The following is a 56,167-nucleotide window of genomic DNA, read 5'->3' as shown; positions in this document are numbered from 1 at the left end:
AGCGTGCGGATATAGGTCTTGTAAGCCTCGCGGCCGGTATTGAAGATCTCGTCGCGGCTGCCGCCGACCGGGAGCTTCTTCGGATAGAAGCCGCCCTTGGCGCCGACCGGCACGATGACCGCGTTCTTCACCTGCTGCGCCTTGACGAGGCCGAGCACTTCGGTGCGGTAATCCTCGGCGCGATCCGACCAGCGCAGGCCGCCGCGCGCCACCTTGCCGAAGCGCAGGTGCACACCTTCGACTTCGACGCCGTAGACGAACATCTCGCGGAAGGGTTTCGGTTCCGGCAGCCCGTCGACCAGGTGCGGATCGAGCTTGAAGGCCAGCATCGGTTTCGGCGAGCCGTCGGGGTTCTTCTGGAAATAATTGGTGCGCAGCGTCGCATCGACGATATTGACGTAGCGGCGCAGGATACGGTCGTCGTCAAGGCTCGGCACGTCGGCGAGCTCTGCCTCGATCGCCTGGTGCAGTTCGGCAAGTTTCTTCACGCGGACCTTCTCCGACAGCCGGGTGTCGAGCGTGTCATGGAAGAGACGAAAGATGGCGGCGGCGACGACAGGATATTTGTCGAGCGTCGTTGCGATATAGTCCTGCGAATAGGCGATGCCGGCCTGGCGGAGATAACGCGCATAGGCGCGCAGCACGTTGGTCTCGCGCGCCGAAAGCCCGGCCGAAATGATCAGCCGGTTGAAGCTGTCATTGTCGATCGTGCCGGCGAAGGCGGCTACGAAGGCTTCCTCGAGGGCGGCGCCGTAACGCGCCAGATCGATTTCGCCGCCATTGCGGGTTTCGAGCTCCATGTCGTGCAGCACGACGAGTTTCGTTTCTGCATCGGCGGCCGGCACTCCGATGTCGAAGGTACGTTCGCTGACGACATTGAAGCCGAGGTTCTCGAGAAGCGGCACGCGGCGCGACAGCGCCAGCTGGCCGCCGGCGTGGAAGATCTTCAAGGAAAGGGTGCGGCCCTGCTCTTCCTGACGATGGTAGAACTGGATGCGAAGCGGCTCGCCTGCGGCGCAGGCGCCGATATCGGCAAGGTCGGCCACGGTTTCCTCCGGGGTGAAGGAATCCTGGAAGGCCTGGTCGACCGATATCTTCGGCGCCTTGGCTCCGGCCAGTGCCTCGAAACGGTCGTCCCAGCGGGCGGTGATCTCACGGATCATCTGCTCGAGCTTTGCCTGCGGAATGCGTGGCGTCTTGCCGCCGGAGCGGCCGATGATGAAATGTACGCGCGCCACGCCGCCTTCCGGGAAAGCCGGGTAATAGGCGGAGACACGGCCGTCATAGACGGTCTTCAGATAGGTGCCGATCCGCTCACGAACGATCGAGTCATATTCCTCGCGCGGGACGTAGACGATCACCGAGACGAAGCGATCGAAATGGTCGATGCGCGGCAGGACGCGCACGCGCGGCCGATCGGCCAGGTCGTTGATTTGTTCGGCAAAACTTGCAAGCAGCGTCGTGTCGATCTGGAAGAGATCGTCGCGCGGATAGGATTCCAGCGTATTGTCGAGCATCCGGCCGGAATGGCTCATCGGGTCGAAGCCGAAATGCTCCTTCACCTTCTCGACCTTCGAACGCAGCAGCGGGATTTCCGAGGCCAGCGACGTATAGGCCGTCGAGGTGAAAAGGCCGACGATACGCAGTTCGCCGGTGACCTTGCCTTGCGCGTCGAAGCGCTTGACGCCGACATAATCCATATAGGCCCGGCGATGGACGATCGATTTCACATTCGCCTTGGTGACGATCAGGAAGTCGGGGCCGTCGAGGAAGGCAAGAATCTCAGGCGTGGTCGTCACTGCGTCCTTGCCGGTGCGCAACACGAGAACATCGGGGTTGGAGAGGATGCCGAGGCCTGCGCCCTTGTCGCGTTCGACCCTGGCATCGCTCCCCTTGCCGGAATAGACATATTCACGCATGCCGAGGAAAGTGAAATTCTCGTCGCGCAGCCAGGTCAGGAAGGCGACGGCTTCGTCGCGATCGGCCTTCTTGCGGCCGGTGCCATTGGCCGAAAGCTCGGCGATCACGCCGTCGACCTTGGAAAGCATCGGCTTCCAGTCGGACACCGACAGGCGCACCTGTTCGAGCACGGTTTCGATGCGTTTGACGAGATCGGCGGTCTGGGTGGAATTGAGCGGCGCAATATGAAGCTGGATATGGCTGACGCGATTGGTCGGGTCGCTCGGGTGATCGGCGGAATAGAGCGCAGGCGCCTTGCCCTTTTCCATGACCAGGATGGGATGCACGGCCATGAACAGGTCGCGATAGCTGCTTGTCACTTCACCCATGACCGATTCAAACAGAAAAGGCATGTTCCGGTCGGTGACTGAAAGCACCGAGACGGCGATGCCATCCGGCGTCACGTCGGCAATGGTGTCGATGCTGACGCGCGGCGCCTTGCCGCTCCAGGCGGCGAGTTCCTTTGCCGAGTGTACGGCAGAGAGTGCCAGCATTTCAGGCGTATAGAGTTCGAGATCATCATTGCTTGCCCGGCCGAAGAGAATTTCCGGATCGAGATGCGCCTCGCCCGTCGCCTTGGCGATCTTGCGCGCGCTTTCGATCTGCTTTTCCCGTTTCGGATTGTTTCTGGCAGCCATGGATCGCCTCCCTCAATGGTCTGATTTTCTGCAAGCTAGCAGAAGATTCTTCGAAAAAATCTCTAAAAGAGAGGTTCGAAGGATTGTTTTGGCGCTTTTTTGGCGCTCGAAACGAGAAAATCCAAGAAATTTTCCGCTTTCGTGGCGAAATGAAAGAGAAAGTTCCGTCTTCAGGATTTTCGTTCCGCCGCACAATTCCACGCCCGCATGAACAATGGTTGACAGCGTGGCGTCAAAAAGATCATCAAACGCGGTCATCATTCGGATCTGGATATCATGTCGGAAAATGCAGCGGGTGCAGTCATCGTCATCTCCAGCCATGTGGTGCGTGGCTCGGTCGGAAACCGGGCAGCCGTCTTTGCGCTGGAGACGCTTGGCCACCCGGTCTGGGCCCTGCCGACCGTCGTGCTGCCCTGGCATCCTGGCCATGGCCGCTCGACGAGGCTGACTTTTGCGGAAACGGATTTCGACGCGGCGATCGACGATCTCATCCGCGCGCCCTGGATCGGCGAAGTCAAGGCGGTGCTTTCCGGCTATTTCGGCAACGCCGCTCAGGTCCGCTCCGTCGCCCGGCTGGTCGATGCGCTCCGGCAAAACAATCCCGAGCTCGTCTATGTCTGCGATCCCGTCATGGGCGATCTCGGCGGCCTTTATGTACCGGAAGCAACCGCGGAGGCCATTCGCGACCACCTTATTCCGCTCGCCTCGCTGGCGACGCCGAACCGCTATGAGCTTGCATGGCTTTCAGGGGCAGCGCTCGAAGACAATGGCGCGATCATGGAGGCGGCGCTGGCGCTCGGACCATCGCGCATGCTTGTCACTTCGGCCGTGCCGATGATGGCGGGCGGCACCGGCAATCTCTATCTTTCCGGCCGTCACGCGCTTCTTGCCGAGCACCGCGTCGTCGACAATCCGCCGAATGGTCTGGGCGACCTGCTTGCCGCCGTCTTCCTGTCGCGCCTGCTTTCCGGGCTCGAGGACGAGAAGGCGCTGCAGCTTGCCACCGCCAGCGTCTTCGAGGTCCTCGCGCGTGCCGTCAAGCGCGGCAGCAACGAACTGATGCTGGCGAGCGATGCGTCCAGTCTTTCGACGCCGATGGCCATGGTGCAGATGCGCCGACTCGTGCACCCGGTGCAGCGGCGGAAAAAATGACGCATCTGCCAATGCGCTCATTTTGCGGTGCAGCAGTTGATCTTGTCTTCCGCGCGCGCTAATCCAGAAGCATGCAGCGTTTTCCAACACCTCTTCTGGACGGCTATCGCAACTTTATGAACGGGCGTTATGCCGACGCCCGCGACAGGTATCGGCAGCTGGCCGAAAATGGCCAGAGTCCGCATACGCTGGTCGTTGCCTGTTCGGATTCGCGGGCGGCGCCGGAGCTGATCTTCGATGCCGGCCCGGGCGAGCTCTTCGTCATCCGCAACGTCGCCAACATGGTGCCGCCCTACGAGCCGGATGGCCATTTCCATTCGACGTCGGCCGCTCTCGAATTTGCCGTGCAGGTGTTGAAGGTCACGGATATCGTCGTCATGGGCCATGGCCGTTGCGGCGGCATTCGGGCTGCGCTCGATCCGAACGCCGAGCCATTGTCGCCGGGTGACTTCATCGGTCGCTGGATGTCGCTGGTCAAACCCGCCGCCGAGCAGATCCAGAGCAACGACGTGATGACGGCCGCCGAACGGCAGACGGCGCTGGAGCGCGTCTCCATTCGCAATTCGATCAGCAATCTCAGAAGCTTTCCCGACATCAAGGCGCTCGAGGAAGCGGGGAAACTTCATCTCCACGGCGCCTGGTTCGACATTTCGACCGGTGAACTCTGGGTCATGGACGCCGAGACACGCGACTTCATTCGTCCCGAAATCTAAGGACGCGCCGGTTTATCAGTTTTTTAAGGATTGTTGTTAAGCTCACCGTCAATTGGTCGCTCACGACCGACGTTTTGATCACCGTGGCGATTGGCGATGAAGTTCGAAACCATCAAACGGGTTATCCTGGCCGCCATTCTGCTGCCCTTCGTCTTCATGCTGATTGAAGGCGTCGTCGTCATACGCTCTTCAATCAAACAATACAGGGATCTCGAAAAGGACCGGCAGTTCGCCGATGTGCTTGCCCGCGGCGGATCCATCGCCGCCACGGAGATCCTGAGTGAAATTGCCGCCACCCGCCTCTACCTCGCATACCCCGGCAGCACGACTGCCGCCGAAATGCAACGAAGCCGGGTGACGCTCGATCGCGAGCGCCGCGCTTTCTATGCCAGCCTGCCCTCCCGCGATACGCTCGACGACGGCCTCGTCGGCGAATTGTCGGTTCTCAGCCTTGCATACAGCCGCATCATTGCCGCGCGCAGCGCCGTCGACCAGGGCCGTTATGCCGGCAGCGATCCCGGTTCCATCTACTGGTATGCGGCTCTCAAGCAGCTTGCCGTCGTCGATGCGCTTTCACCACTGATCAGCGATCCGATGCTGCTTGAGAAATCCAACCAGCTGATGGGCATCCTGCTGACGTATTACGGCGAAAGGCTGATTACCGGCGTCGGCACCCGCTATCTCGATCGCGGCGTTTCCGCCAGATTTCCGGTGGAGCAGTTCGTACAGGGCAAGACCATGCTCGGTGAGGGCATGGACCACATGGTCTTTCATTCCGCGGCGCCGATCGTGCGCGAGATCGTCGCCTATCTCGGCCGCAGCAGTCAGGTGAAGGCGAATGCGATCACCGACGCCATCCTTGCCGGATCGCGGCCGACGCGGGCCGTGCGCGACGTCTGGGCCGCCGCGCAGAGCGAACGCATGACCTTCCTGCAGCAGAAGATGGTCGAGGCCGCAAAAGATATTCACGAGACCGGCGAGAGCCTTTCGAGACGCGCGCACATACATCTGACGCGGATTCTGGCGCTGTGCGCCGGCCTGCTCATTCTCGCCACGTTGGTGATGGTGCTGGCGGCAAGGGGCCTGCGCCTGATCGACCGTCTGACGCGGGATCGCGAGACGCTGGTGGGCGAGTTGCGCAATGCCGCCCAGACAGACCTTCTGACCGGCCTGTACAACAGGCGCGGCTTCGAGGTCGCCGCATCGGCGCTTCTCACACAAGCCGAGCACGGGTCGCGCTGGATCTCCGTCGTGCTCTTCGACCTCGATCATTTCAAGAGGACCAACGATGTTCACGGCCATGACGCCGGCGATGCCGTGCTCCGGCAGGTCGCGGGCGTTGCGCGCGAGAATTTCCGTTCCTTCGATCTGCTGGTGCGCCATGGCGGCGAGGAGTTCCTGGCGCTTCTGCCGGATTCGACGCCCGACGATGCCGTAATCGTTGCCGAGCGTGTGCGGCTGGCGATCGAGGCGGCAGAAATCCCCTTGCCGAGCGGCGAAATTCTCAAGGTAACGGCGAGTTTCGGATGCGCCGGCCGGGCAAATGAAGTCTCCAACAGGAACTTCGAGGATCTGGTCAAACGCGCCGACCTGGCGCTCTACGCCGCCAAGGCCTCCGGCCGCAACTGCGTGGTTTCGGGACCGATCGTGCAGGCTTCGGCCCCGGAGGAGCGACGCAAGACGGCGTCCGGCGGCGGTTTTGATTCCCGCAAATGAAAAACGCCGCATATCGCAGCGGCGTTTCCGGCTATCGGTGTCGATAAAGACTTAAAGTCCTTTTGTTTTATGCATGTCGTTGTCCCGGAACCGCTGCACGCTTCCGGGCGACATGCATTATCTGCCGTCGATCTGCTGGCCGATATAGGCGATCGCCTGCTGGTAGACGGTGGCGGCGTTCCAGCCCTGGATGGCAACGAAATTCGGCTCTCCGGGCTGATAGCCGGCGCCGGGGCGCCAACCGTGACCCTTGAGGAAATTCGCCGTCGAGGCCAGCGCATCGGCCCGGGAACCGACCATGTCGACGCGGCCGTCGCCGTCGCCATCGGCACCGAAGCGCACGACATTGCGCGGCAGGAACTGCGTCTGGCCGATTTCACCATGGGCAGCACCCTTGGCCTGCGGGCTCAGATAACCTTCGGAAACGAGCTGGAGCGCGGCATAGAGCTGGTCGGTGAAATATTCCGAACGGCGGCAGTCATAGGCAAGGGTCGAAACAGCCGACAGCGTATGCTGGTTGCCCATATAGCTGCCAAAACCGGTTTCCATGCCCCAGATTGCGATCAGTGGGCCAGCCGGAACGCCGAAACGGCGCTCGATCGAAGCAAAAAGCGCCTGGTTGGCAGTCTTCATGCTGCGGCCGCGGGAGATGATGGCGGCACCGCCGCGCTTCTGCATGAAAGCGTCGAAGGACAGTTTGAAGCTCTTCTGGCCACGGTCGGCGGCAATCGTCGGTTTGTTGTAATTGACGTTGGCGAAGGCGCGGTCGAGGACCGAGCGGTTGACGCCGTTTGCCGCTGCTTCCTGCTTGAAGTCGGCGACCCATGCATTGAAACCGCTGCTATTGTTGCCGCATTGGGCGCCCTGGGCCGCTGCCGGCAGCGCGTGAAGAACGCCGGCTGCCGTAAACGCTGCCAGAAGGAATGTTGTCATGCGCATGAGAAACCCCGCTCCAGTCTGCTGAAGCGCGCCGCGGCCGATCGGAACCATGCGACGCGCCCTAAATCTTCGGTCTGTGCATGCCGTTTTCCCAAAACCACTCAACGGTTTCGGGCGGCACGCCCTGGCTTGACGCCGGGCAGAATGCCAGCCGAAAGCGATCTTGTCACGATCACCTTTTAGTAAGCGCTTATGAATAGAGGCGCTTACGGCCCGGCAAAAAGCCCCGCCTTCATCGGCAGGGCTTTACCCTATTATGGTTTACAAATGGTATCAGGCGGCCTGCTTGCGCGGCTTGACAAGACCGCGATTGACGAGCAGCTCGGCGATCTGGATGGCGTTCAACGCTGCGCCCTTGCGCAGATTGTCGGAGACCACCCAGATGTTGAGGCCATTTTCGACCGTCGCATCCTCACGGATGCGTGAGATGTAGGTCGCATCTTCGCCGGCGGATTCATATGGCGTGATGTAGCCGCCGTTCTCGCGCTTGTCGATAACGAGGCAGCCCGGTGCATCGCGCAGGATGTCGCGAGCCTGGTCGGCCGTGATCTCGTTTTCGAATTCGATATTGACCGATTCCGAATGGCCGATGAAAACCGGCACGCGCACTGCCGTGCAGGTCACCTTGATCTTCGGATCGAGCATCTTCTTCGTCTCGGCCAGCACCTTCCACTCTTCCTTGGTGTAGCCGTCCTCCATGAAGACGTCGATGTGCGGAATGACGTTGAAGGCGATGCGCTTGGTGAACTTCTTGTTCTCGATCGGATCGGCGACGAAGACGGCGCGCGTCTGGTTGAAGAGTTCGTCCATGCCGTCCTTGCCGGCGCCGGAGACCGACTGATAGGTCGAGATGACGACGCGCTTGATCTTGGCGAAGTCATGCAGCGGCTTCAGCGCCACCACCAGCTGGGCGGTCGAGCAATTCGGATTGGCGATGATGTTGCGCTTGGTGAACTGGCTGATGGCATCCGGGTTCACTTCCGGCACGATCAGCGGCACGTCGGCGTCGTAACGCCAAGCCGACGAATTGTCGATGACGATGCAGCCCTGCTGGCCGATCTTCGGCGAGAACTTCTTGGAGACCTCGCCGCCGGCCGACATCAGGCAGATGTCGGTATCGGAGAAATCGTAATTCTCCAGATTGGAGACCTTCAGCGTCCGGTCACCGTAGGAAACCTCGGTGCCCTGCGAACGCGAGGAGGCGAGTGCCACGACCTCATCGGCGGGGAAGCCGCGCTCGGAGAGGATGTTGAGCATCTCCCGGCCGACATTTCCGGTCGCTCCCGCAACTGCTACTTTGAAACCCATTTCTCAAGCTCTCTTTCTCTTCTCTCCTCTTGTTCGGTGAGGGGAAAGGCGCGACGGATCGCGTCTTCCTGTCCCCAGCCGAGCCGGGGAGAGAGCGGCAGGCCAGAGACGTCAGACGGTTTTCGTCGTCGTTTTGGCCTTGGTTTTGGCGGAAACCGGAACGGCAATGTCCACCCCGGCAACTCGTGCCCGGTCATTGCATTCGGCAATGGCGTGTTCGTCGCGAACCATGGAGATTCCTTTTCCGCTGTTGCTCTTAGAAGGTTTTCCACAGGAGTCAAGGTTTTTGCACTCCGAGCCGGCAGGCAAAGGCGGCGGCCGCAGCGCTGCGACGTTTTGTCATGCCGCTGTCATCCTTGGGAGGTATCCCGGCCCGGTTATCAATGTCTGCACGAAAACGGGGGTTTTCCATGCGTACGCTTCTTGCCGCCTTTGCGGCCACCACCATCCTTGCGGGCGCCGCTCAGGCGACAACGGTCTATCCGCTCGATCGCGCGACGATCCTCGTCGGTTCGCCATTCGATTTCAAGATCGAGCTCAACAAGCAGGTCAAGCCCGAAGACGTGAAGATCACCGTCAACGGCCAGGATTACAAGACCGTGCTCGGGGGCGAAGCGCAGTTCGTCGAGTTGGAAAAAGGCAAGGATGACAAGGCTCTCGGCTCTGCTCTCCTGCTGCGCGGCCTGAAGATTTCCGCGCCGGGCGACTACAAGGTCGAAGTTGCTGCCGGAGACGAGACGAAGTCCGTCACCTGGAACGTTTACGAAACCGTAGCCCAGCCGAAGGCCAAGAACATCATCTTCCTGCTGGGCGACGGGCTTTCCGTTGCGCATCGCACCGCTGCCCGCATCATGTCCAAGGGCATGACTGAAGGGAAGGCGAATGGCCGCTTGAACATGGACGATCTCGAGCGCATGGCCTTTATCGGCACGTCGGCGACCAACGCCGTCGATACGGACTCGGCCAATACAATGTCGGCCTACATGACGGGCCACAAGACGGCAGTCAACGCGATCGGCGTCTACGCGGACCGTACGCCGGCCTCACTCGATGACCCGCGTGTCGAAACCTTCGCAGAAGCCGTCCGCCGCCTGACCAAGAAGTCGATCGGCATCGTTGCAACGGCCGAGGTCGAGGACGCTACGCCGGCTGCGGTCGTTGCCCATACCCGCAACCGCAACGACAAGGCCGATGTGGTCGGCATGCTGCTCGACGTCAAGCCCGAAATCCTGCTTGGTGGCGGCTCGGCCTATTTCCTCGGCAAGGAGGTCGCCGGTTCCAAGCGTAAGGACAACCAGGACTACATCAAGCTGTTTCAGGATGCCGGCTACAAGCTTGCGACCGACAAGAACGAGCTCGCAGCCAATGCATCGGCGGAAGGCAATCTGCTCGGTCTCTTCCACACCGGCAATATGGACGTGACGCTCGATCGCGAGTTCCTGAAGAAGGGCACCGTCGACAAGTTCCCGAACCAGCCGGGTCTCGTCGCCATGACCAAGGTTGCGCTCGACCGCCTCTCCAAGAATCCTGATGGTTTCTTCCTGATGGTCGAAGGTTCCTCGATCGACAAGATGTCCCATCCGCTCGATTGGGACCGCGCCGTCGTGGAAACCATCGAATTCGACCAGGCCATCGGCGTTGCCCGCGAATTCCAGAAGGCCCATCCGGACACTCTGATCGTCGTCACCGGCGACCATGCGCATGGTGTATCGATCATCGGCACCGTCGATGATGACAAGCCCGGCACGGAAATGCGCGAAAAGGTCGGGATCTATGCCGAGGCCGGCTTCCCGAACTACAAGGATGAAAACGGCGACGGCTATCCCGACAGGATCGACGTCAGCCGCCGGCTGTTCCTGAGTGCCAATAACGGCCCCGATCACTACGAGACCTTCCGTCCGAAGCTCGACGGTCCGTTCGTTCCGGCTGTCCAGAACGAAAAGAAGGAATATGTCGCCAACGAGCAGTATAAGGATGTTCCGGGCGCCGTCTTCGTCCAGGGCAATATTCCGAAGAGCGGCGACTCCGGCGTGCACGCCGCTGACGACGTCGTCCTGCAGTCGGCCGGTCCGGGCGCTGAAGGTTTCCATGGCTACATGGAACAGAGCGACGTCTATCGCGTGCTCGCCGACACCTTCGCGCTCGGCGCCAAGCAGACGAATTGATCTGAAGCCCGTTCAGCAAGGTCGCTTGCCGGCCTTGCCTCTTTCATCGATCATGGTCCCGGCCGATTACAGCGCCGCGCGTCTTTCAGACGCGCAAAAGGACGCTGTAACACTTTGAAGCTAGCATCGTGCTTTCCGAAAATCGTTCCGATTTTCGGGCCGATGCTAACGGCCGGGACTTCATTCTTGGAGATCGCCATGGAAAAACTCCGTTCGCGGCATCTCAGCCGCCGCGGCCTGATCGGCGCCATCGGTACGCTGGCTTTCGCGGCTGTGGTTCGCCCGAGTTTTGCTGCGGATTCCTCAATCAGCTTCGCTGAGCTCTACGGCAAGTTCGGCGTGCTCGGCCTCGAATTCTCCGACAAGGTGAAGCGCCTTGCCGGCAAAGATGTCAGCATGAAAGGTTTCATGGCGCCGCCCTTGAAAGCCGAAGCCCAGTTCTTCGTGCTCACCGAAGTGCCGATGTCGCTCTGCCCCTTCTGCTCCTCGGATACGGACTGGCCGGACAATATCGTCGTCGTCTATCTCTTGGAGAAACAAACCTTCGTGCAGCCGCGCCAGACCATCGAAGTGCGCGGCATGCTGGAACATGGTTCGTGGACGGATCCGGACACCGGCTTCGTCAGCCTGCTGCGCATCCGCCAGGCCGAATATTCCGCCGTCTGAACCGATATGCTCGCTCTCAATATCGAAAACCTTTCCGTTGTCTTCCCTGGCCTGTCCTCGCCGGCGCTGGCGATCGGCCACCTGTCGATCGCTGCCGGCAGCAGGGTCGCCATTACAGGGGCGTCCGGCTCCGGCAAGAGCACCTTCGTCAATATCGTGGCCGGGCTGGAGCGGACACGGCAAGGCCGCATCCGCTGGAACGGCGAGGATATCGCGGGTTTTTCAGAAAGCCGGCGCGACCGGTTCCGTGCCGCCAATATCGGCCTGGTGATGCAGGAGTTTCATCTCTTTCCCGGCCTTTCGGCGCTGGAAAACGTGCTTCTGCCGGCGCGGTTTGCCGGCGCCGCCACGGCAGATATCATCGAGCGGGCGCATGCGCTTTTGAGCACGGTTGGTCTTTCCCGCCCCGGCCAGAAGATCGAAACCATGTCGCGCGGCGAGATGCAGCGGGTGGCGATCGGCCGGGCGCTGCTGCGCAAGCCCGGCGTCATCATCGCCGACGAACCGACCGCAAGCCTCGATGCCGAAAGCGGCGAGGCTGTCGGCGATCTCATTCTCGATCTTGCCATTGCCGAAGGCAGTACGCTGATCGTCGTTTCACACGATCAGCGCCTGGCCAGCCGCCTCGACCGTTGCATCACCTTCGGCTCCGGCCGGATCAGCGAAGATTCCACGGCAACGGCGGGAGAGGCTGCATGATCCGCTTCATCCTTTCCGATCTTCGTCGCCTCTGGGCGGGGTCGCTGGTGGTGGTGCTTTTGGTGGCGCTTGCGACCGCGCTTGGCGTTTCCGTCGTGCTGCAGGAACGGGCGCTTCGCCTCGGCAGCGCGCGCGCCGCCGACAAGTTCGATCTCGTCATCGGCGCAGGCGGCAGCGAGACGCAGCTGGTGCTGTCTTCCGTCTTCCTGCAGCCCTCGCCTTTACCGCTCATGCGGGGCGAGGTGCTGGGCAAGCTTGCCGCGGATCCGCGTGTCGACTGGGCCGCTCCGATCGGCTTCGGGGATTCCTTCTCCGGCTATCCGATCGTCGGCACGACGACCATGCTGGCGCAAAACCTGTCCGGCGGCTTGATCGAGGGCAAGATTTTTGCGCGCGAGGGCGAGGCGGTGATCGGCTCCGCCGTCAAACTGTCGCTCGGCGGCGAGATCAAGCCGATGCACGGTTTGCCGGAAGAGGGCGGCGAGACCCACATCGAACTCGTCTATCATATCGCCGGCCGCCTGCGGCCGACCGGGACCGCCTGGGACCGGGCTATTCTCGTTCCGATCCAGGCCGTCTGGCATATCCATGGCCTGGCGGCGGAGGAACATGCGGAGGAAGGGGCCGAGAGCGAGCACGAGCATGAAGCGGCGTCCGGCACGGGTACGGCCGAACATGGCCATGAGCATGAGGAAGCCGGCGAGCATCACGATGGACATGAGCATCACGGCAAGCTTGACCCGGATGCCGCACTCGACGAGAGCTGGACTGCCGACGCTCCCGGCCTTCCCGCCATTCTCGTCAAGCCGAAGACGATCGCCGATGCCTACAAGCTGCGGCAGGAATATCGCAGCGGCAATACCGTCGCCGTTTTTCCCGGCGAGGTGTTGACCAATCTCTACGCCACGCTCGGCGACGCCAAGCAGATCCTCGTCGCGGTCGCCTCCGGAGCGCAAGCTCTCGTCGCGGCCTCGCTGGTGCTGGTCACTGTCATCCATATCGGCCAGCGCCGCCGCCAGATCGGCGCGCTGAGGGCCTTCGGCGCGCCGCGTGGGGCGATTTTCGGCATTGTCTGGCTGGAATTCTTCTTCCTGGTGGCAGTCGGCATTGGGCTCGGATTCGCCCTCGGTTATGCTGCGGCCCTCCTCTTGTCCGACATGTTCTCCGAGACGAGCGGGATCACCATGCCGGTCGTCTTCGCCCGTGAAGATGCCGGGCTTGCGGCGGTTCTGCTTGCCTTTGCCACGGTCCTCGCCGCTTTGCCGGCAGTGCTTGCCTATCGCCAATCGCCGGCGCAGGCGCTGAGAGCGTAACGGATCCAACCTCCGGCGGCGGAGGGCCGGATCTGCATGACACTGCCCGGCATCATTAGACTAAAGTCATAATCCCAAAGCATCTCTCTTTTTGATCTGCCGTTTCTGGCACACTCCCGTCAGGCGTGTCGCGGCCAGGGGTCTGCTTTGAGGAGAGTAGGTCGCGCGCGTTGCTCATCACTCTGTGGAGGACAGACAATGGCAAATGTCGCAAGCATCGACGGCGCGAAGGCCGGTCCGATGACCGGCGAGGAGAAGAAGGTCATCTTCGCCTCTTCGCTCGGCACCGTTTTCGAATGGTATGATTTCTATCTCTACGGTTCGCTCGCCACCTATATCGGCGCGACCTATTTCACCCAGTATCCCGAGGCCACGCGCAACATCTTCACGCTGCTCGCCTTTGCTGCCGGCTTCCTGGTGCGCCCCTTTGGCGCGCTGGTGTTCGGCCGTCTCGGCGATCTCGTCGGCCGCAAGTATACCTTCCTGATGACGATCATGATCATGGGTCTGTCGACCTTCCTCGTCGGCATCCTGCCGGGCGCGGCCACCATCGGCATCGCAGCCCCGATCATCCTGATCGCGTTGCGTCTGCTGCAGGGCTTGGCGCTTGGCGGTGAATATGGCGGTGCGGCAACCTATGTCGCCGAACATGCGCCGAACGGGCGCCGCGGCTATTTCACCTCATGGATCCAGACGACGGCGACGCTCGGCCTGTTCCTGTCGCTGATCGTCATCGTCCTGGTTCAATATCTGATGGGTGCGGCTGAGTTCGCCGCCTGGGGCTGGCGCATTCCGTTCCTGGTGTCGGTCGTCCTGCTCGGCATCTCCGTCTGGATCCGCCTGAAGATGAACGAATCGCCGGCGTTCCAGCGCATGAAGGCGGAAGGCAAGGGCTCCAAGGCGCCGCTGACCGAAGCCTTCGGGACATGGAAAAATGCCAAGATCGCGATCATCGCGCTTCTCGGCGCCACAATGGGCCAGGCGGTCGTCTGGTACGGCGGCCAATTCTATGCGCTGTTCTTCCTGCAGAACGTGCTGAAGGTGGACCTGTTCTCGGCCAATGTCATGGTCGCGATCGCACTTCTCCTCGGCACGCCATTCTTCGTCATCTTCGGCGGCCTCTCCGACAAGATCGGCCGCAAGCCGATCATCATGGCAGGCCTTCTCATCGCGGCGGTGACGTATAATCCGCTGTTCAAGGCGATGACCTGGACGGCCAATCCGGCGCTTGCCGAAGCGCAGGCTTCGATCCGGGCAACGGTCACGGCTGATCCGGCGGATTGCCGGTTCCAGTTCAACCCGACCGGCACGGCGAAGTTCACCAGTTCCTGCGACGTGGCGACGGCATTCCTGACGAGGAATTCGGTGCCTTATGACGTCGTGCCCGGCCCTGCCGGACAGCCGGCAACGGTGAAGGTTGGCAACGCGACGATCCCGAGCTTCGACGTCGTCGCTGCCGGCGACAAGGCCAAGGGCATGACCGCCGCCTTCGAAAAGGGCGTCAACATCGCGCTTCACGATGCCGGCTATCCGCTGAACCGCGGCGCCGCCAAGGTGGCGGATGCCAAGCTCGACGCCTTCATTGCCGCCAATCCGGAACTGTCGCTCAATGCCGATGCCGTGCGCGCCGGTACGAAGGAAACCGTGCCGGCCGCCAAGCTGGTCGAGACCAAGCTGCTGACGGCGGATGAGGCCAATGGCGTCACCGACATGGCGGTCTACAACATCGCCAATGGCGGCACTTTCGCCATGGTCGCCGATCCCGCCCGCGTCAACTGGATCGGCACGATCGCCATCCTGTTCATCCTCGTCCTCTATGTGACGATGGTCTACGGGCCGATCGCCGCACTTCTGGTCGAGCTCTTCCCGACCCGCATCCGCTACACCGGCATGTCGCTGCCCTATCACATCGGCAACGGCTGGTTCGGCGGCCTGCTGCCGGCGACGGCCTTCGCGATGAGCGCTGCCGCAGGCGATATCTATTACGGTCTCTGGTACCCGATCGTCTTTGCGACGATCACGCTGGTGATCGGCCTGATCTTCCTGCCAGAAACGAAGAACAGGGATATCCACGCAATGGATTGAGCGGTTGGCTGAGCCGCGTTCCGCTTGAGAAAGGGCCCGGCGCTCACAAGGCGCCGGGTTTTTTCGTGTCAGGGAACAGGCACTTGGCGATCGGCCAGCCATCCGGCGCCAGTGTGAAGAGCAGACCACAGCGGGCGAAGACGATCGCCGTCAGCAGCGAGAACCAGGCGCCGAAGGCAAGGCCGGCGATGACATCGCTCGGATAATGGGCGCCGACCATGACGCGTGTCATGCCGAGCCAGATGGCGCAGGCGATAAAGGCGACGCGGTAGCGCGGAAACAGCAGCGCGAATGCGGCGAAGAAAGCGCCGACCGTTGTGGAATGGCCGGATGGAAAACTTTCGAAAGCGGCATGGCCTGAAAAGGGCGTGAAGGAAAACATGCCGTAATCGTGGAAATGATCGGGACGTGCCCTGCCGATCGTGCGTTTCAGCAGATTGGCGAGAAGCCCCGAGAAGACGACCGTGATGAACAGATAGGCGCCGATCCAGCTGACATAGAGCGCCTGCGCCTTGGAGCGCGCCGACTTGACAAGCTTGTAACCCGCCCGCCCCTGAAAGAACAACAGGATGCTGGTGTAGATGAGCCAGGCGGAATCGCCGAAACCGGTCAGCATCTGGCCGAGCTGCTTCACCGGTGCAGGAACTTCGCTGGCGCCAATCGGCGCATCGAAGAGCAGCATGGAGAGGATGACGGCATTGAGCGTGATGAAGAGGCAGGCCTGCCAGCGCAAAGGCGGCATGCCGGCGCTGCTCCGGCGCCAGCGCCTGTCCAGGGAAGCCCAAAATGCCCGCATGCCGTCGTCCGTTCGAATTTTGTCCTGGAGCGCCGCCATATCCAGCAGGACGCGCTAAGGACGCTTTATCACTTGAATTGGCGCATAATGCTTTCCGAATATCGATTCCGATTTCGGGGCTATGCGCTGGTTAAAATCCGGCGCAAAAATACACGAGATTGTGGCCGAGAATAGTCCGTTTGGGATAATTCGACCAAGCCGATGCGGCCCGCGCTCCAGAGAGAAAAAGCCCTCCGCATGCATCATGCGAAGGGCCGGAACTGTTTCACGTGAAATATCAGGCGGAAAGCGTCTTGAACTCGGCCAGGATCGCATCGCCCATCTCGACGGTGCCGACCTGCCTTGCGCCATCGGCCATGATGTCACCGGTGCGGATGCCCTTATCGAGCACGTTGGCGATCGCCTTTTCCAGGTCGTCGGCTTCCTTCACCAGATTGAAGGAGTAACGCAGGCACATGGCGAAGGAGGCGATCATGGCGATCGGATTGGCGATGCCCTTGCCGGCGATGTCGGGAGCCGAGCCGTGCACCGGTTCGTAGAGCGCCTTGCGCTTGCCGGTCTTGCCGTCAGGCGCGCCGAGCGAGGCCGACGGCAGCATGCCGAGCGAACCGGTCAGCATGGCGGCGACGTCGGAGAGCATGTCGCCAAAGAGGTTGTCGGTGACAATGACGTCGAACTGCTTGGGCTGGCGCACCAGCTGCATGCCGCCGGCATCGGCCAGCATGTGTTCGAGCTGGACGTCGGAATATTTCGCCTTGTGCGTCTCGGTCACCACCTGGTTCCAGAGCACGCCCGACTTCATGACGTTGCGCTTTTCCATGGAGCAGACGCGGTTTTGCCGGGTGCGGGCCATTTCGAAGGCGACGCCGGCGATGCGCTCGATCTCGTAGGTATCGTAGACCTGTGTGTCGATGCCGCGCTTCTGGCCGTTGCCGAGGTCGATGATCTCCTTCGGCTCGCCGAAATAGACGCCACCCGTCAGCTCGCGGATGATCAGAATATCAAGGCCTTCGACCAGCTCCGGCTTCAGCGACGAGGCTGACGCCAGGGCCGGATAGCAGATGGCGGGACGCAGGTTTGCGAAGAGCTGCAGATCCTTGCGCAGGCGCAGCAGGCCGGCTTCCGGACGCACTTCGTAAGGCACGCTATCCCATTTCGGGCCACCGACGGCGCCGAAGAGAACGGCATCGGCGGCAAGTGCCTTCTGCATGTCGGCTTCCGAGATCGCCGCGCCATGCGCATCATAGGCAGAGCCGCCGACAAGGCCTTCGTCGATGACGAAACCGGCGTTCATCGCCTCGTTCATATAGGCGATGATCTTGCGGACCTCGCCCATGGCCTCGGGACCGATGCCGTCACCCGGCAGCAGGAAAAGATTGCGCGCTGTCATGAAACCCTCCTGGGAAAAACAAGTTGCGGCTTCTTAGACCCCGGAAATGGGCATTTCAAGCGAGAGAAGAGGTGAATCGGTACGCTTCGCTCTTCGCCGCGATGGTTGCTCCCGTGCCTGCAAACGGATTAGAAACGGCGGGCCTACCCTTTTCTTTCCCTGGATGTTGCCCATGCCTTTCGCACCTCTCCATCTCGACACGCCCTTGGTTCAGACAGCATCCGGTTATAGCGCCAGCGGCAAACGGCTCTGGCTGAAGCTTGATGCGCTGCAGCCTTCCGGCAGCTTCAAGCTGCGCGGCGTCGGCAGGCTTTGCCAGCACGAGGTGGAAAATGGGGCGCGCGAGATCTTCTGTGCTTCCGGCGGCAATGCCGGGATTGCCGCGGCTTATGCCGGCCGGGCGCTCGGCATACCGGTCACGATCGTCGTGCCGGAGACGACGACGGCCGATGTGCGGCAGACGATTACCGCGACGGGCGCCAATGTCCTCGTCCATGGTTCGGTCTTCGACGAAGCCAATGCCCATGCCGTCGAACTCGCCCGGAGCCGTAAGGCGACCTATGTGCACCCCTTCGACCATCCGCTGCTGTGGGATGGCCATGCCACGCTGATCGACGAAGTGGTGGCGAAGGGTGCAAAATTCGATTGCGTCGTCACCAGCGTCGGTGGTGGCGGGCTGCTTGCCGGCATTGTCGCGGGGTTGCAGCGAAACGGGCTATCCGATGTGCCCGTCATCGCCGTCGAAACGGAAGGGGCGGCCTCGCTGAACGCCAGCCTCAAGGCGAATGAGCGTATCACCCTTCCCGCCATTACCTCGATTGCCACTTCGCTCGGGGCGCGGCAGGTGGCGCAGCATGTCTTCGACCTACCGAAGCAGCATCCGATCGAAAGTGTCGTCGTCAGCGACGCCGATGCCGTTGCCGCCTGCCTGAAATTCGCCGATGCGCAGCGCATTCTGGTCGAGCCGGCTTGCGGTGCCGCCCTTGCCGTTGCCGATGTGCATGCCGGGCTGCTTCAGCGCTTCGACAATCCGCTGATCGAAGTCTGCGGCGGCATCGGCGTATCGCTCGAAAAGCTCAGAGCTTGGAAAGAGAAGTTTCTCTGATCTGCGGCAATTCGGTACTGTAAAGAAAAAGCCGGGCGAAAGCCCGGCTTGATCGGCAATTATTGGATTGTGCTCAGGCCGCCCAAGGGTGCGAAGCGGCGTTCTTCTTTTCGAAACTGTCGATCGCCTTGCCCTTTTCGAGCGTCAGGCCGATATCGTCGAGGCCGTTCAGCAGGCAGTGGCGCTTGAACTCGTCGAGATCGAACTTGATCGAACCGCCATCGGGGCCGGTGATCTCGAGGCTCTCGAGGTCGACGGTCAGGATGGCGTTGGAGCCGCGCGAGGCGTCGTCCATCAGCTTGTCGAGATCGTCCTGGCTGACCTTGATCGGCAGAATGCCGTTCTTGAAGCAGTTGTTGTAGAAAATGTCGGCGAAGCTGGTCGAGATCACGCAGCGGATGCCGAAATCGAGAAGCGCCCAGGGCGCGTGCTCGCGCGAGGAGCCGCAGCCGAAATTGTCGCCGGCAACGAGGATCTTGGCATCGCGATAGGCCGGCTTGTTGAGCACGAAATCCGGGTTTTCCGAGCCGTCCTCATTGTAGCGGGCTTCGGCGAAGAGGCCGGTGCCGAGGCCGGTGCGCTTGATCGTCTTCAGATAATCCTTCGGAATGATCATGTCGGTGTCGATGTTGACGACCGGCAGCGGCGCTGCAACGCCCGTGAGCTTCACGAATTTATCCATGATCCATGCTCCATTTCAGCAAATCTACTTTCTGAATTTGCATCTAGTCCAGTTTTTCGTCGAAATGAAGGAGAATCTTTCACAGATGGCGGCCACGCGACGTTTCGCGCGGCCTGCCGATTGCGCCGGTCCCCTTATTTGGACGGTGCGTTCAACCCCCAGAGGACGCCGAACGGATCACGAAGCTGGCCGTAGCGGTCGCCCCAGAACATCAGTTCGACCGGCATGACGACTTCGGCGCCGGCCGCAACCGCGCGATCCCACCAGAAATCGATATCGTCGATAACCAGCTGGATGGCGAAGCCTTCGTGGCCTTTGAAGGGATGGCCGTATTCGGGATAGGCATCCGACAGCATGAGGGAGCTGCCGTTGATGTAGAGATGCACATGCATCGTTCTGCCGTTTTCGTCGACCGGCACGCGATAGGCCTCTTCGGCGCCGAAAGCCTTCGTGTAGAATTCCGCAGCTTTCACCGCGCCATTGACCGTCAGATAGGGCAGCAGGCCATTCTTGACCGGCGGCATCTTGGTCGGGTTGCTCTCTGTCGCATCCATGCTTGTCCTCCATTCGTTTTTAGCGCCGGCTGAATGCCTGGCTGCTTCAAGGACGCAGCATGGAAGCGTGATCCGACAGTGTCGGCCGAAATTTTTCAGCGAACGAAATCTTCAGTGAAAAGGTGATCAGAGATCGATGATCGTGCCGCGGCCGTCGTTCCACACCCGCATCTCCGGCTTACCGTTGTTTGCCTTGGCACGGATCGGAGCGGGCTTCATCTTCATCGACAGCGCGCGCCCGACCATGAGTACGGTCAGGATGCCGCCGACAGCAAGCGTCACCGAAAAGGTGAGAAGCAGCATGGCCACGAAAACGGTGGCGCCGGCAAGCATGAGGAAGATGGAGCGAATGTTCTGCATGGTTAGAGACCTTTCTTCGGAAAGGAATGTGGTCCTTCTCTTTCCTCTCTGCAAGGCAAGCATGGCTTTTTGTTGTTCTGCTGGATGTTCTGGGGCAGGTTGCTTGCTTCGGCTGTCAAAGCTTGGCACTAATTCGCCATGAGCCGAAACCCCGTGACCCCTCGCCTGCGCCGTTCGGTGCTGAGCGTGCCTGCCATCAACCCCCGCGCCCTCGAAAAGACCCATGCGGTCGATTGCGATGCAGTGATCTTCGATCTCGAGGATTCGGTGGCGCCGGAAAAGAAGGCGGAAGCGCGGGAAAACCTGAGGCGCTTTTTTTCGGATCGGCCGCTCCAAGGCAAGGAGCGGATCATCCGTATCAACAGCCTGTCGTCCAATTTCGGCCTGGCCGATCTGAAGCTGGTGACGGCGCTTGGTCCCGATGCCGTTCTGCTGCCGAAGGTCGACGAGCCGCAGGATGTCACTGATATCAGCGACCTTCTCTCCGAGGCGGATGCGCCCGAAGATCTGCGCATCTGGGCGATGATCGAGACGCCGCGCGGCATCCTGAATGCGGCTGATATCGCCGAGGCCGGGCGCACGCCGGGCTCGCGGCTCGATTGTCTCGTCGTCGGGCTCAACGACCTGCGCAAGGAAACCGACGTGCTGCCGCAGCCGGGACGGAGCTATCTCGTGCCGTGGCTGATGCAGGTCGTCCTTGCGGTCAGCGCCTACGGGCTCGATGCGATCGACAGCGTCTTCAACGATTTCAGGGACGAGCAGGGTTTCGATGCCGAATGTCAGCAGGGCCGGGCCATGGGCTTTACCGGCAAGATGCTGATCCATCCCGCGCAGATCGAGCCCGCCAATCGCCATTTCGGCCCGGATCCGGCCGCGATTGCGGAAGCGGAGGCGATCATATCAGCCTTTGCCGATCCCGCTTCCGAGGGGCTGAACGTCATCAATGCAGGCGGTCGGATGATCGAGCGGCTGCATCTTGTCCAGGCGGAAAGTCTGGTTCATAAAGCCCGCCTGATCGCAGCCCGCCAGGCTGCAGCACGAAAGACGATGTGATGAAACTCTACCGCTTCCTGACCGGTCCCGACGATGCTTCCTTCTGCCACAAGGTTACCGCCGCCCTCAACAAGGGCTGGTCGCTGGAGGGCTCGCCGACCTATGCCTTCAATGCCGCAACCGGCGCGATGCAGTGCGGCCAGGCCGTCGTCAAACATGTCGAAAGCAAGGATTACGATCCTGAGATGAAGCTCTCCGAGCAGTAGCGCGTTCTGCCGAACGCGCGGTTTAGCGCTCGGCGGCTTCCTCGGCGCTGGCCTCGATCCGCTCCATGTCATCGTCGCTCAGCCCGAAATGATGGCCGATCTCGTGGATCAGGACATGGGTGATGATATCGCCGAGCGTCTCATCGTTCTCAGCCCAGTAATCGAGGATGGGGCGGCGGTAGAGGCGGATGCGGTTCGGCATCTCGCCGGTTTCCACCGTGAAACGTTCGGAAATGCCCCTGCCCTCGAAAAGGCCGAGCAGGTCGAAAGGGGTTTCCAGCGCCATGTCCTCGAAAACGTCGTCATCGGGGAAATCCTCGATCTCGATCGTGAGGTTGGTCGTCAGCTGGCGGAATTCATCCGGCAGATGGCTGTAGGCCTCCATTGCCAGCGACTCGAAGGTGCTGATCGTCGGCGCATGGCGGTCCCGCCAATCATCGCTCTGGTCTCTGCGGGCCATGAATATTCCTTCCTTTGCGGGCCCATATAGAACCTTTATCGCCGATTTTCGAGTGCGGAATCAAAGGCAGGAATAAATTCATAGAGAATGGCCGTTGACTCTTCATTAGCTCTCTGGAATCTATAAGAACATAACAGGAACAAGACGGATTGGAGAACGCCATGGCGCAGCACGCCCTGGCGCGCGAGCGGCTTTTTGCGCTCCGCGAAACCATCGCCAGACTGGAGGGAAAGCCCGCGCCGGCGCTTGCCGCGGCGGAACGGGAAGCCGTGGCGGAAGGACGCAAGGCCCGCCAGGAGCGCACTCTGCCGCCCCTGCCGTTTGGAATAGAGTTCCTCGATGGGGCACTGGAAGGCGGCCTGCCGCTCGATGCGATCACCGAATTCCGCTCGGCTCTGTCTCGCGATGCCGGTGCGGCAAGCGGGCTGGCTATGGCTGTTGCCGCACGGCTGCAGAAACAGGAAGCGGATGCCGGCAGGTTTCTGCCGTTGCTCTGGATCGGCGATGCAATCGGCACGCTGGAGGCCGGCCGTCCCTATGCCCCCGGACTTCGGGATTTCGGACTGAGCCCGGAGCGGTTTCTCCACGCCGCGCCACGCAAGCTGGACGAGGCGCTCTGGCTGGTGGAGGCGGCGGTGGAAAGCGCTGCCTTCTCGGCCGTCATCTTCGAAGTGCGAGGCAATCCCGCCCATTTCGGGCTGACCGAAAGCCGCAGGCTCAGTCTTCGGGCGCGGGCTGCCCGCCATCCACTCTTTCTCGTGCGCCAGGCCGGAGCGGAGGAGGCAAGCAGTGCGGCTTTCCGTCTGCATGTCGAACCGGCCCCGGCCGGTCTACGGCCGTTGCCGGACGGATCGAGGCTTTCCGGCAGCATCGGCAATCCGATTTTCCGTCTCACGCTGGAGAAGAGCCGCAATCCGGCTCCGCTCTCCTTTCTTCTGGAGTGGAATCCCCATGAACGCGAATTTCTCCCTGTCGCCGAACCAAACCTCGTTCGTCCTCCAGGCCAACAGTCAGCGCATTCTGGCGCTCAGCTTCCCGCATCTGCCAACGGACCGCATCGCCCGCAAACGATGGGGGCTCTCCTGGCGTTCGAAAGGGCGTCCTGAGACGCCGCCTATCGTCTGTTCCGGCAAGCTCAACAATGCCATTCGGCTGACGGCACTGGACGAGTTGGCCGAGAGGCTGGGGTTGAGGAAGGATTTGGGCGTTGCCGAAGCGCGCGCCATGTATCCAATGCTCGAGGTCGCGGAAGAGGATCCGGCGGCCGACCGCCGGCTGCTGGAGGCAATTGCCGACTGGTGCGACCGTTATACGCCGCTGGTGGCATTCGACGGCAAGGACGGTCTGTTTCTCGACATTAGCGGCTGCGCCCATCTGTTCGGCGGTGAAAAGGCGCTTCTTCGGGATGTGCTGTCGCGGCTTTTTCATATGGGGTTCGATGCACGGGGCGCGATTTCATCATCGCCCGGCCTTTCCTGGGCGGTGTCCCGCTTCGGGCAGAGTGGCGTGATCGAGGACGAAGAGGCGGAACATGTGCTGGTGTCCTTGCCGGTTACAGCCTTGCGGCTGGAAGGACAAACCGTCGATGCTCTGAAGAAGCTCGGCCTGAAATATATCGGCGATGTCATCGATGCGCCGCGAGCGCCGCTAACCCGCCGGTTCGGGCCGGAGCTGCTTCTGCGTCTCGACCAGGCGCTGGGGCATGAAGAAGAGCCGGTTTCTCCCCGGCGTCCTGTCGCCAGCCTCTCGGCCGAAAGCCGGCTGATGGAGCCCATCGGGACGGAAGAGCAGATCCTTGCCGTCACCAGGCAGGTCGCCATGTCGCTGCAGCCGTCGCTGGAGGCGCGAGGGGCTGGCGGGCGGGTGTTCGAACTGGTCCTGTTCCGCGTCGACGGCAGGGTCTTTCGTATCTCCGTCGGCGCTTCGCAGCCGCTGCGCGAACCAAAGCTCATTGCCGGGCTTTTTTCCGAGCGATTGCAGGCGGTCTATGATGATCTCGATGCCGGCTATGGTTTCGAGATCCTGCGGTTGAATGTGTTGCGGCACGATTCCTTCAACGAAGCGCAGGGGGATTTCGAGGGCGATCGTCAGGGAGAGATCTCGCTTTCTGTTTTCGTCGACCGGGTGTCGGCCCGGCTTGGTGCGGATTGCCTGCAAAGCTTCCAGCTTCGCGAGAGTCATGTGCCGGAACGCGCCGTCATTACGGTTCCTGTAATGGAGAGTCTTCCCAGGCGGAAGGTAGCGCGGGACATCCAACTTCCTTTCCGCGAAGAGCGCCCGTTGCGGCTCTTTGCAACGCCGGAGCCGGTCGAGATCATGATGGCCGAAGTGCCCGATGGTCCGCCGCAGATCTTCCGCTGGCGGCGCATGCAGCATCAGGTGGCAAGAAGCGAAGGGCCGGAACGGATTGCCATGGAGTGGTGGATCGATGGGGATGAGGCCGAGGCGCGTGACTATTTCCGCATTGAGGATGAGACCGGGCATCGCTTCTGGATCTATCGTCGTGGTTTTTATGGTCAGGAGCTTGACCCTCGCTGGTTCATGCACGGCGTGTTCGCATGACAACCGCACGGGCATTCTTCGAGGTCGGCACGAGAACGAATTTCTCGTTTCTCGAAGGCGCCTCCGGTCCGGAAGAGATGGTTGTGCAGGCCGCTTATTTGAAGCTCGGCGGTCTCGGGATTGCGGACCGCAATTCGGTTGCCGGCGTTGTGCGAGCGCATGCCCAGGCGGAGCAGCTTGAGGAGAGATACAAGAACAGGGATGAGATTCTGGCTGAGGCGAAGAAGAAGGGAAAAACAGAGGTCATTCTCGATCCTATCCGGGTTCAACCGGGCGCGCGTCTCGTCTTTTCCGACGGAACGCCTGATATCCTTGCCTATCCACAAAACCGGCGAGGCTGGGCAAACCTCTGCCGCCTTCTCAGCGCCGGCAATCTGAAGGAAGAAGCGGTCAAGGGAAGCTGCATCCTGACGGAAGCGGAGCTTGCGGAATGGGGGGACGAGATGATGCTCGCCCTCGTTCCCGACCGCAGCCTTGTCGATCATCAGGCGGGGCAGTCGACGCTGGACGATTATCTGGAGCGGCTTCGCAGGCGATTCCGCAAGGCCTTTTTCATGGCGCTGGCGCCAGCCTATGACGGCCGCGAGAGGCAGGTCTTTGCGGTGCTTTCGATGCTGGCTGCCCGAAACCGCGTGCCGCTGATTGCCACCAACCAGCCGATTTACCACCATCCTGAACGCCGGCCGCTTTCGGATGTCGTGATCGCGATCCGGGAGCATGTGCAGATACCACAAGCCGGATTCCTGCTGGCGCCGAATGCCGAACGTTACCTCAAGGATTCACGTGAAATGGCCCGGATCTTCCGGGACTATCCTGATGCGATCGAAAATACGCAGACCTTTTTCGGCAAGCTGAGCTTTTCGCTGAAGGAACTGGAGCACAATTATCCGCCTGAAAACGATCCGGGCGAAACGCCGCAGGAGACCCTGGAAAGACTGACGAGAGCGGGCGCCGCAAGGCGTTATCCCGACGGTATCCCGCCCAAGGTGGCGCAACAGATCGATTATGAACTGAAACTCATTGGGGATAAGCAATATGCCTCCTACTTCCTGACGGTTCACAAGATCATCCAGCACGCCCGCTATGAACTTAAGGTCTTGTGCCAGGGGCGCGGATCGGCGGCAAACTCGGTCATCTGCTATTGTCTTGAGATAACGGAAGTCGATCCGCAGAAGAGCACGCTGCTCTTCGACCGCTTCATTTCGATGGATCGTGACGAACCGCCGGATATCGATGTCGATTTCGAGCATGACCGGCGCGAAGAGGTCATCCAGTTCATCTACAAGAGATACGGCATAGAACATGCCGGACTGACGGCGGGGGTGACCACCTATCGGACCCGTTCGGCCGGCCGTGAGGTCGCCAAGGCCTTTGGGCTCTCGGAGGATGTTCAGTCGGCGATCAGCAGCCTCGTCTGGGGCTGGTCGGAGGACAATCTCTCCGAACGGGATGCCAAGGCGGCCGGCCTCGACATCAAGGATCCGGTGACGCAGAACGTGCTGAAATATGCGTCCGAGCTTCTCGGTTTCCCCCGCCACCTCACCCAGCATGTTGGCGGCTTCGTCATCACGCGGGACCGTCTCGACGAGGTGGTGCCGATCATGAAGACGGCGATGCCGGATCGCTACATGATCGAGTGGGACAAGGACGACCTCGACAATGTCAAGATCCTCAAGGTGGATGTGCTGGCGCTTGGCATGCTGACCTGCCTGCGGAAGGCCTTCTCGCTGCTTGAACTGCATTACGACGTGAAGAAGACGCTCGCAGACCTCGGCAACAAGGAGCATGGGGACGAAGGCGAGCCGGTTTACGAGATGATGGGCCGGGCCGATACGCTCGGCGTCTTCCAGATCGAAAGCCGGGCGCAGATGAGCATGCTGCCGCGTCTGAAGCCGAAGCTATTCTACGACCTCGTCATCGAGGTGGCGATCGTGCGGCCAGGACCGATCCAGGGCGATATGGTGCATCCCTATCTGAAGCGCCGGGAGCAGCAGGCCAAGAACATTCCGATCGAATATCCGAGCAAGGAGCTGGAAACGGTTCTGGAAAGAACCCTCGGCGTGCCCTTGTTCCAGGAACAGGCCATGCAGATCGCCATTACCGCCGCAGGCTTCAGACCGGCGGAAGCCGACAAGCTTCGCAGAGCGATGGCGACATTCAAGAGAACCGGGACGATCGGCAATTTCGAAAAGCGGTTCATCGAGGGAATGGTCTCAAAGGGCTATGCCCAGGAATTCGCGCAGCAGTGTTTCAACCAGATCAAAGGCTTCGGCGAATACGGCTTCCCCGAAAGCCACGCCGCCTCCTTCGCGCTGCTCGTCTATGCCTCCTCTTGGCTCAAGGCCTATTATCCCGATGTCTTCTGCGCGGCGATGCTGAACTCCCAGCCGATGGGGTTTTATGCGCCGGCGCAGCTGGTGCGGGATGCACGCGAGCACGGGGTAAGGATCCTGCCGGTCGATATCAATGAATCGGACTGGGATTGCGGACTGGAAGAAGCTGTCTTCGATCGGAATGCCGTCGATTTCCGGCATGAGAAGATGCGCACGATCATCAAGACCCGGCATGCGATGCGACTGGGTTTTCGCCAGATCAAGGGCCTCTCGATAGACGATATGGAACGACTGGTCGGCAATCGAGGCGAAGGTTACAGTTCGGTGCGCGATCTCTGGCTGCGGTCCGGTCTGCAAAAATCCGTCATCGAGCGGCTGGCGGATGCCGATGCATTCCGGTCGATCGATCTGTCGCGGCGCGAAGCGCTCTGGGCGGTGCGGGCGCTGGATGTGAAGAGCGCAGCCGAGGAACTACCGCTTTTCGAGCAGGCCCGTCATATCGACCTCCAGATCGAACCTATGGCGAAGCTGCCGGACATGCTGCCGGGAGAACAGGTCATCGAGGACTATCGTTATCTCTCGTTGTCGCTGAAGGCGCATCCGGTCTCTTTCCTGCGGGAGGAGTTTCAAAGGACGGGCATCACGCGCAATGTCGATCTGTTGAAGATCGCCAGCGGAAAGCGGGTGACGATCGCCGGCCTCGTGCTGGTGCGCCAGCGACCGGGTTCGGCCAAAGGTGTGATCTTCATGACGCTGGAAGACGAAACCGGTGTGGCCAATGCGATCGTCTGGCCGAAAATGTTCGATAAATACCGATCGGTCGTGATGGGTGCTCGGCTGGTGAAAATCCGCGGCAGGCTGCAAAGCCAGAGCGGAGTGATCCATACCGTTGTCGAGCATATCGAGGATATGACGCCGGCGCTCGGGATCCTGCACCGCGAGGCCCGGCGTTTCGGCGCCTGCGAACGAGCAGACGAAGTGCTGAGACCGGGGGGCGATCCGCGGCAGAAAAAGCTTGCGCATGCGCAAGAGAGGGTGGAGCTGGAAAAACGCATGGTTGCAACAGACCGCCATGCGGGCGCGGCGGCAACGGCTGAAGTGATGCCGCGCGGACGCAACTTCCATTAAAATAGCGTCACCCGATCAGGGCATGCGGCGCGTCTTCATCGGCCTTGTGGCGTCATCATCCTGAAACCTCTGCATAATTTTAGACGATATGCATGGGGTCTCATCCGGACGCTGTTATTCAATGATGCGGGGCTCGAATTTTTTCTTGACAGCCACCATCTTCTTTAGCAGAAAACACGATAGTCAGTGTCATGTTTGGAATGAAGACGTGCTCGTCTGCAGCTGCAATTATATAACCGATAAGGAAATCCGGGAGGTTATCACCAACCTTCTCGATGAAGACTGTTGGCAGCTTATCGTGCCTGCGAAGGTCTACCACGCCATGGAAAAACGCGGCCGCTGCTGCGGCTGTTTTCCCAACGTCGTCGACATCATTATCCAGACGACCGAGGAATATCACGCCCGTCGCCACTCGACGGAGACCGAAATATTTGATTTCATGTCCCGCTTGAAACAATTCCATGAGGAAAACAGGAGAGCGGACATTGAAAGGCGACAAAAAGGTCATCGAGCGGCTTAACGAGGCGTTGTTCCTCGAACTCGGTGCGGTCAACCAATATTGGGTTCACTATCGTCTTCTTGAGGACTGGGGCTACACCAAGCTCGCCAAGAAGGAGCGCGCCGAATCCATCGAAGAGATGCATCATGCCGACCGGCTTGTTGCGCGCATCATCTTCCTCGAAGGCCATCCCAACCTGCAGACCCTTGCACCTCTGCGCATCGGCCAGAACGTCAAGGAAGTGCTGGAAGCCGATCTTGCCGGCGAATATGACGCCCGCACGGCTTACAAGAAGTCGCGCGATATCTGTCATGAGGCCGGCGACTACGTCTCCATGAAGCTTTTCGAAGAGCTGCTGGCGGACGAGGAAGGTCATATCGACTTCCTCGAAACACAGATCGATCTGCTCGAGAAAATCGGCGAGAGCAAATACGGCCAGCTCAACGCCGACTCCGCCGACGAGGCTGAATAAGGCCCCTGCCGATATCGGCCGCCCCATCGGCGGCCGATATTCTTCACCTGGCCCGATATTCTTCATCTGGCATTGTCGTGGACCTTGCTCCCGTTTGCCGAGCGCAAACCGAAGCGGTCTTCCTGCTCAATCAATCTTCCGATTGCAGCGTCGTCAGATGCTGGAATTCGGCCACGACCTGGTCGTAGACGGCGCGCTTGAAGGGGACGATCAACCCCGGCAGCTGCTGCATCGGCTTCCACTCCCAGGCATCGAATTCCGGCTCGTGGCCGCCCGGCGGCGGGTTGATGGCGATCTCGCTGTCGTCGCCGTCGAAGCGGAAGGCGAACCAGCGCTGCGTCTGACCGCGGAATTTTCCTTTCAGCCCGATGCCGATCAGTGCCGGCGGCAGATCGTAGTTGATCCAGTCTCGCGCTTCGGCGAGCAGGGTCACCGTCTTCATGCCGGTCTCCTCGTAGAGCTCGCGGTAGGCGGCGTCCAATGGATCCTCGCCCTTGTCGATGCCGCCCTGAGGCATCTGCCAGAGCTGCGGCGAGCCGTCATATTCGGAATTGCCGTCGGGGATGCGCCGCCCGGCCCAGACGAGACCCTGGCGGTTCAAGATCATCACGCCGACGCAGGGGCGGTAGGGCAGATCCTCGGCTTTCACAGTCGCCTGGCTCATCTTTTTCTCCGTTAGGGGATTCTTCTCAGGGATCCTTATCAAGGATTCTCATCAAGGATTCCGGGGGTCGTTGGAAAGGGCGGCGACGCCGACGATCTCGATGCCGCGCATCGCGGCCCCCTCGCTCCATTTGGCGATGGCGTCAACGCTCTCATCGAAAGCCGATGCGACGCCGATCGCCTGACCGTTCTTGCGGGCGATGCGCTCGAGCTCGTCGAGCTTCTTCAGGATGGCGTTGATATCGAGCTGGCCGTCGAGCTGCAGATCGGCAAAGGCATAAGGCAGTTCGGTTCCCTTGGCCACCGTCGCCGTCTTTGATTGTGCCGAAGTGCCGTCGTCGAGGAACAGCAGGCCGCGTTTGCCGATATCGCGCATCACGGGTTCCATGGCGGCGGGATCCGACAAGAAACGGCCGCCGAGATAATTCATGACGCCGGTATAATTGGTGATCTCGCCCATCGCCTTGTGCAGGTTCTCGATGTTGCGGGCGGCCGGCTTCGTGGTCAGCAGGGTTTCAGGACCCGGATCATTCGCCGGATAATCAAATGGTTCGAGCGGTACCTGCAACAGGATCTCGTGGCCGCCGCGGCGGGCTTCCTGCATCCAGCGCTGCAGACTGTTGCCGCTCGCGGCGAAAGCGAAGGTGATCTCTTCCGGCAGGTCCGCTATGGCGCGCTGCGTTCCGGTCTGGCTGAGCCCGAGACCGCTGACGACGATGGCGATGCGGACGCCGCGCGCGCCGGACGAAGGACGGGCATATTGATCCATCGGCCGCCGGCCATCCGGACCGACGATCGGAAGCCTGCCCAAGGGGGTTTCTTCGAGCAATGCTTCATTCGGCTGAGCTGCCATGCGCGGATCCTGGCCGATCTGCATGGCATCGACCAGCACCGGCCCGCTGCCGTCACGCGGGCGCGGGCTGTATTTGGTGACGACGGAGCCGTCACCGGTGACCATCTGCTCGACATTGGCGCCCGAGCGCGGCTCGGCGCGCGGCATGCCGTCAGCCGCCTGGTTGGCGGCTGACGTTGGTGGCCGAGGCTGGGAAGGCGGCGTTGCTGGCTGCTCGGCCGCAGGCGGTTTGCTGCGTTCGAGCCCATCGCCGCGAAATGCCGTATAGAGCGAAAAGCCGCCTATCGCGAAAAGGCAGAGACTGGCGGCGATGCGGCCCAGGCGCAGAACACCCGGGCGCCGGCTGCCGGTTTTGCGGTTGCGGCCCAAAGGCGCATGCAGGTCCGTTCCCAATTTTTCGCCCGCTCCAAAACCGGGAAACAGCAGAAAGGGAAGGCCGGGCGAGGTGCCCGGCCTTGAGATGATCGATTACTTGGCGACGACGGCCTTGTCCGGGTTCGGCGGGAAGGCCGGATCGGTCTTCTTGCCGCGCAGCAGGTCGAGCGCGTAGTTCAGCTGAACGTCGTCCTTCGGGTCCGGCGGGACGTAAGCAACGGAGCCCGAACCTTCATCCGTCTCGCTCTGGCCCTTGATGTGGCCGCGCAGGCTGGATTCGCCTTCGGTCACCATCTTGCCCTGCAGTTCCTCCGGCAGCGGCTCCTCGACCTTGATGTCGGGCGTGATGCCGGTACCCTGGATCGAGCGGCCCGACGGCGTGTAATAGAGCGCCGTGGTCAGGCGCAGCGCGCCGTTTTCGCCGAGCGGGATGATCGTCTGGACGGAGCCCTTGCCGAAAGAGCGCGTGCCGAGAATGGTGGCACGGCGCAGATCCTGAAGAGCGCCGGCGACGATTTCCGATGCGGAAGCCGAACCGCCATTGATCAGCACGATCACCGGCTTGCCATCCGTCAGGTCGCCCGGGCCGGCATTGAAGCGGCGGGTTTCATCCGGATTGCGGCCGCGGGTCGAAACGACCTCGCCGCGCTGCAGCAGGGCATCGGAGACGTTGATCGCCTGGTCGAGCAGGCCGCCCGGATTGAGGCGCAGGTCGAGAACATAACCCTTCAGCTTGTCAGCCGGAACGGTGTCCTTGATCTTCTTGATCGCCTTTTCCATGTCGGGATAGGTCTTCTCGGTGAAGGAGATGATGCGGAGATAACCGACATCGTCCTCGACACGCGACTTGACTGCCTGGACGGCGACGACGTCACGGACGATCGTCAGTTCGATCGGCTTATCGGCGCCCTTGCGGATCAGCGTTAGCTTGATCGGCGTGTTGACGGCGCCGCGCATCTTCTCGACGGCGTCCTCCAGCTTCAGGCCGCGCACGGACTGGCCGTCGATCTCGGAGATATAGTCACCGGCGAGAACACCGGCCTTGGCGGCGGGCGTATCATCGATGGGGGTGATGACCTTGACGAGTTCGTCTTCCATCGTGACTTCGATGCCGAGACCGCCGAACTCACCCTTGGTCTGGGTGCGCATGTCCTCGGCGTCCTTCGCATTCATGTAGCTCGAATGCGGATCGAGAGAGGAGAGCATGCCGTTGATGGCGTTCTCGATCAGCTTGTCTTCGGCCGGCGGCGTCACGTATTGCGCACGCACGCGCTCGAAGACATCGCCGAAAACCGAAAGTTCCTTGTATGTAGAGGATCCGGCCGCTTCTGCCGGCACACCCGCCGAGTAAATGACGCTCATTGCGGTCGCACCCATCAATGCGCCGACCAGAACAAGAGAAGCCCTACGAATCATTGCGTGCCTTTCCAGTGTCTTTGGAGGTCCACCACGGCCGGGAATCGACCGGTTTACCGTCCTTTCGAAATTCAATGTAAAGCGTTGGCCGGTCCGTTTCCAGCGCCAATGCAGTTGCGCTTGCCACTCTTTTTGCGCCCATCACGGCAAGCGGCTCGCCGGAGAAAACGAACTTTCCCTGACGGGTATTGATCGTATCCATTCCCGAGAGAACCAGGTGATATCCATCGCCCACGTCGAGGATAATCATCTGGCCGTAACTGCGGAACGCGCCGGCGAAAACCACCAGGCCATCCGCAGGCGCCGTCACCACCGTCTCCGGATTGGTGGCGACCGTCATTCCCATGGCCTCGTGTCCGGTGCCGTCGGCATCGCCGAACTGGCGCAGGATATCGCCCGCAACGGGCACCTCCAATTTCGCCTTCAATTCTCCGAAGGGATATGCGGGCGCAATGCGGTTTTTATCGGGCACGCCGCTGTCGGCGAGCGCCCTGGCCTGAGCGCGCTGCTCGTCCGTCATAAGCCTGCGGTTCTCCTCCGCCTGGCGGGCGGCGGCGGCAGCGTCCCGCACCGAAGCGATCTCGGATTCCATCGAGGCGACAAGGCCTTCAAGGCTCGTCGCCTTGCCCGCCAGCTCTTCGGAGCGTCTTCTCTCGGCTGCGAGTTCGGCGGCATTGTTGCGGCTGAGCTTGTCGTTTTCGGCAAGCAGCAGGTCCATGCGCCGCTCCTCCTCGATGCCATCCGTCATCGTCGCGGTCAGCGAGGCCTTTTCGGCGGCGCTTGCGGTTTGCAATGCGGCGAGGTTTGCGAGGTCTGCGGCAAGTTTGTCGGTCTCCTTGCGGATGCCGGGCACGACCGCGCCGAGCAGAATGGCGCTGCGCACCGATGCGAGCGCGTCATCGGGGGTGACGAGCAAAGCGGGCGGCGGGTTGCGGCCCATGCGCTGGAGTGCTGCCAGCACCTCGGCCAGAAGGCCGCGGCGCTCATGCAGGGAACGGCGGATGCCATCCTCCTTGACGCCGAGACCGGCAAGCTTCTTCTCGCTTTCGAGGATCTGCCTTTCAAGCGCCTTGCGGCGTGCGGCGGAATCGATCAGCGCCTGGCGGATGCTCTCCGTGCTCTTTTCCAGATCGGCAATGCTCCGGCGAAGCGCGCTCACCTTGTCGGTGGAGAGACTGATGGTCTTCGACAGGGTTTCGAGTTCGGCTCGGGTCTGATCACGCTTGGCGGCAAGTTCGGCGGCGGGATCGGGCGGTGGCGGCTCGGCTGCCGGCTGCGGTGCGGATTGTGCCGCTTCGGGGGCGGCTTCCTGCGCCCGGACGATGAACGGATTTGCCGACACGACAATCACCGCCACACCGACACCGGCCGCGATAGCCGGCAGGATCATGCGGTGTCGCCTGGTGGATGCTCTCGTCATGCGTGTTGGGGCACTTTCTCAAATCGCGCGAAGACTAAGCTGATTTGGCGCGCTTTGCCAGAACGTTCGACGGACAGCGAGTGTCCAAGCAAACACGGCTGCGTGACATTACGACGCGCTGGGCGACGCATCGGGCCGCCGCGGCATCAGACGCGGTGATAGGGGTGGCCGGACAGGATGGTAACGGCGCGGTAGAGCTGTTCGGCGATCAGCGTGCGCACCAGCTGGTGCGGCCAGGTCATCTTGCCAAGACACAGCGTGGCGTCGGCACGATCGTACAGGGAGGGATCGAGGCCGTCGGCGCCGCCGATCGCGATGGTCAGTTCGCGTTTGCCCTGATCGCGATAGGAGCCGAGCAGATTTGCGAAGGCTTCACTGTCGAGCGCCTTGCCGCGTTCATCGAGAAGAATGAGAATGCTGCCATCGGCAAGCGATTTCAAAAGCATCGCCGCCTCTTCACGCTTGCGGGTTTCCGCATTGGAGGCACGGCTTTCGGCCACTTCGGCAACACGGGTAAATTCGAGGCCGACGGCAGGGCCGGCCTTGGCAAAACGGTCGAGATAGCGGGCCACAAGATCCTTTTCGGGGCCGGACTTCAGCCGTCCCACCGCAAAAAGACCTATTCGCATTCATCCGCTCCCGCTCATGCGGCACATCGGGCGCACACTGCGCCACCGGCCGGCTTGTGATATTTTCCGGCCAGCCAATGCCACGTCTCAGGCGCCGGACAGAATGCCGGCCTGCCTGTCAGTGCCGTGTTTCTTCATCCATATCCGGAGCCGCCCACATCTTTTCGATGTTGTAGAACTCGCGGATTTCGGGACGGAACACATGCACGATAATGTCACCCGTGTCGATCAGGACCCAATCCCCGCCTTCCTGACCTTCGACGCGGGCCGTACCGAGGCCGTCGTCCTTAAGGTCGGTCAGCAGATGATCCGAGATCGCCATGACATGCCTGTTCGAGCGGCCGGAGACGACGATCATGTAGTCTCCCAGCGCCGATTTTCCGGCAATGTCGATGGTGACGATATCTTCAGCTTTGGAGTCCTCAAGGCTGGCGAGGACGGTTTCTAGGGCACGGGCGGCGGCATCGGCGCCACGTTCCGCACTCTTCGGGATAACGGCGAGCGTTTTTCCCTTGGCGTGTACTGTTGTCAGTGCTTTCCCTTTCCTGGAATGACAAACTATGCACAACACAGATCCGATCGAGACCGGATCATGGTTAAGATAGGCATCAAACCATTAATGTTTCAAGACATGCTAAGGTACGGAACGGCCGAAAATCCGATCTAACGTCCGAATTGAAGAATATTGCCACGCGGGCTGCTTCCGGCGGGCGGTGTACAGTTTCCATACCGCAGCGTAAAGTGCCGAAAATTCCGCGATCTCTGGATTCAATGACCGACTCAGCCGTAAAAACACTCGTTCCCGTCCTGCGAATCAGCTTCCCGGACCAGGATCGCCTCGGTCGCGGAAAGATGGAGCTCCTGGAGCACATCCGCTCGACCGGTTCGATCTCGGCGGCGGGGCGGGCGATGGACATGTCCTATCGCCGGGCATGGCTGCTCGTCAGCGAGATGAACCGGATGTTCTCTGAACAGGTGGTGGAATCGCAGCGCGGCGGGCAAAGGGGCGGCGGCGCGGTGCTGACGCTGTTCGGCGAGGAACTGCTCGAGCGTTTCCGCCGGATGGAAAAGACGGTGCGCACCAGCCTTGCCGACGATCTCGCCTGGCTCGAAGGCAAGCGCAATCTGCAACAGGGCAAGCGCGGCTGATCAGGCCTCCAGGGCAACCGTCTTGATGACGGCGAAGACCGCCCTTCCCGGCCGAAGATCGAGGCGCTCGCAGGAGAGCGTCGTGATCCGGGAAAGAATGATATCGCCGCCGCAATCGAGCCGGATTTCCACCGTTCCGTCCTCGGCCGGCGATATCTGCTCTATCCTTGCTTCCAGAATATTCAGCGCGCTGAGCCCCTCCGGCTTTGCGGTCGCCAACATGACATCGCGGGAGGGAATGCGGATGCGGACCGATTTGCCGGGCGCAAGGGCCGCACCCGGAATATGGAGCCGGCAGGATTTCAGCGCGACGGTCGACAGGCGGTGAAGCGGATCGAAGCTTTCCACGGTGCCTTCGAGTAGCGCGCCCGCCTCGCGCCGATCGGCGGAGGTTGACGGACGGCTCAATATGTCGATGGCGGAACCGGTCGCTTCCACCTTGCCGTCGCGCATGACGACGACATGGTTTGCCAGCCGCGCCACCTCTGCGATCGAATGGCTGACATAGACGATCGGGATGTCGGTCTCGTCGCGCAAACGTTCCAGATAAGGCAGAATCTCAGCCTTGCGCGCCTCGTCGAGGGCGGCGAGCGGCTCGTCCATCAGCAGCAGGCGGGGCGAGGAGAGAAGCGCGCGGCCGATGGCGACGCGTTGCTTCTCGCCTCCGGAGAGTTTCGCGGGGCTGCGCGCCAGCAGCGTCTCGATGCCGAGCAGGTCGACGATGCGATCGAAGCTCTCACTGCCTGCCGTTCTCGCCGCGAACCAGCGGCCGTAGGAGAGATTGGCGCGAACGCTGAGATGCGGGAAAAGCCGCGCCTCCTGGAAGACATAACCGAAACGGCGGCGATGTTTCGGGATGAAGATGCCGGTTGCGGTGTCGGTCAGGGCCTCGCCGTCAAGGGCGACGCGGCCTGCGTCCGGGCGCGCGAGGCCGGCGATGATGCGGATCATCGCGGTCTTGCCGGAACCGGAACGGCCGAACAGCGCGGTGACGCCACGCTCGGAGGTGAAGGCGGCATCGAGCGAAAAGGCGCCAAGCTTCTGTTTTGCCTCGACGATCAGCGTCATTCCGGATCGATCCTCCGGCCGGCGAGACGGGCGAGGAATTCGGAGGCGAGCAAAGCGGCCATGGAAATGACGACGGCAACGAGCGTCAGGCGGAATGCGCCGGCGTCGCCGCCCGGAACCTGGGTAAAAGTGTAGATCGCCGCCGACAGCGTCTGGGTTTCGCCGGGAATGTTGGAGACGAAGGTGATCGTCGCGCCGAATTCGCCCATTGCCTTGGCAAAAGACAAGATCATGCCGGCGATGATGCCGGGCAGGGTCAGCGGCAGGGTGATCGTCAAGAAGACCCAGACAGGTCCGGCGCCGAGCGTTCCGGCGGCCTCCTCCAGCTTGCGGTCGACCGCCTCGATCGACAGGCGGATGCTGCGCACCATCAGCGGAAAGGCCATGATGGCGCAGGCCAAGGCCGCACCCGTCCAGCGGAAGGAGAGAACGATGCCGAAATACTGGTCGAGCAGGCTGCCGACCGGACCGCGGCGGCCGAACAGAATGAGCAGAAGGAATCCGGTGACGACCGGGGGCAGGACCAGCGGCAGGTGAACGACGCCATTCAGCACCGACTTGCCCCAGAAGCGGCCGCGGGCAAGCAGCAGGGCGACGAGGATGCCGAAGGGCAGGCTTGCCAGCATGGCGACGATCGAGACGCGCAGGCTGAGCAGGATCGCCGTCCATTCCTCATTGCTCAACCCCAACATGTCCAAATGCAGCTGTCTCCCTGGAAGTCTGGGGGCACGCCGGGGCGAGCCTCAGTTTGTTGACAATGCTCGTTCTTTACATGGCGTCATCCGACGCCTGCCCCTCATCCGCCTGCCGGCACCGACCGGGGTCAAGCCACGGGTCTCGACCCGTCCTTCAGACCCCCCGCTCGCGGGGCGAAGGGACCCTGTCGCACCGTCCTCCTCAACCTCAACGCGGCGTTTGCCACGTCCCTCGCCCGCGAGCGGGTTTGGGTGAGGGGCAATCCCACGGCACGAACAAGACAGCCTCTGCCACTTATCGATCGATGCAAATGCTTGGGGTACAAGACAAGCATCACGAAACACTAATTGGTCGACTATTTCAGAATCGTGAAACCCCGCGCCGTGAAGAAGGCAGCAGCCCTGTCGGATTTCAGGAAGTCGAGATAGGCTGCTGCATCCGGGTTCTTGCTCTCGTTAAGGATTGCGATCGGATACATGATCGGCGGGTGGGAATCGGCCGGGAAGGTGCCGACGACGGCGACACCCTTATCGGCTGCGGCATCCGTCTGGTAGACGATGCCATAAGGCGCTTCGCCGCGGGAGACGAGGGCAAGGGCGGCGCGCACGCTTTCGGCGCCGGCGACCTTGCTTTCGACCGATTTCCAGACGCCGAGCTTTTCGAGCGCGGCCATGCCATATTTGCCGGCCGGAACCGATTTCGGCTCACCCATGGCCAGCTTGCCGTCACCCAGCAGTCCTGCAAGATCGAAGCCCTGCTTGATCTCGACCGGTTTTGCCTTGGCCTTTTCGGCAACGAGCACGATGCGGTTGCCGAGCAGATTGGAGCGGGTATCGGCCTTGATCAGGTTTTTCTTGGCGACGTAATCCATCCAGTCGAGATCGGCCGAGATGAAGACATCGGCAGGAGCCGCGTTTTCGATCTGCTTGGCCAGGGCTCCGCTCGCCGCATAGGAGGCGACGGTTTCCTTGCCGCTTTCCTTGGCCCAGGCGGTGTTGGCGGCGTCGAGCGCATCCTTGAGGCTGGCGGCCGCAAAGACGATGAGCTTTTCGGCTGCGGCAGCAGGCGCCGGAAGCGCTGCCGTGCCAAGCCAGAGGGCTGCGATCGCGGCGGTTGCCTGTTTCATCCATCGGCGGCGGTTCTGCATGATGTCTCCCCAGGTTTCGAAATATTGCGACGAATATAACGGGTGAGGTGCTTTGGCTAGGGATATATCCAGAAAAATATAACCATATCGGGCCGCTGTGTTCGCAGCGATCCAATGGTTTTGGCATTGTTGAAGTGCATGGCTCGAACCGCAGCATGAGATCCAAAGGGCGGAAATATCCAAACGACAGTTGGCAGACCGCAAGGATTCCCGGCGGTAGAGTATGCTCCGTCGATTTCTGCCAAGAAAAACGGCAATGCCAAAGCCATAAGGCTGCATAGGATTGCAAGTGACGCATTGCTGCAATGCAACAATCGATATTCATCTTCCTGCGAAATATGGTACAACACTCTCATCGAAACGGCTTCTCCTCCTCCCATAGCCGTTCGGTAGGATCGACAACACTCCTCCTCCCAGTTGTCGATCGAGTTTATAAGCCCGACGGATCTCCTCCCCCGTCGGGCTTTCTCGTTTTCGGGACATCCTTGGAAATCAAACTAAAGCGCGTCGCCGGGCGCCGAGCCGTTGCGGATTGCCGTCGAGCTCAGGCCGGAGCGCGGCCCGTGGATGAAGGTCCAGGCCGGCGCACGCTTCTTCCAGAGAACACGGGCATCATCCTCGTCGACCCGGGCGAAATCGAAGGTCCTGGCCATTTTCGAGGAGAGGAAGGAGAGCGTCGCACCCGGCCGGTCGATCACCGCGATCGGGAAGGTGCGGGCAATCTCCTGCCATTTCTGCCATTTGTGAAAGGTCTGCAGGCTGTCTGCGCCCATGATCCAGATGAAATGCACATGCGGATTGCGGGCCTTGACGCGGGCAAGCGTGTTGGCAGTGTAGCTGACGCCGAGCGTCTGTTCGAAGGCCGTCACCTTGACGCGGGGGTCGGCGGCGACACGCTCGCTTTCGGCAATACGCTCGGCAAGCGGGGCGAGCTGGTTGCGGCTCTTCAGCGGATTGCCCGGGGTGACCATCCACCAGAGCTGATCGAGGCCAAGCCGCTTGAGGGCGATCTCGGCGACCAGCGCGTGGCCCTGATGCGGCGGATTGAACGAACCGCCGAACAGACCGACGACCATGCCGCGCTCGCTGTGCGGCATGCGGAGATAGTGCCGGTCCACATTCTCAATCGTCACGTCTGGCTCGGTCGTCACCTCAGGGCCGCGTCTGTCCGGCACCATGCACCCGATATTTGAACGAGGTGAGCTGTTCGACGCCGACAGGACCGCGGGCATGCATCTTGCCGGTGGCAATGCCGATTTCCGCACCCATGCCGAACTCGCCGCCATCGGCAAATTGCGTCGAGGCATTGTGTAGCAGGATCGCCGAATCGACTTCGGTGAAGAAACGCGCGACGACGTCAGGGTCCTCGGCGATGACGGCCTCGGTGTGGTTCGAGGAATAGGTCTGGATATGGGCGATGGCGCCCGATATGCCGTCGACGACGGCAACCGAAATGATCGCGTCGAGATATTCGGTCGACCAATCCTCCTCGGTCGCGGGCTTCATGCCGGGTGCGACCTTCAGCACCGTTGCCGAAGCGCGGATCTCGCAGCCGGCCTGCGCGAGAACCTCGAGCAGCGGCGTCAGATGCGTGCCGATCGCGGCGCCATCGACGAGCAGGGTTTCGGCCGCGCCGCAGATACCGGTGCGGCGCATCTTGGCGTTGACGACGATCTTCTTCGCCATTTCGATATCGGCCGAGGCATCGACATAGATATGGCAAAGGCCTTCGAGATGGGCAAAAACCGGCACGCGGGCCTCGTTCTGCACGCGGGCGACCAGGCTCTTGCCGCCGCGCGGCACGATGACGTCGATCGCGCCCTCCAGGCCGCGCAGCATGGCGCCGACGGCAGCGCGGTCGGCGACCGGAACGAGCTGGATAGCATGCTCTGGAAGTCCTGCCGCCTTCAGGCCTTCAACCAGGCAGACATGGATAGCCTGCGATGAGCGGCGCGAATCCGAGCCGCAACGCAGGATGACGGCATTGCCCGCCTTGAGGCAGAGGGCGCCGGCGTCCGCCGTGACGTTCGGCCGGCTTTCGAAGATGACGCCGATGACGCCGAGCGGCGTGCGGACGCGCTCGATCTTCAACCCGTTCGGCCGGTCCCAGGCGGCGATGACTTCGCCGACCGGATCGGCAAGCGCGGCAATGGCGCGGATGCCCTCGGCCATTTCGGCCACACGCTTGTCGTTCAGCGTCAGCCGGTCGACGAAGGAGGCAAGCATTTCGGTGCCTTCGATATCCTTCAGGTCCTTGGCGTTCTCGGCAAGAATATGCGCCTTGTTCGCCAGGATCGCATCGGCCATGGCGTTCAGCGCCCTGTTCTTCACCTCGGTGGACGCAAAGCTCAGCGGTCGCGCGGCAGCCCTCGCCTTGCGGCCGATGTCGTTCATCAGCACGTCAATGTCAGGGCTTGGCGCCACGGTATCAAGCATAGCTCGCGTCCTTCTTCTGCCTTTCCGATTTCGAACCGATCTGGGCCGTCATGACCATGTCGTCGCGATGGACCATGGCGGCGCGCCCGGCATAACCGAGGATGGCGGCGATTTCCGCCGATTTGCGGCCGGCGATCCGGCGGGCGTCGTCGGCATCGTAGCTGACAAGACCGCGGCCGATCTCGCGGCCCGCCGGGCCGATGATCGCCACCGTATCACCGCGGCTGAAGAGGCCGGAAACGCTGCGCACGCCGGCCGGAAGCAAGCTCTTGCCGGCCCCGAGTGCAACGACGGCGCCGTCATCGACATGCAGTTCGCCGGCCGGCTGCAACTGCCCGGCAATCCAGGTCTTGCGGGCGGTGACGGGCGTGCCAGACGGCGCGAACCAGGAGGAACGCGCGCCGTTTTCGATTGCCGACAGCGGGCTGTCGGTCTTGCCCGACGCGATGATCATGGCGCAGCCCGATGTGGTGGCAATCTTGCCGGCATCGATCTTGGTGCGCATGCCGCCACGCGAAAGCTCGGAGGCCGCACCCCCGGCCATTGCCTCGATCTCCGGCGTGATCGCGGCAATCGTCTCCAGGAACGTTGCGTTCGGATCGAGATGCGGCGGCGCGGTATAGAGGCCGTCAATATCGGAGAGAAGAATGAGCAGGTCGGCGCCGGTCATCGTCGCGACGCGGGCGGCGAGGCGGTCGTTGTCGCCGTAGCGGATTTCGCTGGTGGCAACGGTATCGTTCTCGTTGATGATCGGCACGGCGCCGATTTTCAAAAGCTGATTGATGGTGGCGCGGGCATTGAGATAGCGGCGGCGTTCCTCGGTATCTCCGAGTGTCAGCAGGATCTGGCCGGCGACGATCTCGTCGTGCGACAGGCTTTCCGACCAGGCACGCGCCAGCGCGATCTGGCCGACGGCGGCGGCGGCCTGGCTTTCTTCCAGCTTCAGCGCGCCCGAGGGCAGGTCGAGCACCGAGCGGCCGAGCGCGATCGCGCCCGAGGAGACGACGAGCACATCGATGCCCTTGGCCTTCAGGCCGGCGATATCGGCGCACATGGCGTCGAGCCAGGCCTTCTTCAGCCCGGCCCTGCGATCGACCAGCAGCGCAGATCCGATCTTGATGACGATACGGCGGTAGCGGCCGAGCGGCTTACGGCTGGTCATCGGCCTCGTCCTCGCCCTGAACCTCGCCCTTGTCCTCATCGGAGACGACCATGTCGCGATGGCGCAGCTTCGGCACCTTGGCCGGCTTCTCCTCGGTATTGGCCTCGACGATGATGTCGCGCAGGGCGCGCAGGACCTCGGTCATGCCCTTGCCGGTGACGGCCGAAATCTGGAAGGGCGTCTTGCCGCAGGCCTTGGCCAATTCCTTGGTCTTCTTCTTCAATTCGGCATCGTCGAGCAGGTCGATCTGCGACAGCGCCACGATCTCAGCCTTATCCGTCAGCTCGTTTCCATAGGCTTCGAGCTCGTGCTTGACCGTCTTGTATGCCTTGCCGACCTTTTCCTCCTGGGCGGAGACGAGGTGGAGCAGCACGCGGGTGCGCTCGACATGGCCGAGGAAACGGTCGCCGATGCCGACACCTTCATGGGCGCCTTCGATCAGGCCCGGAATGTCGGCGAGGATGAATTCCCGCTCGTCGATGGTGGCAACACCGAGGTTGGGATGCAGCGTGGTGAAGGGGTAGTTGGCGATCTTCGGACGGGCGCGGGTGACGGCAGCCAGGAACGTCGACTTGCCGGCATTGGGCAGGCCGACGAGGCCGGCATCGGCAATCAGTTTCAGCCGCAGCCAGAGGGTCTTTTCCTCGCCGGGCAGGCCGGGATTGGCCCAATCCGGCGCCTGATTGGTCGAGGTCTTGAAATGGGCGTTGCCGAAGCCGCCATTGCCGCCATGGGCGAGGCAGAAACGCTGGCCTTCGACGGTGAGATCGCAGATCAGCGTTTCCCGGTCTTCCTCGAAGATCTGGGTGCCTACGGGAACCTTGAGCGTCACGTCGCTTCCATTGGCGCCGGTGCGGTTCCTGCCCATGCCATGGGTGCCGATCGTCGCCTTGAAATGCTGCTGATAGCGGAAATCGATCAGAGTGTTCAGTCCGTTGACAGCCTCGACCCAGACGTCGCCGCCGCGTCCGCCATCACCGCCATCCGGGCCGCCGAACTCGATGAATTTCTCGCGCCGGAAGGAAACGCTGCCGCCGCCGCCGTCTCCGGACTTGATATAGACCTTTGCTTCGTCGAGAAATTTCATTTTACTTCCAATATTCAGTGGCAGTTGGACGGCCGTCTTGGCCCATTCGATATAGGCGGTTCCGACGGAGGTCAAAGATTATCGTGAATTTCGTGAGCTATAACATACAGTACGGCTTCGGTCTCGATGGCAGATACGATCTGCCGCGCATTGCCCGGAGCCTCGAGGGGGCCGATGTCATCGCGCTGCAGGAGGTGACCCGCGGCTTCTCCCGCAACGGTTTTGCCGACATGGCGGCTGATGTTGCCGCCTTCTTTCCCGACTATTTCTGGGTGTATGGGCCAGCCTGCGATATGCATGTCGAGGCAGCCAAAGAGGGGCTCCGGCCGGTGCCCGGCACGCGATTCCAGTTCGGCAACATGGTGCTGTCGCGCTGGCCTGTTATCTCCACCCGGACGCTGCTTCTGCCGCGCAGCCGGACGATCGGCAAGATCAACCTGCAGCGCGGCGCAACCGAGGCGGTGATCAAAGCACCCGGCGGCGCGTTCCGCGTCTACTCCGTCCATCTCGACCATGTCTCTGCCGACGAGCGCATCCGCCAACTGCAATTCCTGAACGCGCAGATCAATGCCTTCGTCCAGGAGGGCGGGTCGCTGACGGGAGGCGGCGAATTCGATCTGCCGGAGCCGCCGCTGCCGGAAGATTACGTCATCATGGGCGATTTCAACATGGAGCCGGAATCGCCGGAATATTGCGCGCTTGCCGGTGCCGGCGGCGGATATTACGGCCGTATCGCCAGGGTCGGCACGCCGATCGACGCCTTTGCGGCGCTCTCGGCCTATCGGCCGGGGAGCTACAGCTGGATGGATCCCGAAGATCACGGCAAACGCATGCATCTCGATTATTGCTTCGTCAGTTGCGGCCTTGAGGGCCGGTTGAAATCCGCCCGGATCGATACGCAATCCGAGGGCTCCGATCATTTTCCCCTATGGGTTGAGATCGGGGATTGAGGGAGACGCCGCCGGGGCGGCGTCTCCTTTTCGGTTATGCGACCTTCCGCGGCTGCAGCATGCCCGGCTGCAGCACGGTTTCGATGTGCGACACCATGGTGTTGCGGGCGAAACAATAGATTTCGCCGCAACCCGTCATGCGGAAACCGAGCTTCTCCTGCAGTCGCAGCGAGGCCGGGTTGTCGGCGAAGACGCCGGAATGGACCGGCGTCTCCGGCATGCGGCGCGAGAAGCGCTCGATGATCGCCGCCACCGCCTCGCTCATATAGCCGCGCCGCCAGTAGTAGCGGTTCAGCCAGTAGCCGAGGTGCCAGCGGCCGTGACGCAACTCGATCGAGACGTTGCCGATATGGACATCGTCGTGACCGGTGATCGCCAGCGGCCAGTCGGGCAGGGTGCCCGAGGTGACTGGGATCAGCCAGTCCAGCGCATCCTGCCGGTCGAACGGCGCGGGTACGCGGGACAGCATGCGCGTGACCGCGAAATCGGAGAGCGATTCCGCGATCGCAGGCGCATCGCTCAGCCTGTGCGGGCGGAGCGTCAGCCTAGCGGTCGAGATGACAGGCGCGGGGCCGGGCATCATCGGCTTGAGCTCAGGCCTTTGCAGCGCGGTCGTGCTCATGCGATGTTCCCCCAGCTTCGGAGGGACATCCAGGTCTTGCGGTCGAGCCTGTACCATTCCACGGGCACGTTGCTGCCGAGCGCCAGCGAGGCAGCGAGCCCCGATCCCTGGAACTGGAAGCCGCACTTCTGGATGACGCGGCGCGAGGCGACGTTCATCACCCGGCAGCGCGCATCGATCTGATCGACGTCCTGGCGGGTTCTGAACACCATATCGACCAGGGCATGGCAGGCCTCGGTCGTATAGCCCTTGTTCCAATAGGGCTCACCCAGCCAGTAACCGATCTCGACGGTCTTGCCGTCGGCATGCGGCTCGACGCCGCAGCAGCCGATAAAGGCGCCGTTTTCGGCCTTGGTGATCGCATAGACGCACTTGCCAATCTCGCCATTTTTCGTGCGACGCACGAAGTCAGCAGCATCATTGGCGGTATAGGGGTGCGGCATACGCGATACCATGGTGGCGACTTTGGCGTTGTTGGCGAGATGGGCAAGGGCGTCGATGTCTTCTTCGTGGGGCGCGCGCATGACGAGCCTTTCCGATAACAAGACAGGGCAATCGGTCCTTAACCGCTCCGGCCTCAGCCGTTCTTCGGAAGACCGCTGGTCTTCCCGGGGCGACCGTGATTGGTCTGCCCTTAACAATTCGCCTTGCATGGTTCAGTCCTCCTTGAGGGGTAAAGAAAAAGGGGAGATGGCGCCCCATCTCCCCTGTTTTCTAGACTGAACCTGATACGGCCAGCCGGGTCGATGAGACGCCGGCTGTTTTTGAGCGCTACCGGCTTATTCCGCTGCTTCCGCTTTCGGCATGACAGACACGTAGACGCGACCGTTGGCCTTCGTTCGGTAGTTCACATTGCCGGCGGTAAGCGCAAAAATCGTGTGATCCTTGCCGAGGCCGACGTTGGAACCCGGATGCCACTGCGTCCCGCGCTGACGCACGAGGATGTTGCCTGCGATGACGGCTTCGCCGCCGAACTTCTTCACGCCAAGGCGCTTGGATTCGGAATCGCGACCGTTGCGCGAGGAACCGCCAGCTTTTTTGTGTGCCATTGGAGTTCTCCTTTAAACCTTGTCCCGTTGATCTTACTTGGCAGCCACGATGTCCGTGATACGGACGACCGTGTGATGCTGACGATGGCCGCGCGAACGCTTCGAATTCTGACGGCGGCGCTTCTTGAAGGCGATGACCTTCTTGCCGCGGTTCTGTTCGACGACTTCTGCCTTGACAGAGGCGCCGGTAACGAAGGGCGCACCGATCGCAGCGTCGGCGCCTTCGCCGATCACGAGCACTTCGGTGAATTCAATGGAATCGCCAGCGGTGGCTTCCAGCTTTTCGATGGTCAGCACGTCGTTGGCTGCCACACGGTACTGTTTACCGCCGGTCTTGATGACTGCGAACATTTTTTATCCTTTCATGTTCGTTCCAGCTCTCCTCGCTCCTTGAGCAAGGTGGCCGTCTTTTTATCAGTCGAAGTTAAGCAGGGATTTCAGAGGGAAACCTCGAACTCTTCCTGCCGGTGAAACGCCCCACGCAAGCGCAGGACAAGCAAGGCACGGATTTCTCCAAACCTATTGCGCAGCCGAGATACGCGAGCGACAAAAAAGTGTCAAGGCAAAAGGATGGAATGCTTCGACTTTTCGGCTTGCCAACCTGTCATATGCTCGTTATGAGAACGCCCGCGCCGAACAAGCGCCGACCAGACCGCGGAGAGGTGGCAGAGTGGTCGAATGCACCGCACTCGAAATGCGGCATACCTGCAAGGGTATCGTGGGTTCAAATCCCACCCTCTCCGCCATAACGCTTCAAGCGCATAATTTTCCTGCAAACCGCTGAAATACCGAGACATCAGAGCGGGAAGGCGCCGTAGCTCTTTCGGCGGACAAGCGGATGCCGGACTGCGGTGTCGCAGTTCCAGTGCGGATGCGTCAATAATCAATCTGGGCGAATTGCTTTTTAAGGCATTGCTGATGAAGTGCCGGCATGACAAAGCCGCCCCGCAAGCCTTCCAAGCCGCTGCTCGGTGAAGCCTACGAGCCGCTCCGCAGCCGACCGCACTGGCTGCGAGATCCCGCTCAGCCCAATCTTCCTCTCGATCCGATGCCGGACGACCCGGATTTGAACCAGGCCGAAGGTCAGCCATACCCGCAGCGGGCGACCGACCGGGACATGGCGGCTCGCAACTTCCTGAGCTTCAACACGGCGATCTTGCTGGGGATCTTGTTCATTGCGATCGTCTTCAGGTTCCACAAGATCACCTTGCCGCTGGTCGACGGCTTCAGCTGGCGCGAGGTCAGCACCGCAATGATGGCCGACAATTTCCAGCAGCGCAGCTGGAACATCTTCTTTCCGGAGGTCAGCTGGACCGGGCCCGGGCCAAGCTATCAGGGCCGCGAGTTCCAGATCGTCAGCTATCTCACAGCCCTGCTCTACCAACTGTTCGGCTGGCACGACTGGTTCGGCCGCATGGTTGCGGCCTTCTTCAGCCTGGTGACGGTGTTTTCGCTGCACAGGCTGACGGCGCGCTGCTGGGGCGAGATGCACGCCCACGCGGCAGCACTTGCCTACGCGCTGATGCCGGCGGCGATCATGATCGACAGCTCGTTTCTTCCCGATCCCGCGATGCTGGCCTTGGTCACTCTCGGCGTCTGGCTGTTCGTCAGATATTGGGCCGGCGGCAGCGGTTGGCTCTTGCCGTTCGCCACGGTCAGCTTCTCGCTCGGCGCACTGTCAAAGCCGCCAGGCCTCGCCGCCGGTGCCATTATCTTCTATCTGATGGTCTGCTGGATTCTGGAGAAGAAGTGGAAGCAGGCGAGTGGGGTCTTCCTGTCGGGGCTCCTGAGCCTGGCCGTCATCGGCGCTTATTTCAGCTGGGCGATTTATCTCGGCCGCAGCTATCCGCCGTTTCATGTCGCCGGCACCGGCGGCTATATCTGGGAGGATGGCTTCCGGACATACCTCAGAAACAGGTTCTATTTCCAATCCGCGTGGAACACCTCGGCTTTGTGGTTCTACGGCTATCCGTTCATGGTGCTGTTTGCGGTCGGCTTGTGGATACCGCCCAGACCTGCCGAAGACCCTAGGCGACGCACCCTTTCGCGCATTCCCTATGTGTGGCTGGCTGCGGCCGTGATCGTCTATCTGGCGGCGGCCGGCGAGATCACCGGCAATGTGTGGAACTTCCACATCTTCCATGTACCGGTCGCGATATTCTCAGGCCGCGGCGCGCTTCTTCTGGCAACCCTTGCATCGAGAACCGTTCTAACGCCGGCGGTCGTGCTTCGCTCGATCTGCATCGTGGCGGTCGCACTTGCCTGGTCGACCCTTCCCCTCGTCAGGACGATGAAGAAGCCAATCGCCATGAAGGGCAAGCTGCTTGGCGAGGAACTGGCGCGGCTGGCGCAACCGGGCGACCTCGTCGTCGCCATCGCGCCCGAGGTCGGCGATCCCGTCGCAATCTACTACAGCAGGGCGCGGGGCTGGGTGTTCCCGCCCGGCGGAGGCGATGAGGAATGGTCGAAATTCGTCGCCGATGACGCCATTGCGATCGCGCAGCTGGAGGAGTTGCGCGCGCAAGGCGCGGATCTGTTCGGCGTTGCCAAGAACGCCACCGACAAACAGGACCTGCTGTTCGTCGAGCATCATGACGGGGTCATCGACTATCTGGACAAGACCGCAACCAAGCTTGTGGATTCGGATGATTTGCTGGTCTACAGGATCACTCGTCCATGAGAGCCGACAACAGTCGCTGCGGGCGCTCTCATTGTATGTCAGAGCCGTTTGATCTCTGTTTTATTGTATTTTCTTCACCCAGACTCCGACCTCATCGCCGCTGCTCAGATCGGGCTGCACCAGCCCATCGATCATGAAGGTCGGCGAGACATGGATGCCGTTCTGCCGGGCATATTTGCAATGCCATTTGATCTCCCGGTCGAGATCCGGAATTGCGAAGGCCTCCTTCAGCCTGACGCCGCTGTAGGTTTCCAGGCGCTCGATGGTCTGGTTCGGCGTCACGTCCATGTTCGGGCCGCCGGCATGGCGTTCAAACTCGAAATCCTCGCGATGGGCGGCAATGGCGGCCATCACTTTCTTGGCTGTCTGCTTGCCGCCTTCCAGCGTTGAGGCTGCGATGATGCAGCGGACAAGGACGCCCGAATACATATGCCAGGGTTGCGACTGCAGACGGATCTTCACGGTGATCCTGTCTTCGCCGGCTCGGCTCAGCAATTCGTCGAGCTTGTTGAACGCCCTGACCGAATAAGGGCAAGTCGGCTCCAGAAAGGCTTCGAAGATGCGGGAGCCAGTTCCCCAGGTGAGCGGATCTGCGTGCCAGGCGGTGGTCGTCATGGGATTCCTCTCTGAAGGCAAGGTATTTGAAGCGACTTAGGTCACCAGGCTCCAGAAGCCATGCTTCTTGCCGTGCCGGCGCTTGAGGTCCGCGACATAGACGTCATGGGATCTTGTGTTGCCAAAGTCATCGATATGAGGCGTAAGGGACGCGCAGTCCGCAAGATGCCTTGCGGCGTGTTTATAGCGGCTGGGCCTGTTGTTATCGAGGGCGAAATCGATCATGGAGCGCAGGAGAATGGTCGCCGCGAGCGGATGTTTCTCCGCCAGAGCTTCGGCCGCCGGCGTCATCAGCTCATAGAGATCGCCGTCGAGTTCGGCTTTCCTGATCACCACCAGTTTTGCCGCCTCGGCAGGCGCCGGCCAATTCAGGAAAAAGGCAAGCGCCTGATGGACGTTCGGGAAAGCCCGGGCATGGGCAAATGCCTTCTCCTCGGCGTCGAGATCGTCGAAATCCGGCAGCCGCTTGAGGAAAGCCCTGAGATGCTCGCCATCCAGCGCCTGCTCGAAGCGCCCCCATCGATAGGTTTGGGCCTCTTCGGCGCGCCCCAGGGCCTCGAGCGCGGCGACGCGAGCGAGCTGCCATTCGAATGGCATGTTGGCCCAGCCTCTAGCGTCGGCCTCATCCAACGTCTCAAGCGCTTCTTTCGCCCGCCCGGCCGAGAGCAGGCGATTGGCGATATCGGCCGCAATCATCGGCGCCTTGCGCGTTTCCTCGGGGTGCTGGCCAATGTAGGCATCAACATCGCCCTGGGCGTCGGCAATTTGCTGTAAGGCCATGCGCACCGTCAGATCCCGGTGAGTGCCGTAGATCTCATCCTCGTAAATCGGGCCTCCCGCGCCCCAGCCGATGACCTTGCGCTCATCTTCCGCCGGCTTGTCCTTCGGCTCCTTGGACCATTGGACGAAGAGGGTTTTCAACCGATCGATACCATCCTTGCCGAGGGCCGGCACCATCGCCGCAAGCAGGTTGTCGTACTGGCCGTAACCATTGTCCTGCACGGCTTTGAACACCTTATCGGCCAGAACATTGACGTCAATTTTGACGAGCCTGGCGATTGCAGCAGCATCCTCGCAAGCCTGGTGAAAACTTTGGATCAGTGAGCCGCCGCGGTCGTTGGATCTTTCAAAGATCGAATCCGCCATTGCGAGGAACTGCCATATCAGTTCGAAAGCCTCCCGGGGATCATCGGCGGCAATCGTCTCTGAGATCGTCTTGCGTTGAGTTTCCAGATCGGTCTTCAGCGCCTTCGCTTTGTGCCAGTTTATGACGGTGCGAGCGCGGGTAATGCTGGCAAGCCGCTTTCGCACCTCACGCGCCACTTCGGCGCTGCCGTGATTGCCGGCAAGCTCCATTCGAAGCCGTCGCTTGTGGGCGGCGCTGCCCGTGCTGATCTCGATCAGCAGCTCGGCAAGGCGCTGGACACCGAGGGATTCGAGATTCTTGGCATTGAGTGTTGTCTTGGCTGCCATCGGTCATCGCTGTCGTTTCTGCGGCTGACCCTACCCTGGAGCCGGTACGAGGCCAAGGTCGGGGAATGCATGCGAGGGATAATCCCCTGCTCCTCGATATTAGCTAAAAACTAACGCTGCCTCGTAACGACTCCTAAAGCCGGTTTTGGCACCTTGTTGCCTGTCGAATATTGCTTCCAAATTTCTCGCTGGGGTTGATTATGAGTCATAATAAGGACGCCTGGGTCAGCCAGCGCGCTTATTCGCTGTGGGAATCGGAAGGCAGGCCGGATGGGCGCGGGGAAAGCCATTGGGCGCAGGCGCTACGGGAGTTCGAGCAGCTGGAGCTGACGAAGGCCTCGCCTGATGGAAATGATCTTATCGAGAAGCTGAAGGCCGCGGGGCGGCTGATGCGTGTCTATGACGAGACGGTTCCCGCCGTCGAGAATGACCGGCAGATCAAGGCGGTTCGCTAGCCTGTATTTATAATCCCTGGGTTGCCGAAATATTCAGCGGCATTCCAGGCGGACGATCGGCCTTGCCGGCAGGCGTCTTGCCACTTCGACGAAGCCGGCATCCAGAAACATCGAGAGCGCTCCCGGATAGAGCTCGGCTCCGTTCGAAGCGCGGGCTGCCTGATCGACGGGGTAGGCTTCGAGGCATTCAGCGCCATTCGCGTTTGCGAATTTGACGGCGTGTTTCAATAACAATCGCGACAGGCCCTGCCGCCGGAACGGTTTGCGGACGATGAAGCAATTGATCGACCAAACCGGCTTGTCGTCGACCGGCGCGAAGGGCTTTGAGCGGCGCAGCCGGTCGAATACGGCGCGCGGCGCGATACCGCACCATCCGGCCGGCTCGTTCTCGTGGTAGCCGAGAATGCCTGGCGGGCGCGGCCCGGCGACGAGGCTTCGAAACCAGTTGCGATTTCCCTCGCCCCATCCTGCCTTGTAGTCGGCATTCGGAAGATACCAGTAGGCGCAGCGACAATTCCGGCCGCCCGAGCAATCGTCGAACACCTCTTCTAGATCAGCCAGGCGGTCGGCGGTGGCGGGGAAGAAAGAGAAGCGATCCTGCATCCGGGCAAATTATGACGCAGACGGACGATCGGCAAGCGGTCGCCCGTGCCGGACGATCAGGCGAGGTTGCTCTCCAGCTTGAAATACTCATTCTTCAGCGGCCGACGTCGCCCGGCTGTCGCCGCCGGTCGGCATTCTTCGGCGCGCGGCCCGTCCTGACGCTACTGGCGTGCGGCCCAGCTCAAACCCCGCCGCAGGATGAGCGGCATATAGGGATGGTCGAATTCGGCAGCGATATGGCCGAGGGCGGAATAGAAGATGCGGCCGGCACCGAAATGGCGCTTGAAGACGACGGGCATCACGACATTGCGGGCCGCCGGATCGTAGGCACCGGTGAAGGTGGTGGTCGCAAGGATTTCGACCGTGGGATCATAGTGGAGATAATATTGCTCGGAACGGTAGTCGAAGTCGGGAATGCCCTCCATCACTGGATCGTCCTGGCGGGTGACGGCGACACGGAAGTCGATGATATTGCCGGGATGGGCCACCCAGGTGACGCCGGAAACATATCGGAAAGGCGCGCTTTCCTTGAAGGACGTGGCAAGGGCGCCGTGATGGCCGGCGAGCCCCAGCCCGCCGCGCACGGCTTCGACCAGGGCCGCGGCATGAGGCTTTTCGAGCGTTTCGCCGGTAATGATGGGCACCAGCAGATCGGCCTGCGCCAGCGTCGGTGATCCGAATATTCCGAGATCGCCGGTCACCTCGACCGTAAAATCGTCTTCACGCAGCAGGTCGGCGACGATATGAGCGCATTGCTCCGGCTCATGACCCTGCCAGCCGCCCCAAACGACCAATGCCTTTCTCATTCGTGCCCTCCCTGGCTGATGTTGCAGACCGTTGCATCACATGGTGGTACAAGGCCCTTAGATCGGGCGGCTATGCAAATCACGCGAATAATTTTCGAATATCGCCGATGCGGCCCAAATTGCGGGGCGGGCGGCGTCATTGTCGTTCGGCGTTGGAGTTGAAGTCATCGATAGGGCCGCCATGGCGACGAATCGCGCATCGATTGAAGTGGCATCGGCATTTGACGTATTGTCTGTTCACGCCGATCGCAGTTCTTTCTTTTTATTGACGTGTATCTCGTCTAGGTTTCCCTCATCTCTCACGAAGAATAGGGTGGTGCATGGCAGGTGAAACGGTTCTTGTTGTCGGCGGCGCCGGCTATATCGGGTCGCATACGTGTCTCGACTTGGCGAACAAGGGTTATACGCCTGTCGTCTTCGACAATTTTTCGAACGGCCATCGCGAGTTCGTCAAATGGGGGCCGGCCGAAGAGGGCGATATTCGCGATCGCGCCCGGCTGGATGAGGTGCTGGCAAAGCACAAACCGGCGGCGATCCTGCATTTCGCGGCGCTGATCGAGGTTGGCGAATCGGTGAAAGATCCGGTTTCCTTCTACGAGAACAATGTGATCGGCACGCTGACGCTGCTTTCGGCGGCACAGGCTGCCGGCATCAACGCCTTCGTCTTCTCCTCCACCTGCGCCACCTACGGTCTGCCGCAGAGCGTGCCGCTCGACGAGACGCACCGGCAGGTGCCGATCAATCCCTACGGGCGGACGAAATATATCGTCGAACAGGCGCTTGCTGATTACGACCAATATAAGAGCCTGCGCTCGGTGGTGCTGCGCTATTTCAATGCGGCCGGCGCCGACTTCGAGGGCCGGATCGGCGAATGGCACCAGCCGGAAACGCATGCGATACCCCTGGCGATCGACGCAGCCCTCGGCCGCCGCCAGGGTTTCAAGGTGTTCGGCAGCGACTACGAGACCCGCGACGGCACCTGCGTGCGCGACTATATCCATGTGCTGGATCTTGCCGATGCGCATGTGCGCGCCGTCGAATATCTGCTGAAGGGCGGCGATTCCGTCGCGCTCAACCTCGGCACCGGCACCGGCACGACAGTCAGGGAATTGCTCGGCGCGATCGAGGAAGTGTCGAACCGGCCTTTCCCCGTCGAATATATCGGCCGTCGTGAAGGCGATTCGCATACGCTGGTTGCCAATAACGACAAGGCGCGCGACGTGCTCGGCTGGGTGCCGCAATATGATCTGTCCGAGATCATCCGCTCCGCCTGGGCCTGGCATGCAAAATCCAACCAGCATTGAGAAGGCGCGCCGGCCGAACATCCTGCTGATCACGGCCGACCAGTGGCGTGGCGATAGCCTGTCGGCCGTCGGTCACGCTTGCGTAAAGACACCTGGTGTCGATGCGCTGGCGCGGGAAGGCACGCTCTTCCGGCGGCACTATGCCGGGGCGGCACCCTGCTCGCCGGCGCGGGCCACACTCTATACCGGCCTTTATCAGATGAACCACCGCGTCTGCCGCAACGGTTCGCCGCTCGATGCCCGCTTCGACAATCTGGCGCTCGCCGCCCGGCGGGCCGGATACGATCCGACCCTGTTCGGCTACACGGATACCGCGCCCGATCCGCGCGGCATGGATGCCGGCGATCCGCATCTGACGACCTATGAAGGCGTGCTGCCGGGCTTTACGGCCCGCCAGCTTCTGCCCGAGCATGAAAAACAGTGGCTCTCCTGGCTCAGGTCCCGCGGCCATGCGAATGCCGTCAGCCGCGACATCCATATTCCGGTCGGTGCCGAAGCAGGCGAAATTTCAAATGCGGCGCCGGCCTATTCGCGCGACGAGACCCAGACGGCGTTCCTGGCCGGCGAGTTCATTCGCTGGGTGGGCGAACAGGACAGGCCGTGGTTTGCACATGTCTCTTTCTTGCGTCCGCATCCGCCATTTTCCGTGCCGGAGCCGTTCAACCGGATGTTCAAGCCCGACGAGGGACCGGCTTTTGCCCGCGCTGCAAACCGCGACGCCGAACAGAATAGTCATCCTTATCTCGCCTACGAGATGCCACGCTCTGGCAAGGGCAACTTCATCTACGGGGCAACGGGGCCGCTCAGCGGCTGGAACGCTGAGGATTTTGCCGCGATCCGGGCGATCTATTACGGGATGATATCAGAGGTCGATGCGCAACTCGGCCGCATCTGGCAAGCCCTGAAGGATGCGGGCGCCTGGGACGACACGCTTATTGTCTTCACCTCGGACCACGCCGAGATGGCGGGCGATCACTGGATGCTCGGCAAGGGCGGTTTCTTCGACGGCAGCTATCATATTCCTCTTGTCATTCGCGATCCCGCAAGCAGTGCTGCGGGTAGGGTCGTCGACAAATTCACCAGCGCTGCCGATATTTTTCCCACCCTTTGTCAAAGGCTCGGCATCGACGCGAAGAACGGGCTCGATGGCCAGTCGCTCATGCCGTTTGTCAGGGGTGGGAGCGGACCGGGCTGGCGGGACGCGGCATTCTGGGAATTCGATTTTCGCGACATTGCGCATGGCGAGGCGGAGCGGCATTTCGGGCTCCGGTCCAACCAATGCAATCTGGCGGTGATCCGCGACGGACGGTTCAAATATGTGCATTTTACCGCATTGCCGCCGCTGCTCTTCGATCTTCGCAACGATCCGATGGAACTCGACAATGTCGCGGCGGATCCGGCCTATGCGGCGATACGGCTCGATTATGCCGAGAAGCTTCTGTCGCTGCGGGCACGGCATCTCGACCAGACGCTTGCCTATACCGAGCTGACGGAAAGAGGGCCGGTGACGCACCGACCCTGGTAGAGCATCGCCGTCTTCTTCGAATGACGGCAATGCTCTCTTTCGCTTTGTACGCAATTCCCGGCACAAGCGTTTCACGCTTTGCCTGGCAAAACCGCTGCACGCTTTTGCTGGAATTGCTTTGTTCAGCCGAGATAATCGCGCTTGCCGATCGGGGCGCCCTGGTTGCGCAGAATGGCGTGAGCCGTCGCAACGTGGAAATAGAAGTTCGGCAGGGCGAAGGTGGCGATATATTCGTCACCGGGCAGCACGATACCGCTCTTTCCCGGCAGGGTGATCTGGCGGGTTTCCGTGCCTTCCAGCGCTTGGGCCGAGAAGCCGGCGAGATAGGCTTCGGTTTTTGCCAGGCGCTCGCGCAGGGCATCGAGCGTCGTTTCGTTGTCTTCGAACCTCGGGGCATCGGTCGCGGTCAGGCGGGCGAGCGCGAATTTGGCGGTGTCGCTGGCGCGCTGATATTGGCCGGAGAGCGGCAGCATGTCGGGCGCAAGTCGAGCGGCGACCAATATGGCGGGATCGATATTCTTTTCCCTGGCATAGGCTTCGGCCTTGTCGAGGTAGGTTTTCAGGCTGGCGATGCCGCGCTGGAACATCGGAACGGTGAGGCGGTAGATCGAAATGGACATGTGTCCTGTCTCCAAAATCTTCAAATGATTGGGCCGCGGCAAAAGATCAAAGATGCCTGCGGCTCTGGGCCTGTCTTCGACCTCGCATAGATGGATGCTCGCTTCGTCTTTCACAACGGCGGAAATGCAGGTGCTGGCCGTGAAGGCCCACGGCATTGCGCTTCATCCATATCCGGTCGCCGCTAAAGAGGCTTGACGCCGTTCCCAGAAAATGGAATGAATATTCCGCATAGCGGATTTGACGGTTTGTTTGTTCCGTTTTGCAGAGCGCCGCGGGAGAGGTGGCGCGGGGAAATTGCGGCTTCAGGGCAAATGCCTGGAGCTCCGGCGTGAGGAGGGTGCAGCCGGGCACCGCTTTGTGGAGGAAGTGAAATGAAAAAGTTTATCCTGGGCACTGCGATGGCGCTCGTC

General features: G+C 61.4%; 55 protein-coding genes, 1 tRNA gene and 1 pseudogene (1 of these 57 cut by a window edge). 24 read left to right on the top strand and 33 right to left on the bottom strand.

The features are described 5' to 3' along the window. Positions 1-2,597, bottom strand: partial view of an NAD-glutamate dehydrogenase gene (locus tag FHT75_RS28790; RefSeq protein WP_047615860.1) — the 5' portion only. 2,179 nt of this gene lie to the left of the window's left edge; 2,597 of the gene's 4,776 nt are visible here — the first part of the coding sequence; the start codon lies at positions 2,595-2,597; its stop codon lies off the left edge, out of view. 12 nt (positions 2,598-2,609) lie between these two features. Continuing rightward, positions 2,610-2,855 carry a hypothetical protein gene (locus FHT75_RS28785; protein WP_176707331.1) on the bottom strand — a complete coding sequence of 82 codons (246 nt, stop codon included), beginning with the start codon at positions 2,853-2,855 and terminating at the stop codon, positions 2,610-2,612. A gap of 18 nt (positions 2,856-2,873) precedes the next feature. Here FHT75_RS28785 and pdxY point away from each other — a divergent pair, with 18 nt between their 5' ends. From pdxY to FHT75_RS28770, 3 genes are all read left to right on the top strand, one after another. Further along, positions 2,874-3,749 carry a pyridoxal kinase PdxY gene (gene pdxY / locus FHT75_RS28780; protein WP_063473870.1) on the top strand — a complete coding sequence of 292 codons (876 nt, stop codon included), beginning with the start codon at positions 2,874-2,876 and terminating at the stop codon, positions 3,747-3,749. Positions 3,750-3,820: 71 nt separating this feature from the next. After that, positions 3,821-4,462 carry a carbonic anhydrase gene (locus tag FHT75_RS28775; RefSeq protein ID WP_047615856.1) on the top strand — a complete coding sequence of 214 codons (642 nt, stop codon included), beginning with the start codon at positions 3,821-3,823 and terminating at the stop codon, positions 4,460-4,462. Positions 4,463-4,558: 96 nt separating this feature from the next. Then, positions 4,559-6,178 (top strand): GGDEF domain-containing protein, encoded by a 1,620-nt coding sequence (locus FHT75_RS28770; protein WP_048338413.1) that lies wholly within the window; start codon positions 4,559-4,561, stop codon positions 6,176-6,178. A gap of 117 nt (positions 6,179-6,295) precedes the next feature. On the opposite strand, the gene FHT75_RS28765 is transcribed toward FHT75_RS28770, so the two are convergent. From FHT75_RS28765 to FHT75_RS36420, 3 genes are all read right to left on the bottom strand, one after another. After that, a complete protein-coding gene (locus FHT75_RS28765) occupies positions 6,296-7,117 on the bottom strand; it encodes a lytic transglycosylase domain-containing protein (protein WP_047616076.1) in 822 nt (273 codons plus the stop codon). Between the two features lie 273 nt (positions 7,118-7,390). Further along, positions 7,391-8,425 (bottom strand): aspartate-semialdehyde dehydrogenase, encoded by a 1,035-nt coding sequence (locus FHT75_RS28760; RefSeq protein WP_047615853.1) that lies wholly within the window; start codon positions 8,423-8,425, stop codon positions 7,391-7,393. Between the two features lie 111 nt (positions 8,426-8,536). Then, entirely contained in the window at positions 8,537-8,749 is a 213-nt protein-coding gene (locus FHT75_RS36420) for a hypothetical protein (protein WP_028759181.1), read from the bottom strand. A gap of 86 nt (positions 8,750-8,835) precedes the next feature. Between FHT75_RS36420 and FHT75_RS28750 the strand changes: the two genes are divergently transcribed. The 5 genes from FHT75_RS28750 (at position 8,836) to FHT75_RS28730 (ending at position 15,353) form a co-directional block, all read left to right on the top strand. After that, entirely contained in the window at positions 8,836-10,590 is a 1,755-nt protein-coding gene (locus FHT75_RS28750) for an alkaline phosphatase (protein ID WP_063473869.1), read from the top strand. 198 nt (positions 10,591-10,788) lie between these two features. After that, a complete protein-coding gene (locus FHT75_RS28745) occupies positions 10,789-11,256 on the top strand; it encodes a hypothetical protein (RefSeq protein WP_047616073.1) in 468 nt (155 codons plus the stop codon). A gap of 6 nt (positions 11,257-11,262) precedes the next feature. Next, positions 11,263-11,955 (top strand): ABC transporter ATP-binding protein, encoded by a 693-nt coding sequence (locus FHT75_RS28740; RefSeq protein ID WP_063473868.1) that lies wholly within the window; start codon positions 11,263-11,265, stop codon positions 11,953-11,955. Then, positions 11,952-13,268 carry an ABC transporter permease gene (locus FHT75_RS28735; RefSeq protein WP_063473867.1) on the top strand — a complete coding sequence of 439 codons (1,317 nt, stop codon included), beginning with the start codon at positions 11,952-11,954 and terminating at the stop codon, positions 13,266-13,268. Before FHT75_RS28740 ends, FHT75_RS28735 begins: the two co-directional genes overlap by 4 nt. Before the next feature lie 198 nt (positions 13,269-13,466). Then, a complete protein-coding gene (locus FHT75_RS28730; RefSeq protein ID WP_063473866.1) occupies positions 13,467-15,353 on the top strand; it encodes an MFS transporter in 1,887 nt (628 codons plus the stop codon). Between the two features lie 43 nt (positions 15,354-15,396). Here the strand turns inward: FHT75_RS28730 and lpxE are convergent, their stop codons facing one another. Together lpxE and leuB are read right to left on the bottom strand one after the other, a co-directional pair. Beyond that, positions 15,397-16,149, bottom strand: a complete 753-nt coding sequence (lpxE, locus tag FHT75_RS28725) for a lipid A 1-phosphatase LpxE (protein ID WP_176707330.1) — start codon at positions 16,147-16,149, stop codon at positions 15,397-15,399. A gap of 277 nt (positions 16,150-16,426) precedes the next feature. Continuing rightward, complete coding sequence (leuB, locus tag FHT75_RS28720; protein ID WP_047615840.1) at positions 16,427-17,539, bottom strand: 3-isopropylmalate dehydrogenase; 1,113 nt, start codon at positions 17,537-17,539, stop codon at positions 16,427-16,429. A gap of 172 nt (positions 17,540-17,711) precedes the next feature. On the opposite strand from leuB, the gene FHT75_RS28715 reads away from it, so the two are divergent. After that, a complete protein-coding gene (locus FHT75_RS28715) occupies positions 17,712-18,644 on the top strand; it encodes a pyridoxal-phosphate dependent enzyme (RefSeq protein WP_063473865.1) in 933 nt (310 codons plus the stop codon). Between the two features lie 73 nt (positions 18,645-18,717). On the opposite strand, the gene leuD is transcribed toward FHT75_RS28715, so the two are convergent. The 3 genes from leuD to FHT75_RS28700 form a co-directional block, all read right to left on the bottom strand. Further along, positions 18,718-19,326, bottom strand: coding sequence for a 3-isopropylmalate dehydratase small subunit (gene leuD, locus FHT75_RS28710; protein WP_047615835.1), 609 nt, complete (start codon positions 19,324-19,326; stop codon positions 18,718-18,720). Between the two features lie 134 nt (positions 19,327-19,460). Next, complete coding sequence (locus FHT75_RS28705) at positions 19,461-19,880, bottom strand: VOC family protein (protein ID WP_063473864.1); 420 nt, start codon at positions 19,878-19,880, stop codon at positions 19,461-19,463. 126 nt (positions 19,881-20,006) lie between these two features. Beyond that, entirely contained in the window at positions 20,007-20,240 is a 234-nt protein-coding gene (locus tag FHT75_RS28700; RefSeq protein WP_047615832.1) for a hypothetical protein, read from the bottom strand. Between the two features lie 138 nt (positions 20,241-20,378). On the opposite strand from FHT75_RS28700, the gene FHT75_RS28695 reads away from it, so the two are divergent. Together FHT75_RS28695 and FHT75_RS28690 are read left to right on the top strand one after the other, a co-directional pair. Continuing rightward, entirely contained in the window at positions 20,379-21,293 is a 915-nt protein-coding gene (locus FHT75_RS28695) for an HpcH/HpaI aldolase/citrate lyase family protein (RefSeq protein WP_063473863.1), read from the top strand. Continuing rightward, on the top strand, positions 21,293-21,499 hold the full coding sequence (locus FHT75_RS28690; protein ID WP_063473862.1) for a DUF1737 domain-containing protein: 207 nt from the start codon (positions 21,293-21,295) through the stop codon (positions 21,497-21,499). The genes FHT75_RS28695 and FHT75_RS28690 overlap by 1 nt, the downstream gene beginning before the upstream one ends. A gap of 22 nt (positions 21,500-21,521) precedes the next feature. On the opposite strand, the gene FHT75_RS28685 is transcribed toward FHT75_RS28690, so the two are convergent. Further along, a complete protein-coding gene (locus FHT75_RS28685; RefSeq protein WP_028759144.1) occupies positions 21,522-21,959 on the bottom strand; it encodes a metallopeptidase family protein in 438 nt (145 codons plus the stop codon). Between the two features lie 161 nt (positions 21,960-22,120). Here FHT75_RS28685 and FHT75_RS36010 point away from each other — a divergent pair, with 161 nt between their 5' ends. From FHT75_RS36010 to bfr, 5 genes are all read left to right on the top strand, one after another. After that, positions 22,121-23,065 (top strand): ImuA family protein, encoded by a 945-nt coding sequence (locus FHT75_RS36010; RefSeq protein ID WP_063473861.1) that lies wholly within the window; start codon positions 22,121-22,123, stop codon positions 23,063-23,065. Continuing rightward, the gene (locus FHT75_RS28675; protein ID WP_280949749.1) at positions 22,977-24,521 is read left to right on the top strand and encodes a DNA polymerase Y family protein; all 1,545 of its coding nucleotides are present in this window, start codon (positions 22,977-22,979) and stop codon (positions 24,519-24,521) included. Before FHT75_RS36010 ends, FHT75_RS28675 begins: the two co-directional genes overlap by 89 nt. Further along, complete coding sequence (locus FHT75_RS28670; protein WP_063473860.1) at positions 24,518-27,982, top strand: error-prone DNA polymerase; 3,465 nt, start codon at positions 24,518-24,520, stop codon at positions 27,980-27,982. Before FHT75_RS28675 ends, FHT75_RS28670 begins: the two co-directional genes overlap by 4 nt. Before the next feature lie 121 nt (positions 27,983-28,103). Next, positions 28,104-28,502, top strand: a complete 399-nt coding sequence (locus FHT75_RS36005; RefSeq protein ID WP_080759938.1) for a (2Fe-2S)-binding protein — start codon at positions 28,104-28,106, stop codon at positions 28,500-28,502. Further along, positions 28,468-28,953 (top strand): bacterioferritin, encoded by a 486-nt coding sequence (gene bfr / locus FHT75_RS28660; protein ID WP_047615824.1) that lies wholly within the window; start codon positions 28,468-28,470, stop codon positions 28,951-28,953. The genes FHT75_RS36005 and bfr overlap by 35 nt, the downstream gene beginning before the upstream one ends. 130 nt (positions 28,954-29,083) lie before the next feature. Here the strand turns inward: bfr and FHT75_RS28655 are convergent, their stop codons facing one another. The 6 genes from FHT75_RS28655 to rsfS all read right to left on the bottom strand — a co-directional run bounded on the left by FHT75_RS28655 (position 29,084) and on the right by rsfS (position 34,871). Beyond that, on the bottom strand, positions 29,084-29,617 hold the full coding sequence (locus FHT75_RS28655; protein ID WP_047615822.1) for an RNA pyrophosphohydrolase: 534 nt from the start codon (positions 29,615-29,617) through the stop codon (positions 29,084-29,086). Between the two features lie 51 nt (positions 29,618-29,668). Continuing rightward, positions 29,669-30,862 (bottom strand): divergent polysaccharide deacetylase family protein, encoded by a 1,194-nt coding sequence (locus FHT75_RS28650; protein ID WP_063473858.1) that lies wholly within the window; start codon positions 30,860-30,862, stop codon positions 29,669-29,671. A gap of 75 nt (positions 30,863-30,937) precedes the next feature. Continuing rightward, the gene (locus FHT75_RS28645) at positions 30,938-32,260 is read right to left on the bottom strand and encodes a S41 family peptidase (RefSeq protein ID WP_028759099.1); all 1,323 of its coding nucleotides are present in this window, start codon (positions 32,258-32,260) and stop codon (positions 30,938-30,940) included. Then, complete coding sequence (locus FHT75_RS28640) at positions 32,250-33,650, bottom strand: murein hydrolase activator EnvC family protein (protein ID WP_063473857.1); 1,401 nt, start codon at positions 33,648-33,650, stop codon at positions 32,250-32,252. The genes FHT75_RS28645 and FHT75_RS28640 overlap by 11 nt, the downstream gene beginning before the upstream one ends. 176 nt (positions 33,651-33,826) lie before the next feature. After that, positions 33,827-34,309, bottom strand: coding sequence for a 23S rRNA (pseudouridine(1915)-N(3))-methyltransferase RlmH (gene rlmH, locus FHT75_RS28635; protein ID WP_063473856.1), 483 nt, complete (start codon positions 34,307-34,309; stop codon positions 33,827-33,829). A 118-nt stretch (positions 34,310-34,427) separates the two neighbouring features. Continuing rightward, positions 34,428-34,871, bottom strand: a complete 444-nt coding sequence (gene rsfS, locus FHT75_RS28630) for a ribosome silencing factor (protein ID WP_032984631.1) — start codon at positions 34,869-34,871, stop codon at positions 34,428-34,430. A gap of 209 nt (positions 34,872-35,080) precedes the next feature. Between rsfS and FHT75_RS28625 the strand changes: the two genes are divergently transcribed. After that, complete coding sequence (locus tag FHT75_RS28625; RefSeq protein ID WP_063473855.1) at positions 35,081-35,458, top strand: winged helix-turn-helix domain-containing protein; 378 nt, start codon at positions 35,081-35,083, stop codon at positions 35,456-35,458. Here the strand turns inward: FHT75_RS28625 and modC are convergent, their stop codons facing one another. From modC to obgE, 7 genes are all read right to left on the bottom strand, one after another. Continuing rightward, positions 35,459-36,526, bottom strand: coding sequence for a molybdenum ABC transporter ATP-binding protein (modC, locus tag FHT75_RS28620; RefSeq protein ID WP_047615815.1), 1,068 nt, complete (start codon positions 36,524-36,526; stop codon positions 35,459-35,461). Then, positions 36,523-37,224: a molybdate ABC transporter permease subunit gene (gene modB, locus FHT75_RS28615; protein WP_047615812.1), complete on the bottom strand. Its 702-nt coding sequence runs from the start codon at positions 37,222-37,224 to the stop codon at positions 36,523-36,525. The genes modC and modB overlap by 4 nt, the downstream gene beginning before the upstream one ends. Positions 37,225-37,577: 353 nt before the next feature. Further along, positions 37,578-38,369 (bottom strand): molybdate ABC transporter substrate-binding protein, encoded by a 792-nt coding sequence (gene modA / locus FHT75_RS28610; RefSeq protein WP_183845305.1) that lies wholly within the window; start codon positions 38,367-38,369, stop codon positions 37,578-37,580. Positions 38,370-38,866: 497 nt separating this feature from the next. After that, positions 38,867-39,547, bottom strand: a complete 681-nt coding sequence (locus FHT75_RS28605) for a nicotinate-nucleotide adenylyltransferase (protein WP_028758416.1) — start codon at positions 39,545-39,547, stop codon at positions 38,867-38,869. Then, on the bottom strand, positions 39,522-40,805 hold the full coding sequence (locus FHT75_RS28600; RefSeq protein WP_047615807.1) for a glutamate-5-semialdehyde dehydrogenase: 1,284 nt from the start codon (positions 40,803-40,805) through the stop codon (positions 39,522-39,524). Before FHT75_RS28600 ends, FHT75_RS28605 begins: the two co-directional genes overlap by 26 nt. Beyond that, entirely contained in the window at positions 40,798-41,967 is a 1,170-nt protein-coding gene (proB, locus tag FHT75_RS28595) for a glutamate 5-kinase (RefSeq protein ID WP_047615805.1), read from the bottom strand. Before proB ends, FHT75_RS28600 begins: the two co-directional genes overlap by 8 nt. Then, a complete protein-coding gene (gene obgE / locus FHT75_RS28590; protein ID WP_028757230.1) occupies positions 41,954-43,054 on the bottom strand; it encodes a GTPase ObgE in 1,101 nt (366 codons plus the stop codon). The genes proB and obgE overlap by 14 nt, the downstream gene beginning before the upstream one ends. Positions 43,055-43,137: 83 nt before the next feature. Between obgE and FHT75_RS28585 the strand changes: the two genes are divergently transcribed. Then, the gene (locus FHT75_RS28585; RefSeq protein WP_047615803.1) at positions 43,138-44,004 is read left to right on the top strand and encodes an endonuclease/exonuclease/phosphatase family protein; all 867 of its coding nucleotides are present in this window, start codon (positions 43,138-43,140) and stop codon (positions 44,002-44,004) included. A gap of 34 nt (positions 44,005-44,038) precedes the next feature. On the opposite strand, the gene FHT75_RS28580 is transcribed toward FHT75_RS28585, so the two are convergent. The 4 genes from FHT75_RS28580 to rplU form a co-directional block, all read right to left on the bottom strand. After that, positions 44,039-44,626, bottom strand: coding sequence for a GNAT family N-acetyltransferase (locus FHT75_RS28580; protein ID WP_063473853.1), 588 nt, complete (start codon positions 44,624-44,626; stop codon positions 44,039-44,041). Then, entirely contained in the window at positions 44,623-45,279 is a 657-nt protein-coding gene (locus FHT75_RS28575) for a GNAT family N-acetyltransferase (protein WP_028757233.1), read from the bottom strand. Before FHT75_RS28575 ends, FHT75_RS28580 begins: the two co-directional genes overlap by 4 nt. 126 nt (positions 45,280-45,405) lie before the next feature. Further along, positions 45,406-45,675 (bottom strand): 50S ribosomal protein L27, encoded by a 270-nt coding sequence (rpmA, locus tag FHT75_RS28570; RefSeq protein ID WP_003567620.1) that lies wholly within the window; start codon positions 45,673-45,675, stop codon positions 45,406-45,408. Positions 45,676-45,708: 33 nt separating this feature from the next. Then, positions 45,709-46,026, bottom strand: coding sequence for a 50S ribosomal protein L21 (rplU, locus tag FHT75_RS28565; RefSeq protein ID WP_003543907.1), 318 nt, complete (start codon positions 46,024-46,026; stop codon positions 45,709-45,711). A gap of 305 nt (positions 46,027-46,331) precedes the next feature. On the opposite strand from rplU, the gene FHT75_RS28560 reads away from it, so the two are divergent. From FHT75_RS28560 to FHT75_RS28555, 3 genes and pseudogenes are all read left to right on the top strand, one after another. Beyond that, positions 46,332-46,421: transfer RNA gene (locus FHT75_RS28560), tRNA-Ser, on the top strand. A 185-nt stretch (positions 46,422-46,606) separates the two neighbouring features. Then, positions 46,607-46,729: pseudogene (locus FHT75_RS36000) on the top strand (ATP-dependent DNA ligase); the annotation flags it as partial. After that, the gene (locus FHT75_RS28555; RefSeq protein ID WP_063473912.1) at positions 46,724-48,355 is read left to right on the top strand and encodes an ArnT family glycosyltransferase; all 1,632 of its coding nucleotides are present in this window, start codon (positions 46,724-46,726) and stop codon (positions 48,353-48,355) included. The pseudogene FHT75_RS36000 and the gene FHT75_RS28555, both read left to right, overlap by 6 nt. A 60-nt stretch (positions 48,356-48,415) precedes the next feature. Here the strand turns inward: FHT75_RS28555 and FHT75_RS28550 are convergent, their stop codons facing one another. Then, positions 48,416-48,970: a DsbA family protein gene (locus FHT75_RS28550; RefSeq protein ID WP_028758422.1), complete on the bottom strand. Its 555-nt coding sequence runs from the start codon at positions 48,968-48,970 to the stop codon at positions 48,416-48,418. Positions 48,971-49,006: 36 nt separating this feature from the next. Beyond that, on the bottom strand, positions 49,007-50,443 hold the full coding sequence (locus FHT75_RS28545; RefSeq protein ID WP_063473852.1) for a DUF6880 family protein: 1,437 nt from the start codon (positions 50,441-50,443) through the stop codon (positions 49,007-49,009). A 200-nt stretch (positions 50,444-50,643) separates the two neighbouring features. On the opposite strand from FHT75_RS28545, the gene FHT75_RS28540 reads away from it, so the two are divergent. After that, positions 50,644-50,898 carry a DUF2934 domain-containing protein gene (locus FHT75_RS28540; protein WP_028757237.1) on the top strand — a complete coding sequence of 85 codons (255 nt, stop codon included), beginning with the start codon at positions 50,644-50,646 and terminating at the stop codon, positions 50,896-50,898. Positions 50,899-50,931: 33 nt separating this feature from the next. On the opposite strand, the gene FHT75_RS28535 is transcribed toward FHT75_RS28540, so the two are convergent. Continuing rightward, positions 50,932-51,501, bottom strand: coding sequence for a GNAT family N-acetyltransferase (locus FHT75_RS28535; RefSeq protein WP_063473851.1), 570 nt, complete (start codon positions 51,499-51,501; stop codon positions 50,932-50,934). A gap of 161 nt (positions 51,502-51,662) precedes the next feature. Continuing rightward, the gene (locus FHT75_RS28530) at positions 51,663-52,307 is read right to left on the bottom strand and encodes a ThuA domain-containing protein (RefSeq protein ID WP_063473850.1); all 645 of its coding nucleotides are present in this window, start codon (positions 52,305-52,307) and stop codon (positions 51,663-51,665) included. A 320-nt stretch (positions 52,308-52,627) separates the two neighbouring features. Here FHT75_RS28530 and galE point away from each other — a divergent pair, with 320 nt between their 5' ends. Together galE and FHT75_RS28520 are read left to right on the top strand one after the other, a co-directional pair. Further along, positions 52,628-53,611 carry a UDP-glucose 4-epimerase GalE gene (gene galE / locus FHT75_RS28525; protein WP_028757679.1) on the top strand — a complete coding sequence of 328 codons (984 nt, stop codon included), beginning with the start codon at positions 52,628-52,630 and terminating at the stop codon, positions 53,609-53,611. Continuing rightward, positions 53,589-55,136, top strand: coding sequence for an alkaline phosphatase family protein (locus FHT75_RS28520; protein ID WP_063473849.1), 1,548 nt, complete (start codon positions 53,589-53,591; stop codon positions 55,134-55,136). The genes galE and FHT75_RS28520 overlap by 23 nt, the downstream gene beginning before the upstream one ends. Positions 55,137-55,258: 122 nt before the next feature. Here FHT75_RS28520 and FHT75_RS28515 read toward each other — a convergent pair whose 3' ends face one another. Further along, entirely contained in the window at positions 55,259-55,756 is a 498-nt protein-coding gene (locus FHT75_RS28515) for a DUF1993 family protein (protein WP_028759213.1), read from the bottom strand. Positions 55,757-56,167 lie beyond the last annotated feature (411 nt).

The sequence above is a fragment of the Rhizobium sp. BK112 genome, assembly GCF_014193215.1.
In the GTDB taxonomy this organism is placed as follows: Bacteria; Pseudomonadota; Alphaproteobacteria; order Rhizobiales; family Rhizobiaceae; genus Rhizobium; species Rhizobium anhuiense.
Note: the sequence above shows the minus strand (reverse complement) of the source record. Positions and strands in the feature narration are given on the sequence as shown.

Bases quoted from the DNA above. Each gene is read 5' to 3' on its own strand.
- FHT75_RS28550 (WP_028758422.1), bottom strand. From the start codon at position 48,970: ATGACGACCACCGCCTGGCACGCAGATCCGCTCACCTGGGGAACTGGC.
- FHT75_RS28530 (WP_063473850.1), bottom strand. From the start codon at position 52,307: ATGAGAAAGGCATTGGTCGTTTGGGGCGGCTGGCAGGGTCATGAGCCG.
- FHT75_RS28555 (WP_063473912.1), top strand. From the start codon at position 46,724: ATGCCGGACGACCCGGATTTGAACCAGGCCGAAGGTCAGCCATACCCG.
- FHT75_RS28735 (WP_063473867.1), top strand. From the start codon at position 11,952: ATGATCCGCTTCATCCTTTCCGATCTTCGTCGCCTCTGGGCGGGGTCG.
- FHT75_RS28705 (WP_063473864.1), bottom strand. From the start codon at position 19,880: ATGGATGCGACAGAGAGCAACCCGACCAAGATGCCGCCGGTCAAGAAT.
- FHT75_RS28645 (WP_028759099.1), bottom strand. From the start codon at position 32,260: ATGATTCGTAGGGCTTCTCTTGTTCTGGTCGGCGCATTGATGGGTGCG.
- modC (WP_047615815.1), bottom strand. From the start codon at position 36,526: ATGACGCTGATCGTCGAGGCAAAACAGAAGCTTGGCGCCTTTTCGCTC.
- modA (WP_183845305.1), bottom strand. From the start codon at position 38,369: ATGCAGAACCGCCGCCGATGGATGAAACAGGCAACCGCCGCGATCGCA.
- proB (WP_047615805.1), bottom strand. From the start codon at position 41,967: ATGACCAGCCGTAAGCCGCTCGGCCGCTACCGCCGTATCGTCATCAAG.
- FHT75_RS28600 (WP_047615807.1), bottom strand. From the start codon at position 40,805: ATGCTTGATACCGTGGCGCCAAGCCCTGACATTGACGTGCTGATGAAC.
- FHT75_RS28625 (WP_063473855.1), top strand. From the start codon at position 35,081: ATGACCGACTCAGCCGTAAAAACACTCGTTCCCGTCCTGCGAATCAGC.
- FHT75_RS28715 (WP_063473865.1), top strand. From the start codon at position 17,712: ATGCCTTTCGCACCTCTCCATCTCGACACGCCCTTGGTTCAGACAGCA.
- FHT75_RS28695 (WP_063473863.1), top strand. From the start codon at position 20,379: ATGAGCCGAAACCCCGTGACCCCTCGCCTGCGCCGTTCGGTGCTGAGC.
- FHT75_RS28655 (WP_047615822.1), bottom strand. From the start codon at position 29,617: ATGAGCCAGGCGACTGTGAAAGCCGAGGATCTGCCCTACCGCCCCTGC.
- FHT75_RS28670 (WP_063473860.1), top strand. From the start codon at position 24,518: ATGACAACCGCACGGGCATTCTTCGAGGTCGGCACGAGAACGAATTTC.
- FHT75_RS28515 (WP_028759213.1), bottom strand. From the start codon at position 55,756: ATGTCCATTTCGATCTACCGCCTCACCGTTCCGATGTTCCAGCGCGGC.
- FHT75_RS28520 (WP_063473849.1), top strand. From the start codon at position 53,589: ATGCAAAATCCAACCAGCATTGAGAAGGCGCGCCGGCCGAACATCCTG.
- pdxY (WP_063473870.1), top strand. From the start codon at position 2,874: ATGTCGGAAAATGCAGCGGGTGCAGTCATCGTCATCTCCAGCCATGTG.
- rpmA (WP_003567620.1), bottom strand. From the start codon at position 45,675: ATGGCACACAAAAAAGCTGGCGGTTCCTCGCGCAACGGTCGCGATTCC.
- FHT75_RS28760 (WP_047615853.1), bottom strand. From the start codon at position 8,425: ATGGGTTTCAAAGTAGCAGTTGCGGGAGCGACCGGAAATGTCGGCCGG.
- galE (WP_028757679.1), top strand. From the start codon at position 52,628: ATGGCAGGTGAAACGGTTCTTGTTGTCGGCGGCGCCGGCTATATCGGG.
- FHT75_RS28690 (WP_063473862.1), top strand. From the start codon at position 21,293: ATGAAACTCTACCGCTTCCTGACCGGTCCCGACGATGCTTCCTTCTGC.
- FHT75_RS28775 (WP_047615856.1), top strand. From the start codon at position 3,821: ATGCAGCGTTTTCCAACACCTCTTCTGGACGGCTATCGCAACTTTATG.
- FHT75_RS28745 (WP_047616073.1), top strand. From the start codon at position 10,789: ATGGAAAAACTCCGTTCGCGGCATCTCAGCCGCCGCGGCCTGATCGGC.
- FHT75_RS36010 (WP_063473861.1), top strand. From the start codon at position 22,121: ATGGCGCAGCACGCCCTGGCGCGCGAGCGGCTTTTTGCGCTCCGCGAA.
- FHT75_RS28770 (WP_048338413.1), top strand. From the start codon at position 4,559: ATGAAGTTCGAAACCATCAAACGGGTTATCCTGGCCGCCATTCTGCTG.
- FHT75_RS28580 (WP_063473853.1), bottom strand. From the start codon at position 44,626: ATGAGCACGACCGCGCTGCAAAGGCCTGAGCTCAAGCCGATGATGCCC.
- lpxE (WP_176707330.1), bottom strand. From the start codon at position 16,149: ATGCGGGCATTTTGGGCTTCCCTGGACAGGCGCTGGCGCCGGAGCAGC.
- FHT75_RS28540 (WP_028757237.1), top strand. From the start codon at position 50,644: ATGAGTCATAATAAGGACGCCTGGGTCAGCCAGCGCGCTTATTCGCTG.
- FHT75_RS28785 (WP_176707331.1), bottom strand. From the start codon at position 2,855: ATGACCGCGTTTGATGATCTTTTTGACGCCACGCTGTCAACCATTGTT.
- FHT75_RS28740 (WP_063473868.1), top strand. From the start codon at position 11,263: ATGCTCGCTCTCAATATCGAAAACCTTTCCGTTGTCTTCCCTGGCCTG.
- leuB (WP_047615840.1), bottom strand. From the start codon at position 17,539: ATGACAGCGCGCAATCTTTTCCTGCTGCCGGGTGACGGCATCGGTCCC.
- obgE (WP_028757230.1), bottom strand. From the start codon at position 43,054: ATGAAATTTCTCGACGAAGCAAAGGTCTATATCAAGTCCGGAGACGGC.
- FHT75_RS28730 (WP_063473866.1), top strand. From the start codon at position 13,467: ATGGCAAATGTCGCAAGCATCGACGGCGCGAAGGCCGGTCCGATGACC.
- FHT75_RS36005 (WP_080759938.1), top strand. From the start codon at position 28,104: ATGATGCGGGGCTCGAATTTTTTCTTGACAGCCACCATCTTCTTTAGC.
- FHT75_RS28685 (WP_028759144.1), bottom strand. From the start codon at position 21,959: ATGGCCCGCAGAGACCAGAGCGATGATTGGCGGGACCGCCATGCGCCG.
- FHT75_RS28640 (WP_063473857.1), bottom strand. From the start codon at position 33,650: ATGATCCTGCCGGCTATCGCGGCCGGTGTCGGTGTGGCGGTGATTGTC.
- rlmH (WP_063473856.1), bottom strand. From the start codon at position 34,309: ATGCGAATAGGTCTTTTTGCGGTGGGACGGCTGAAGTCCGGCCCCGAA.
- FHT75_RS28765 (WP_047616076.1), bottom strand. From the start codon at position 7,117: ATGCGCATGACAACATTCCTTCTGGCAGCGTTTACGGCAGCCGGCGTT.
- rplU (WP_003543907.1), bottom strand. From the start codon at position 46,026: ATGTTCGCAGTCATCAAGACCGGCGGTAAACAGTACCGTGTGGCAGCC.
- FHT75_RS28700 (WP_047615832.1), bottom strand. From the start codon at position 20,240: ATGCAGAACATTCGCTCCATCTTCCTCATGCTTGCCGGCGCCACCGTT.
- FHT75_RS28750 (WP_063473869.1), top strand. From the start codon at position 8,836: ATGCGTACGCTTCTTGCCGCCTTTGCGGCCACCACCATCCTTGCGGGC.
- FHT75_RS28605 (WP_028758416.1), bottom strand. From the start codon at position 39,547: ATGGTGCCGGACAGACGCGGCCCTGAGGTGACGACCGAGCCAGACGTG.
- leuD (WP_047615835.1), bottom strand. From the start codon at position 19,326: ATGGATAAATTCGTGAAGCTCACGGGCGTTGCAGCGCCGCTGCCGGTC.
- FHT75_RS28535 (WP_063473851.1), bottom strand. From the start codon at position 51,501: ATGCAGGATCGCTTCTCTTTCTTCCCCGCCACCGCCGACCGCCTGGCT.
- FHT75_RS28545 (WP_063473852.1), bottom strand. From the start codon at position 50,443: ATGGCAGCCAAGACAACACTCAATGCCAAGAATCTCGAATCCCTCGGT.
- FHT75_RS28575 (WP_028757233.1), bottom strand. From the start codon at position 45,279: ATGCAAGGCGAATTGTTAAGGGCAGACCAATCACGGTCGCCCCGGGAA.